The 56061-nt window shown below is 59.3% G+C and carries 56 protein-coding genes and 5 pseudogenes (1 of these 61 only partly in view); 31 read left to right on the top strand and 30 right to left on the bottom strand.

Going from position 1 to position 56061, the window contains the following annotated elements; translation table 11 throughout:
- Window positions 1–360: 360 nt before the first annotated feature.
- The 7 genes and pseudogenes from BSG20_RS24690 to BSG20_RS24720 all read left to right on the top strand — a co-directional run bounded on the left by BSG20_RS24690 (window position 361) and on the right by BSG20_RS24720 (window position 7755).
- The gene (locus tag BSG20_RS24690) at window positions 361–816 is read left to right on the top strand and encodes a MarR family winged helix-turn-helix transcriptional regulator (protein ID WP_177309887.1); all 456 of its coding nucleotides are present in this window, start codon (window positions 361–363) and stop codon (window positions 814–816) included.
- Window positions 806–2898, top strand: a pseudogene (locus BSG20_RS24695) (FUSC family protein). The gene BSG20_RS24690 and the pseudogene BSG20_RS24695 overlap by 11 nt, the downstream one beginning before the upstream one ends.
- The gene (locus BSG20_RS24700) at window positions 2895–3104 is read left to right on the top strand and encodes a DUF1656 domain-containing protein (protein ID WP_024318041.1); all 210 of its coding nucleotides are present in this window, start codon (window positions 2895–2897) and stop codon (window positions 3102–3104) included. The pseudogene BSG20_RS24695 and the gene BSG20_RS24700 overlap by 4 nt, the downstream one beginning before the upstream one ends.
- Window positions 3101–3967 (top strand): efflux RND transporter periplasmic adaptor subunit, encoded by an 867-nt coding sequence (locus tag BSG20_RS24705; protein WP_072379652.1) that lies wholly within the window; start codon window positions 3101–3103, stop codon window positions 3965–3967. The genes BSG20_RS24700 and BSG20_RS24705 overlap by 4 nt, the downstream gene beginning before the upstream one ends.
- Window positions 3968–4108: 141 nt before the next feature.
- Window positions 4109–5317, top strand: coding sequence for an adenylate/guanylate cyclase domain-containing protein (locus BSG20_RS24710; protein ID WP_072379672.1), 1209 nt, complete (start codon window positions 4109–4111; stop codon window positions 5315–5317).
- Between the two features lie 267 nt (window positions 5318–5584).
- On the top strand, window positions 5585–5884 hold the full coding sequence (locus BSG20_RS24715; RefSeq protein ID WP_244541414.1) for a hypothetical protein: 300 nt from the start codon (window positions 5585–5587) through the stop codon (window positions 5882–5884).
- 131 nt (window positions 5885–6015) lie between these two features.
- Window positions 6016–7755 carry a tetratricopeptide repeat protein gene (locus BSG20_RS24720; RefSeq protein WP_072379650.1) on the top strand — a complete coding sequence of 580 codons (1740 nt, stop codon included), beginning with the start codon at window positions 6016–6018 and terminating at the stop codon, window positions 7753–7755.
- 128 nt (window positions 7756–7883) lie between these two features.
- Here BSG20_RS24720 and BSG20_RS24725 read toward each other — a convergent pair whose 3' ends face one another.
- The 7 genes from BSG20_RS24725 to BSG20_RS24755 all read right to left on the bottom strand — a co-directional run bounded on the left by BSG20_RS24725 (window position 7884) and on the right by BSG20_RS24755 (window position 15706).
- Window positions 7884–8369, bottom strand: coding sequence for a hypothetical protein (locus BSG20_RS24725; RefSeq protein ID WP_093041426.1), 486 nt, complete (start codon window positions 8367–8369; stop codon window positions 7884–7886).
- 56 nt (window positions 8370–8425) lie between these two features.
- Window positions 8426–9448: an Lnb N-terminal periplasmic domain-containing protein gene (locus BSG20_RS24730; protein WP_072379648.1), complete on the bottom strand. Its 1023-nt coding sequence runs from the start codon at window positions 9446–9448 to the stop codon at window positions 8426–8428.
- 151 nt (window positions 9449–9599) lie between these two features.
- Window positions 9600–10130: a DUF1269 domain-containing protein gene (locus BSG20_RS24735; protein ID WP_072379646.1), complete on the bottom strand. Its 531-nt coding sequence runs from the start codon at window positions 10128–10130 to the stop codon at window positions 9600–9602.
- Between the two features lie 66 nt (window positions 10131–10196).
- Window positions 10197–11171, bottom strand: a complete 975-nt coding sequence (locus tag BSG20_RS24740; RefSeq protein ID WP_072379644.1) for an HAD family hydrolase — start codon at window positions 11169–11171, stop codon at window positions 10197–10199.
- Between the two features lie 14 nt (window positions 11172–11185).
- Window positions 11186–12160, bottom strand: coding sequence for a formylglycine-generating enzyme family protein (locus BSG20_RS24745; RefSeq protein ID WP_072379642.1), 975 nt, complete (start codon window positions 12158–12160; stop codon window positions 11186–11188).
- A gap of 605 nt (window positions 12161–12765) precedes the next feature.
- Window positions 12766–14412: an arylsulfatase gene (locus tag BSG20_RS24750; protein WP_420884127.1), complete on the bottom strand. Its 1647-nt coding sequence runs from the start codon at window positions 14410–14412 to the stop codon at window positions 12766–12768.
- 154 nt (window positions 14413–14566) lie between these two features.
- On the bottom strand, window positions 14567–15706 hold the full coding sequence (locus BSG20_RS24755) for an alpha/beta hydrolase (protein ID WP_072379664.1): 1140 nt from the start codon (window positions 15704–15706) through the stop codon (window positions 14567–14569).
- A gap of 438 nt (window positions 15707–16144) precedes the next feature.
- On the opposite strand from BSG20_RS24755, the gene BSG20_RS24760 reads away from it, so the two are divergent.
- From BSG20_RS24760 to BSG20_RS24780, 6 genes are all read left to right on the top strand, one after another.
- Window positions 16145–17338, top strand: a complete 1194-nt coding sequence (locus tag BSG20_RS24760) for an MFS transporter (protein ID WP_072379640.1) — start codon at window positions 16145–16147, stop codon at window positions 17336–17338.
- Between the two features lie 258 nt (window positions 17339–17596).
- The gene (locus BSG20_RS24765; protein ID WP_177309884.1) at window positions 17597–17947 is read left to right on the top strand and encodes a hypothetical protein; all 351 of its coding nucleotides are present in this window, start codon (window positions 17597–17599) and stop codon (window positions 17945–17947) included.
- Between the two features lie 339 nt (window positions 17948–18286).
- A complete protein-coding gene (locus tag BSG20_RS37715) occupies window positions 18287–18502 on the top strand; it encodes a hypothetical protein (protein WP_244541415.1) in 216 nt (71 codons plus the stop codon).
- Complete coding sequence (locus BSG20_RS37720) at window positions 18423–18791, top strand: hypothetical protein (RefSeq protein ID WP_072379636.1); 369 nt, start codon at window positions 18423–18425, stop codon at window positions 18789–18791. Before BSG20_RS37715 ends, BSG20_RS37720 begins: the two co-directional genes overlap by 80 nt.
- A gap of 414 nt (window positions 18792–19205) precedes the next feature.
- On the top strand, window positions 19206–21653 hold the full coding sequence (locus BSG20_RS24775) for a phosphoketolase family protein (protein WP_072379634.1): 2448 nt from the start codon (window positions 19206–19208) through the stop codon (window positions 21651–21653).
- A gap of 160 nt (window positions 21654–21813) precedes the next feature.
- A complete protein-coding gene (locus tag BSG20_RS24780; protein ID WP_072379632.1) occupies window positions 21814–23130 on the top strand; it encodes a glucoamylase family protein in 1317 nt (438 codons plus the stop codon).
- Window positions 23131–23219: 89 nt separating this feature from the next.
- On the opposite strand, the gene BSG20_RS24785 is transcribed toward BSG20_RS24780, so the two are convergent.
- Complete coding sequence (locus BSG20_RS24785) at window positions 23220–23513, bottom strand: hypothetical protein (RefSeq protein ID WP_072379662.1); 294 nt, start codon at window positions 23511–23513, stop codon at window positions 23220–23222.
- 284 nt (window positions 23514–23797) lie between these two features.
- Complete coding sequence (locus BSG20_RS24790; protein ID WP_072379630.1) at window positions 23798–24337, bottom strand: YybH family protein; 540 nt, start codon at window positions 24335–24337, stop codon at window positions 23798–23800.
- A gap of 115 nt (window positions 24338–24452) precedes the next feature.
- Here BSG20_RS24790 and BSG20_RS24795 point away from each other — a divergent pair, with 115 nt between their 5' ends.
- Window positions 24453–25415 (top strand): LysR family transcriptional regulator, encoded by a 963-nt coding sequence (locus tag BSG20_RS24795; protein WP_072379628.1) that lies wholly within the window; start codon window positions 24453–24455, stop codon window positions 25413–25415.
- A 241-nt stretch (window positions 25416–25656) separates the two neighbouring features.
- On the opposite strand, the gene BSG20_RS24800 is transcribed toward BSG20_RS24795, so the two are convergent.
- From BSG20_RS24800 to BSG20_RS24810, 3 genes and pseudogenes are all read right to left on the bottom strand, one after another.
- Window positions 25657–25944: a hypothetical protein gene (locus tag BSG20_RS24800; RefSeq protein WP_072379627.1), complete on the bottom strand. Its 288-nt coding sequence runs from the start codon at window positions 25942–25944 to the stop codon at window positions 25657–25659.
- Between the two features lie 293 nt (window positions 25945–26237).
- A pseudogene (locus BSG20_RS24805) lies at window positions 26238–27162 on the bottom strand (nucleotidyl transferase AbiEii/AbiGii toxin family protein).
- Window positions 27149–28003 carry a type IV toxin-antitoxin system AbiEi family antitoxin gene (locus BSG20_RS24810; protein WP_072379625.1) on the bottom strand — a complete coding sequence of 285 codons (855 nt, stop codon included), beginning with the start codon at window positions 28001–28003 and terminating at the stop codon, window positions 27149–27151. The pseudogene BSG20_RS24805 and the gene BSG20_RS24810 overlap by 14 nt, the downstream one beginning before the upstream one ends.
- 327 nt (window positions 28004–28330) lie before the next feature.
- Between BSG20_RS24810 and BSG20_RS24820 the strand changes: the two are divergent.
- A pseudogene (locus BSG20_RS24820) lies at window positions 28331–28794 on the top strand (OB-fold nucleic acid binding domain-containing protein); the annotation flags it as partial.
- 73 nt (window positions 28795–28867) lie between these two features.
- On the top strand, window positions 28868–29311 hold the full coding sequence (locus tag BSG20_RS24825) for a YybH family protein (RefSeq protein ID WP_072379622.1): 444 nt from the start codon (window positions 28868–28870) through the stop codon (window positions 29309–29311).
- 422 nt (window positions 29312–29733) lie between these two features.
- On the opposite strand, the gene BSG20_RS24830 is transcribed toward BSG20_RS24825, so the two are convergent.
- Entirely contained in the window at window positions 29734–30093 is a 360-nt protein-coding gene (locus BSG20_RS24830; protein WP_072379620.1) for a hypothetical protein, read from the bottom strand.
- A gap of 289 nt (window positions 30094–30382) precedes the next feature.
- Here BSG20_RS24830 and BSG20_RS24835 point away from each other — a divergent pair, with 289 nt between their 5' ends.
- The gene (locus BSG20_RS24835) at window positions 30383–31879 is read left to right on the top strand and encodes a mechanosensitive ion channel family protein (protein ID WP_143147524.1); all 1497 of its coding nucleotides are present in this window, start codon (window positions 30383–30385) and stop codon (window positions 31877–31879) included.
- 289 nt (window positions 31880–32168) lie between these two features.
- A complete protein-coding gene (locus tag BSG20_RS38460; protein ID WP_280142209.1) occupies window positions 32169–32297 on the top strand; it encodes a hypothetical protein in 129 nt (42 codons plus the stop codon).
- 134 nt (window positions 32298–32431) lie between these two features.
- Here BSG20_RS38460 and BSG20_RS37725 read toward each other — a convergent pair.
- The 3 genes and pseudogenes from BSG20_RS37725 to BSG20_RS37040 all read right to left on the bottom strand — a co-directional run.
- Window positions 32432–32571 (bottom strand): annotated as a pseudogene (locus BSG20_RS37725) (cold-shock protein); the annotation flags it as partial.
- Window positions 32572–32942: 371 nt separating this feature from the next.
- Window positions 32943–33371 carry a VOC family protein gene (locus BSG20_RS24845; protein WP_072379616.1) on the bottom strand — a complete coding sequence of 143 codons (429 nt, stop codon included), beginning with the start codon at window positions 33369–33371 and terminating at the stop codon, window positions 32943–32945.
- Window positions 33338–33496, bottom strand: coding sequence for a hypothetical protein (locus BSG20_RS37040; protein ID WP_210216957.1), 159 nt, complete (start codon window positions 33494–33496; stop codon window positions 33338–33340). The genes BSG20_RS24845 and BSG20_RS37040 overlap by 34 nt, the downstream gene beginning before the upstream one ends.
- Before the next feature lie 130 nt (window positions 33497–33626).
- Between BSG20_RS37040 and BSG20_RS24850 the strand changes: the two are divergent.
- Window positions 33627–34189: pseudogene (locus tag BSG20_RS24850) on the top strand (POTRA domain-containing protein); the annotation flags it as partial.
- 949 nt (window positions 34190–35138) lie between these two features.
- On the opposite strand, the gene BSG20_RS24855 reads toward BSG20_RS24850, so the two are convergent.
- Window positions 35139–35423, bottom strand: a complete 285-nt coding sequence (locus tag BSG20_RS24855) for a hypothetical protein (RefSeq protein ID WP_072379614.1) — start codon at window positions 35421–35423, stop codon at window positions 35139–35141.
- A 327-nt stretch (window positions 35424–35750) separates the two neighbouring features.
- On the opposite strand from BSG20_RS24855, the gene BSG20_RS24860 reads away from it, so the two are divergent.
- Complete coding sequence (locus BSG20_RS24860; RefSeq protein ID WP_083539987.1) at window positions 35751–37073, top strand: TadE/TadG family type IV pilus assembly protein; 1323 nt, start codon at window positions 35751–35753, stop codon at window positions 37071–37073.
- A 170-nt stretch (window positions 37074–37243) separates the two neighbouring features.
- On the opposite strand, the gene BSG20_RS24865 is transcribed toward BSG20_RS24860, so the two are convergent.
- Entirely contained in the window at window positions 37244–38689 is a 1446-nt protein-coding gene (locus tag BSG20_RS24865) for a CYTH and CHAD domain-containing protein (RefSeq protein ID WP_072379610.1), read from the bottom strand.
- A 251-nt stretch (window positions 38690–38940) separates the two neighbouring features.
- On the opposite strand from BSG20_RS24865, the gene BSG20_RS24870 reads away from it, so the two are divergent.
- Window positions 38941–39243, top strand: a complete 303-nt coding sequence (locus BSG20_RS24870; RefSeq protein ID WP_244541413.1) for an NUDIX hydrolase — start codon at window positions 38941–38943, stop codon at window positions 39241–39243.
- Window positions 39244–39390: 147 nt separating this feature from the next.
- Complete coding sequence (locus BSG20_RS24875; protein ID WP_072379608.1) at window positions 39391–39729, top strand: gamma-glutamylcyclotransferase family protein; 339 nt, start codon at window positions 39391–39393, stop codon at window positions 39727–39729.
- Between the two features lie 130 nt (window positions 39730–39859).
- Here BSG20_RS24875 and BSG20_RS24880 read toward each other — a convergent pair whose 3' ends face one another.
- Together BSG20_RS24880 and BSG20_RS37730 are read right to left on the bottom strand one after the other, a co-directional pair.
- Window positions 39860–41050: an aminotransferase class I/II-fold pyridoxal phosphate-dependent enzyme gene (locus BSG20_RS24880; protein WP_072379607.1), complete on the bottom strand. Its 1191-nt coding sequence runs from the start codon at window positions 41048–41050 to the stop codon at window positions 39860–39862.
- A gap of 221 nt (window positions 41051–41271) precedes the next feature.
- Window positions 41272–41616: a hypothetical protein gene (locus BSG20_RS37730; RefSeq protein WP_244541412.1), complete on the bottom strand. Its 345-nt coding sequence runs from the start codon at window positions 41614–41616 to the stop codon at window positions 41272–41274.
- A 220-nt stretch (window positions 41617–41836) separates the two neighbouring features.
- On the opposite strand from BSG20_RS37730, the gene BSG20_RS24890 reads away from it, so the two are divergent.
- Window positions 41837–42064: a hypothetical protein gene (locus BSG20_RS24890; protein WP_072379599.1), complete on the top strand. Its 228-nt coding sequence runs from the start codon at window positions 41837–41839 to the stop codon at window positions 42062–42064.
- Between the two features lie 813 nt (window positions 42065–42877).
- On the opposite strand, the gene BSG20_RS24900 is transcribed toward BSG20_RS24890, so the two are convergent.
- Window positions 42878–43159 carry a hypothetical protein gene (locus tag BSG20_RS24900; protein ID WP_072379595.1) on the bottom strand — a complete coding sequence of 94 codons (282 nt, stop codon included), beginning with the start codon at window positions 43157–43159 and terminating at the stop codon, window positions 42878–42880.
- A 56-nt stretch (window positions 43160–43215) separates the two neighbouring features.
- On the opposite strand from BSG20_RS24900, the gene BSG20_RS24905 reads away from it, so the two are divergent.
- Window positions 43216–43500, top strand: a complete 285-nt coding sequence (locus BSG20_RS24905) for a GbsR/MarR family transcriptional regulator (RefSeq protein WP_177309885.1) — start codon at window positions 43216–43218, stop codon at window positions 43498–43500.
- Between the two features lies 1 nt (window position 43501).
- Window positions 43502–44185 (top strand): methyltransferase family protein, encoded by a 684-nt coding sequence (locus BSG20_RS24910; protein WP_072379593.1) that lies wholly within the window; start codon window positions 43502–43504, stop codon window positions 44183–44185.
- 212 nt (window positions 44186–44397) lie between these two features.
- On the opposite strand, the gene BSG20_RS24915 is transcribed toward BSG20_RS24910, so the two are convergent.
- A complete protein-coding gene (locus tag BSG20_RS24915; RefSeq protein WP_072379591.1) occupies window positions 44398–46005 on the bottom strand; it encodes a winged helix-turn-helix domain-containing tetratricopeptide repeat protein in 1608 nt (535 codons plus the stop codon).
- 121 nt (window positions 46006–46126) lie between these two features.
- Here BSG20_RS24915 and BSG20_RS24920 point away from each other — a divergent pair, with 121 nt between their 5' ends.
- Genes BSG20_RS24920 through BSG20_RS36625 form a run of 3 tightly spaced genes read left to right on the top strand, consistent with a single transcriptional unit; the run spans window position 46127 to window position 47202 of the window.
- Window positions 46127–46561 (top strand): cupin domain-containing protein, encoded by a 435-nt coding sequence (locus BSG20_RS24920; protein WP_072379590.1) that lies wholly within the window; start codon window positions 46127–46129, stop codon window positions 46559–46561.
- An 18-nt stretch (window positions 46562–46579) separates the two neighbouring features.
- A complete protein-coding gene (locus BSG20_RS24925; RefSeq protein ID WP_072379588.1) occupies window positions 46580–47062 on the top strand; it encodes a RidA family protein in 483 nt (160 codons plus the stop codon).
- Window positions 47059–47202 carry a hypothetical protein gene (locus BSG20_RS36625; protein WP_167371599.1) on the top strand — a complete coding sequence of 48 codons (144 nt, stop codon included), beginning with the start codon at window positions 47059–47061 and terminating at the stop codon, window positions 47200–47202. Before BSG20_RS24925 ends, BSG20_RS36625 begins: the two co-directional genes overlap by 4 nt.
- Window positions 47203–47368: 166 nt before the next feature.
- On the opposite strand, the gene BSG20_RS24930 is transcribed toward BSG20_RS36625, so the two are convergent.
- The 3 genes from BSG20_RS24930 to BSG20_RS24940 all read right to left on the bottom strand — a co-directional run bounded on the left by BSG20_RS24930 (window position 47369) and on the right by BSG20_RS24940 (window position 49569).
- Entirely contained in the window at window positions 47369–48334 is a 966-nt protein-coding gene (locus BSG20_RS24930) for a phytanoyl-CoA dioxygenase family protein (RefSeq protein ID WP_072379586.1), read from the bottom strand.
- Window positions 48335–48935: 601 nt separating this feature from the next.
- Entirely contained in the window at window positions 48936–49139 is a 204-nt protein-coding gene (locus tag BSG20_RS24935) for a hypothetical protein (RefSeq protein ID WP_244541411.1), read from the bottom strand.
- Window positions 49140–49170: 31 nt separating this feature from the next.
- The gene (locus BSG20_RS24940; protein ID WP_072379582.1) at window positions 49171–49569 is read right to left on the bottom strand and encodes a VOC family protein; all 399 of its coding nucleotides are present in this window, start codon (window positions 49567–49569) and stop codon (window positions 49171–49173) included.
- 89 nt (window positions 49570–49658) lie between these two features.
- Here BSG20_RS24940 and BSG20_RS24945 point away from each other — a divergent pair, with 89 nt between their 5' ends.
- The gene (locus BSG20_RS24945; protein ID WP_072379580.1) at window positions 49659–50387 is read left to right on the top strand and encodes a helix-turn-helix transcriptional regulator; all 729 of its coding nucleotides are present in this window, start codon (window positions 49659–49661) and stop codon (window positions 50385–50387) included.
- Between the two features lie 200 nt (window positions 50388–50587).
- On the opposite strand, the gene BSG20_RS24950 is transcribed toward BSG20_RS24945, so the two are convergent.
- Window positions 50588–50866: an MFS transporter gene (locus BSG20_RS24950; protein ID WP_177309886.1), complete on the bottom strand. Its 279-nt coding sequence runs from the start codon at window positions 50864–50866 to the stop codon at window positions 50588–50590.
- 171 nt (window positions 50867–51037) lie between these two features.
- Window positions 51038–51787: a DUF4336 domain-containing protein gene (locus tag BSG20_RS24955; RefSeq protein WP_072379660.1), complete on the bottom strand. Its 750-nt coding sequence runs from the start codon at window positions 51785–51787 to the stop codon at window positions 51038–51040.
- Window positions 51788–52054: 267 nt separating this feature from the next.
- On the opposite strand from BSG20_RS24955, the gene BSG20_RS24960 reads away from it, so the two are divergent.
- The gene (locus BSG20_RS24960; RefSeq protein WP_093041429.1) at window positions 52055–52300 is read left to right on the top strand and encodes a hypothetical protein; all 246 of its coding nucleotides are present in this window, start codon (window positions 52055–52057) and stop codon (window positions 52298–52300) included.
- A gap of 207 nt (window positions 52301–52507) precedes the next feature.
- On the opposite strand, the gene BSG20_RS24965 is transcribed toward BSG20_RS24960, so the two are convergent.
- On the bottom strand, window positions 52508–53662 hold the full coding sequence (locus BSG20_RS24965) for an MFS transporter (protein WP_093041431.1): 1155 nt from the start codon (window positions 53660–53662) through the stop codon (window positions 52508–52510).
- Between the two features lie 226 nt (window positions 53663–53888).
- Here BSG20_RS24965 and BSG20_RS24970 point away from each other — a divergent pair, with 226 nt between their 5' ends.
- Window positions 53889–54257 (top strand): NUDIX hydrolase, encoded by a 369-nt coding sequence (locus BSG20_RS24970; protein WP_083539985.1) that lies wholly within the window; start codon window positions 53889–53891, stop codon window positions 54255–54257.
- 265 nt (window positions 54258–54522) lie between these two features.
- Here the strand turns inward: BSG20_RS24970 and BSG20_RS24975 are convergent, their stop codons facing one another.
- A complete protein-coding gene (locus BSG20_RS24975) occupies window positions 54523–55488 on the bottom strand; it encodes a magnesium and cobalt transport protein CorA (protein ID WP_072379658.1) in 966 nt (321 codons plus the stop codon).
- 129 nt (window positions 55489–55617) lie between these two features.
- Window positions 55618–56061: the 3' portion of a PTS sugar transporter subunit IIA gene (locus BSG20_RS24980; RefSeq protein ID WP_072379577.1), read on the bottom strand. 33 nt of this gene lie beyond the right edge of the window; the window shows 444 of its 477 coding nt (coding positions 34–477); its start codon lies beyond the right edge, outside the window; the stop codon is at window positions 55618–55620.

Below are 56061 nucleotides of genomic sequence, written 5' to 3' on the forward strand. Positions count from 1 at the left end.
CGACACGTCGCCGATGTTCTTGGCGCCGCCCTCGCTGAACTTCGCCGGAAGCGGCATCTCCGGGGGAACATGGTCCGGGCCACTCACACAGCCCGACAGAACAGACAGTGCGGCAAGGATTGCATATCGGCGCATAGGGTCTCCAACGGGATGCTCGGCGAGTCTCTAAGAAACTATTACCGCCTATGGTTAATTTTTAACTTCCTCAAGACCCTTTAACCACAGTCCTGAAGGAAAGCACCCATGATGTCGAACCGGCAGGCGACGGGCGACGAGAACGGTCCGTACTCTCATCGCTACGTCGAATAATATCATTGTATTCTAATCGATAGGATGTTATCTAATTTCATGACAACGAATCTGAAACAGACGTGGGCCGAGTTCGCACCCTTGCTTATGATCTGCGGGCGCGGGTGGCGTCGGGCTTTGAACGCCGTCCTGACCGAGCACAGCCTGTCTGACGCGAGCGCTGCACCCTTGATAGCGCTGCTTCGACATGGCGACCGGATACCGCAGGGTGTTCTGGCCGAAAGGGTCGGTGTGGAAGGGCCGACCCTCGTGCGAGTTCTCGACAGTTTGGAAAATGACGGCTTGATCTGCCGGGTTCCGGATGAGGCGGACCGGCGCATCAAGCTGGTGCAACTCACCGGAGGAGGCACAGCGGTCGCCGAGCGCGCCGAGAGCTGTGCGGCGGAGCTGCGAGCACAGATCCTTGGCGAGCTTGATCCTGAACAGGTCGAGGCCGCCCTCAAGGTCCTGCGCGCCATCGCGGCGAAGACCGCGGCGTTATCCGGAATACAGGAAAATGACGAGTAGCAAGAACACGATCGATCCCAGCCTCGGAGACGTCGTTTTTTCCATCAAGACCTTCGCGGCGGCGATGCTCGCACTTGGCATTGCGCTTTGCTTCGACCTGACGAATCCCTATTGGGCGGTGGGCACGGTTTATATCGTTGCCCATCCCCTGTCGGGTGCCAGCACGTCGAAGGCGCTCTATCGCCTGATCGGTACCGCGCTCGGCGGAACCGTTACAGTGATCCTGATCCCGAACCTCGTCAATTCGCCGGAACTGCTGACGCTCGCGATCGCGCTGTGGATGGCCTTTTGGCTTGGCGTCAGTCTGCTCGACCGGACACCGCGCAGCTACAGTTTCATGCTCGCCGGATATACGACCGCTCTCACCGGCTTCCCGATTGTCGCAAATCCGGATACCGCCTTTACCTATGCAACTGCCCGCGTCGAGGAAATCGCGCTCGGCATCATCTGTGCGGCGCTCGTCAATCGCATTTTCTTTCCCAGGCACGCCGGGCCGGTTCTGGCTACTCGCATCAATGCGTGGCTACGCGATGGCGCCGAACTCGCGATCGGCACGCTGAACGGCAGGGGACGGGATCCCTCGCTTCTGGCCGCTGCCCGCCGGCTCGCTGCCGATGCGGTCGATCTCCACAGCTTTACCACCCACGTCGCTTATGACACTTCGGCGCTGCGCGATATCGTCGGTCGCACCAGAATATTGCAGCAGCGCATGGTCGCGATGCTGCCGATTGTTTCGGGTTTGGCCGACGTGCTGCACGCGCTCGAGAAGGCAACGGCGGGCAAGTTCACGCCTGCCATGACTGCACTGATAAGCGAAGCCACGGTACTGCTTGAAAGCGGTGCGCCTCTTGCCGAGGACAAGCGCCAGCAGTTCCTTGCGCTGATGGCGAAGGCCGAGGAGGAGGGGCGCGAACAACAGGAGTGGAACGGGCTGCTTGCTCATAACTTCACCGCCCGCATCCGCGATCTCGTGCAGATATGGGGAGACTGTCTCAGCCTCCGCCAGGATATCGGTTCGGGGTCCCATCACGATCTTCGTGGCGCCGGTTCGGCACGTCCTTCGATCGGGCACCAATCCACAAGGACTACGGCATGGCCATTCACTCGGGCCTTTCCGTGATGTTGGCGACGTTCATTGCGACGGCGCTCTGGATCTATACCGGTTGGCCTCAGGGCAGCGCGGCTGCGATGATGGCCGGTGTGCTCTGCTGCATCTTTTCGTCGATGGATGATCCTGCCCCGATGATGATCAAATTCGTCAACGTCGCGATCGTGACGGTGATTGCCGCTTTCGTCTTCGAGTACGGCCTGATGCCGCTGATCCACAGCTATGTCGAACTCGCGGCCGCACTCGGGTTGATGCTCGTGCCGGCGGGGCTCCTGATGACCAGGCCGTCCCTCGCTCTCTACGGCATGGGCTTCTGCGTCAATCTGCCGAACATGCTGACGCTGCAGGACCGCCTGAATCTGGACCTTGCCTCTTTCCTCAATTCGAATGCGGCAATGATCATCGGAATGGTGATTGCCTGCGGAACGACAGTTCTCGTTCGATCGGTAGGCGCTGAATGGACGGCCTACCGCCTGCTGCGGTCCGGCTGGATCGATATCGTTGCCGCCGCACGTCGTCCCGAGGAGGTCGATTTCACGAAGTTGCTTTACCGGATGGTCGATCGCCTCGGCCTCGTCGCGCCGCGTCTCGCGATGATCCCGGCCGAGTCCGCGATCGCACAGACCGATATCCTGCGGGATCTGCGCAACGGCCTCAACACGCTGGATCTGCAACGCCACAAGCAGTTGGTATCGCGCGACAAACGTGAGCCGATCGAGACCGTGTTGTCGGGCATCGCAGCGCACTATCAGCGCAAGCAGAAGAGCCGCGACGCCCAACCCGACGAAAAGCTGCTTAAAACCTTGGACCAGTCGCTCGCCGCATTGGTCGGGACCGGCAGCTCTTCGGCGATCGAAGGCGCACGCCGCTCCATGACCGCGCTCAGATACACCCTCTACCCTGATGCAGCCTGCCTCCCTCAGATCGCTGCCGATGGCGGGGGAGGAAGAACTGCAAAGGAACATGCCGCATGAGGCCTGATATCGATATTTACGGGGTCTTCATCCCGACGCTCGCTGCGATTGCATTCGCAGCCTACCTTCTCAATGCCATCCTGCGACGGTTGCTGGCTTCCGTCGGTTTCTATCGACTGGTCTGGCATCGGCCGCTCTTCGATACGGCCATGTATTTCTGCCTGCTTGGCGCCATCGCGCTGTCTTTGAACAAGGTGTCACTATGAAATCGCTTCTCGCTCATTCCGGTCGTTTCCTGCTCACCGGCGCCTTCGTTGCCCTGGCCGGAGTGCTCGGCTGGCATTTGTGGGATTACTACATGGACGACCCCTGGACGCGGGACGGCAAGGTCCGCGCCGACGTCGTACGGCTCGCTGCCGATGTCTCCGGGATCGTCAGTGAAGTGGACACAAGGGACAATCAGCCCGTCCGCAAGGGTGATGTGATCTTCCGCATCGACCAGGCGCGCTTTATCCTCGCCCTGCGTCAGGCCGAAACGCAGATGGAGAGCAGCAAGGCGGCGCTCGATATGGCAAGAAGCGATCTCGAGCTTTATCGCAAACTCGGCGAGAGCTCCGTGACGCGGCAGAAGATTCAGCAGGCCGAAACAACCGTCCAACAAGACGAAGCCGCCTATAACCAAGCCGTCATCAGCCGCGACACCGCACAGCTCAATCTGGACCGCTCAGTGGTGCGTGCGCCGGTCAATGGTGTGCTGACCAACTTCTCCATGAAGCCCGGCAATTACGTAACGGCTGGCACTGCTGTGACCGCGTTGATCGACAGCGATTCCTATTACGTGGCGGGCTATTTCGAAGAAAATAAGCTGGACCGCATCAAGATCGGTGATCCCGCGCTCGTCTATCTGATGGGCAGCAAGACGCCTCTCAAGGGGCATGTCGACGGCATCGCCGGCGGCATCGAGGACCGGGAGCGAAGCGATACCGGCGCCCAGCTCGCCAACGTTACCCCGACTTTCACCTGGGTTCGGCTGGCTCAGCGCGTGCCGGTACGTGTGGCGCTTGATGCGCTGCCCGACGACACGGCCCTCGTTGCCGGTCTCACGGCAAGCGTCACCATCGTCAATTGATCAAGGCGCCAAGAGCAGCCTTCGCAACCTGTAAGTTCACCGGTCTGGGCGTCCCACCGATGACCGGCAACAAGGATCCGATCCGGCAAAGCCGCTCGGCCCCAGAAAAAGAAAATGGACGCCCGGTTCCAGGAGACAGCCGTGGACGATCGCCACGTCATAGAAATCACCGCCTGGCAAATGCAGAGCGGGCTCAAGGGCGTGGCGGAAGCAGACCTGCTCGCCGGCTTTTGCGAACAGTGCCGCATCAATGGACTTCCGATCGAGCGTTCCGTGGCCGTCATCGACACGCTGCACCCGATCTATGAACGGCGCGCGTTCCGCTGGGACAGCAGGGAGGCGATTGAGCGCGTGTCGGAATACGGCTTCTCCGGCCCCGGCGAGATTGCCGACAATTGGCTTCGTTCCGCATTTCACCATCTGGAAGCGACAGGATTTGGAGAGCTCCGCAGAAACCTGACCAATAGTGATCCGGCCGATTTTTATCTGCTTGACGATTTGAAGGCCGCGGGCTTCACGGACTTCATCGCCATGGCGCATCGGTTCGGAGACGGTGGGACGATCGGCGAAATCGACTGCTTTTTCTCGCACTTCGCCACACGATCCAACGAGGGTTTTACTGACAGCGATATCGCCGTGTTGCGCGATCTGCTGCCCTGTCTGGCGTTGGCGGTCAAATGCGTGACGATCAGCGGTGTGGCGGGCACGATTGCCAAGGTCTATCTCGGGCAGGATGCGGCCAACCAGGTACTTCACGGTAAGATCACCCGCGGCCAAAGCGACCGCATCTCGGCGGCGCTGTGGTTTTCCGATCTCGCCAATTTCACGCATATCTCCGACACCGTCGACCCGAAAGAGATCATTCCGATGCTCAATGATTACGCCGACGCAGTGATCTCGTCGGTCCAGGAGGCCGGCGGCGAAGTGCTCAAGCTGATGGGGGACGGGACACTGGCTATTTTCAAGGGCCGGCGTTCGAGCGAGGCTTGTTGTGCGGCGCTCAACGCCCGCGCGCTGCTCGACAAGCGCCTGCTCGATCTGAACGCGCAGCGCCGCATCGAGGGCCGGCCTGTGACCGACGTCTATCTCGGCCTTCACGTCGGCGAGGTCTTCTACGGCAATATCGGCAGCGAGGATCGGCTTGATTTTACGGTCATCGGGCCAGCCGTGAACGAAGTCAGCCGCATCGTCTCTCTCTGTCGGTCGCTACAGCGCCGGCTGCTGATGTCGGCCAGTTTTGCGGCGATCATTCCACCGCCGCAGATGGACAGCCTGCATTCGACAGGGCTGCATGCACTACGAGGCGTCAATCGCGCGCAGGAGCTCTTCACGCTGATGCCAGTGATTTGAGTGCAATGCGCAGGCGCCAATTGCAACGAATATGAGGATGCGCCGATCCGCGGGTGACTGCTTACGGTGGCCGATCAATACTCGGCCGAGTTCAGCAAGTTTTGCTGCAGGCGCGTTGGCTCCATGCGAGTGCACAACTGTAAATGCCGACGTAACAGGGGCCGGCGTCAGCTGTTAAAGCGGTCTGTTACCGTTGCGTACTTCCACCGTATCGCCAGGTCGATAAAGTGGCCTGAAACGAAGCCGACCGAAGCCGGGGTGGTCTTCATGGGCAAGGAATACGACAAGGCAAGAACGCCTACTGGCGCTGAGCGGCGAGGGCTGCGCCGTCTGATGCTGAAGCTACCCGCGGTCCGCGGGCAACTTCAACGGATCGGAGAGAAGTCGGAATCTCTTGGCAGCCTTTGCGAAGCCTATGAAGATGCGAGTTCCATGCTCGATCGGTTGAGAAGTGTTGTCGCTGATAGGAACCAGGCGATGGTCCATGAGTATGAAATCGTCTGTGCAGAGATAGAGGCAGATGTTGTCAAGTACTGTCTTGAGCGCGGAGGCGGCCTCCTGGATTAGGCCCAGTGGCAGCGCCGGCCTCGATCACGTTTCGGTTTTGTTAGCATTTCGTGTTTCAACCTCTTGTTTTCTGCGCGATAACCCCATCTGTTCTACTTGGCATTGAGCATTGCGCAGCAGGGGCGGCAGTGATGAAGGCTGAAGAACAGCATGGCGGGGATCACGAAGTCGCATGCCCGCAAGCCCGCGCAGAGCTGGACCGTCTGCTCGCCGACGAGCGGTTTAGGGCCACCGAAAGAAGTCGGAGCATCCTCAGATATATCGTGGAACAGCAATTCGCCGGTTGTGCGGAGGGTGTGAAAGCCTATTCTATCGCCGTCGATGTGCTTGGCCGACAAAGCAATTTCGATCCGTCGCTCGATCCCATCGTCCGCATTGAGCTCAGCCGGTTGCGATCCTCTCTCAGCCAGTATTACGAGGCTTTCGGGGAGGAGGGTGGTGTCACAGTTCAGTTGCCGAGGGGGCGCTACGTTGCCGTTTTCACGCGGTCTACGGGGCGCTTCCCACACATCGATGATCGAGAGCATCGCGCAACCGGCTGCGCAAAACCCGCAGATCTCGTTCTCGATCAAGCTCCCTCAGCGGTTGTACCGGCTGTCCCGGCCCGACCTTGGCTGACGGCGTCAGCTCTGGGACTGCTGATGATTGCCGTCGTGGCCGGCGGTGTCGCCGTTTATGTGTCGCGCCCCATCACGACGGTAAAGCCTACCGTCGCAGTCACCCTGACTGCGGTCGATGAGGGGTTGCGCGGCGAGGCCTCTGTCACTCGCGACATGCTGCTGACCGCCCTTACGCAATTTCAGACATTGACCGTTTCGCAAGCCCAACGACGTGAACGGCCGCTTGCCTCCGTGTTGCGCCCGGCCAAGTCGAACGCCTATGCAATCGACATGAAGTATTATGGTGATGGCGACGACCGCAGCATCTGGTGGCAGATCGTGGACACTGCGACGGGCGACCTTCTCAAATCAGGCCTTGAAAGCGTCGACACCAGTGGCAGGACGGTTGCGGCGGTCCGAGCTGAACTCGTTGCCCAACTCGCACGCCGCTTCGCTGCGACAGGCGGCGTCATCAACACTATCGAAACGCACACCGCCTCTGAGGGATCGCTTGGCAATGCATGCGTGCTTCGGGCCGAATACCAGTTGGACGATGGCAAGGCATCGAGCTTCGCACGCACGATCGATTGTTTGGAGCGAACAGTCGCAACAAACAGTTTTGATGCCGACGCAACGGCAGCGCTCTCAGCGATGCTGGCGGCGGCGCAGGCGGAGGCTGCCGACGACGGCAAGATCGCACGTGCGCTCGAGCTTGCCAGTCGGGCAGTCTCCTTGGCACCGCTCTCCGATCGGGCTCACGTCGCTCTGATGTTGTCACAATTCTATAGTGGACGGGTCGACGCGGCGATCGCTGCGGGCAACCGCGCGCTCGCACTCAACCCCAACAACCCCGATGCAGCGGCAAAACTTGGTCTCGTGCTGTTCCAGTCAGGCTATTTCGATGCGGGTGTTTCTCTTGCGCGGGATGCCGGCCGATCGGTTGATGTCGTTCCGCGCGACGCGGTTCTCGTGCTTGCATTGGACGCTTACCGAAGAAAGGATTGGTCGCAGGCCTCGCTGCTGTCCGAGCAGGTCAGTGACAGCACTTTCCTGATCAGCATCCTCCGGGTTGCTGCACTCGGGCAGCTCGGGTCGGATGAAGCGGTGCAGCGACTTGCCGAGCTGCGCCAGCTTGCACCGGACTTCGAGACGACCTTCCGGGAGAGAATGGCGCCCAGACGCTATCAGCCGGGTCTTTCCGCGGCCATCGAAGAAGGGCTGACGAAAGCGGGTGCCCGCTTCAAGACCGAGGGTTTGGCGACCGCCTTTTAGCGACGCGGGATCGTCCATGGCGGTCGAGGTTCCCCAGACGGTAGCCCACACGAAGATCATGGCGTACGACAACACAGGGGCCTAGCCTCTTGCATTTGCCCACTGGCCCCTAGATCGATGTTGCAGCTTCAGTCGATCTCACCAAGCACAACATAGGTGCGATCGCCAAGCTCGATCTTGGTCATGGCGGCATTTGCGCCGTCGGCACAGCCCCTTGGGGTGAAATGTTCCGGGAGCATCGCCGCGGCGAGCGTCGAGATCTCGTGCTTTGCTAGAATGTCGAGCTGGCTTGATCGCCAGAACGTGACAAGCTCAATGGTCTCACTGCCTGCCAAAACGATCGACCAGTAACTTTCACCTGCCGCATACTCGGTCGTGTCGAGGTGCGCCTTGACCTTGTGCGCCATTGCAACGTCGTCTCCCAAGTGGTCCTGGTATGGATAAAGGACACAAACCAAAGCGGCCTCGAAACGCGACAAGTGCGAAACCGGAACGGCTTTGCCGACGGGGATGGAACGAAGGCCGGCTTCGTCCATAACCTCCGGTGCCTGGCTCACATCGGCCATGCCGAACAACAGCGGCAATGAGAGTGCCAAAACAGTCGCAACACGCAATGGATGAAGATCTCCGTGCTAAACTCAACTCATGAAACTGGGTCTCGTCTACGCTGTCAACCGCCGTAGAATGTTGGCCGGATGACTCTCGAGTAGGCGCTCGACGCAGGGGCAGCTTGCGCCCGGCCGCTGATCTCGGCTTGTTTCTTTACCTGCGAGAGGGGGACGTCGGTGCGGATCAGGCCGCGGTCGTAGAGATAGTCCGGCAGGTAGCCGGATACGATAATGCGCCAGTCGAGCGGGATGCCAGGATCGATCAGCCGGGCGAGCTTGAAGACGATGGTCGTGCAGTTTGCCGTGATCGTCTGATAGAATTCGGGCTGCACCGAAAGCGCGTTGGCCTTCTCGAGATAGGACAGGAAGAGCGCGCGTGCGACCTGCGCGGAGACTTGAAGAGGATAGAGTGACACGGTTTCCCGGCGGATGTTGCTGCGTAGCCGGACGATGTCGCTTTCTTCGGCCGCAATCAGGACCAGTTCGAACTCCTTGAAGAAGCCGCCGATCTCCGAAAACGCTTCGCCTCGTTCTTTTCGGATCTCTGCCGAGAATACGACGTAGCGACCGTCCGCAAAACCAAAGCTGACAAGGGTATGAGCAATTGCCGGGTTGCTCCAGACCGAGTTAAGCAGGTCCACTGACCGTAGCGAAGCGAGATCATATGTCCCGGTTTGCCAAATCGGATCGAAGTCTTCGGTCGTCCGCCATCGAAAACTCCGGATATTGTGCAGGGTGATCTCATCGCCTGCTATCGTTGCGGTGACGCCGTGGGCAACGTCGGCCGCCCAGTCCCGATCATTGCTTGGCTTGATGCTGCTCCACCAGTAGGAAACCGCAAGCATTGCTGCGACCACAAGCACAGCGACGAGCAGCGGCCGCCGCCTGACGGTCAGAACGGTGATCAGTCCGGCGAGCAAGCCGGCAGTGATGATCGGCCATTTCCATGGAGAAGGGACCTGGTAGAAAGCGGCGAGGGCAAACCATCCCGTGAAGAAGGTGACTGCCAGCCGGAAGGCGAACCGAGCGATGAGGGCCAGAACTCGCCATTTCCGAGGCAGTGGCGCAGTTGAGATGATTGCCATTGTTTCGCCCCTCGCGAATGCGCCAGCCTGCCAATCAGGAGGAGTAATATCGCGCGCCCTTGCAGCAACCGCAAACCATCGCAAGAACCGACCTCAGCTTCGCAAGCGGCCCCGATCCCACCCTTGGTGCGAGCAGGGCCGCCGCATTGGATCATGTGGATGCGGCTTCGCTCGTGCTGCCGGAGAGCGCCTTGCGCAGCCGCTCCTCCTGATCCGGCGCCAGCGAGGTTTTCAGGACGCGGCCACGCAGCCCCTGGAGCTCGGCGAGAACCTTCTCCGGCTGCGCTTTGCGCACGAGGACGAAGAGAGCGGAGGAGGAATTCGGTATCGTTCCGCCAAGAGACTTGATGAACTCGTCGTCGATGCCATAGTCGGCGAGCGAGCCGGAGATCGCGCCGGTGCCTGCGCCGACGAGGCCGCCGATCGCAAAGCCCGCGAGCGGATTGAGGAATAGCAAGCCGACGAGGCCGCCCCAGAGAGAGCCGGACAACAGGCCCGACGTGGCGCCGATTGCTGTCAGGTTGAGGCTCTGCTTGAGATGGACCTTGCCGGCTTCGTCGCGGACCACAACGACTGCATCTTCGAGATCGACGAGGTATTCCTTCTTCAGGTTGTGCAATTTCAGCAGCACCTTGTCTGCTTCATCCATGGCATCAAAGCCGACCACGACGAGTTCCGACATTGTCCGTTCCTTTCGTTTGATAGCGAGCATATGGAGCGCCCGGCTGGCAGAAGCGCCAGCTGGGACCTATTGATCGAACGCGTAAATCTTCTTCCAGTCGGCCTTCATGTCGACGAGCAGCCAGTTGCGTGCAGCAGCCTCGTCAAGCGCGTTGTCGAGCCTTCCGAAGTCAGATTTGCGATCATATGCGTATTCCCGATCTGCATCGGTATGATGAATGATCATTGCGAAGTGAGGCCCTTGGCCAGCCATCACCCAGCGCAGCATTTCATAGTCTCCGTCCGAATTGCCGGCGGCAAAGACCGGGCGCCTGCCGATGAACTTGTTGATGCCCACGGGCTTGCCGGGGCCATCATCGACGAAATCGATCTTCGGGAGCCGGTTCAGGACCGGTGTTTCGTCGACCAGCGCATATTGCGTCGTAATCGTGCTGCCGACGACCTGTTCAGGCGGGATGCCGTATGCCTTGTCGGTGATCTCTCGCATGAACTCGCCGCCGCCCGAGACGATGAACGTCTTGAACCCATTTGCGCGCAGGTAGTCCAGCAGGTCGTGCATGGGCAGGAATGTCATCTCGTTGTATGGCTTGCCGGTCTTCGGGTGTCTTGCTGTGGAAAACCAGTTGATGACGATCTTGCGGAAATCCTCGGTCGTCATGCCGGAATGGGTCTCCATCGCAAGCTCGACGATGCCCCGTTCGCCGCTCTTGGCGATGCCCTTGAGATCGCCGGCGAGGATCGACTTGAAGGGCTCCTTCTCCTTCCACTCGGGATGCTCCGGGGCGAGCGCCTTGACCCGATCCAGTATGAAGCCAAGCTGAAAATAGAATGGCTGCTCGGTCCAGAGCGTACCATCGTTGTCGAAGACGGCGATACGGTCCTCGGGCGCCACGTAGTCGGCGCCGCGCTCCGTGGTGACCTTCTTGACGAAGTCCAGGATTGCCTGCTTCGACTTGCCGTCATTCCAGGCAGGAAGCTCCTGCGCGAATGCGCTCACCGGGAGCAGCAGGAAAAGCAGCAAGACGCGCACAGATCGAGACATCGAGATGCTCCTGGTCAGGTTGCAACGCGCTTGATGCAGCGAAAGCCGACATGGCTGGTCGACGTGTCTTCCGGCTCGGCGTGACGAGCGGCCGGGCGATAGCGGCGGCAATAGTTCGGGGCGCAGAGATGCGAGCCACCCTTTAATACGCGCCTCGGGATGAGAATGTTCGGTTGGTTGGGATCGTAGCTCGCCTCTTTCGCGCCGCCGCGGGGGTTCTCTGGGATGCAACAGGCTTTCGCCGCCGGTTCCGGATGGCGCGTGGACCAGTAGTCTGACGTCCACTCCCAGACGTTGCCGATCAGGTCATAGGCGCCGTAGCCGTTGGGCGGAAAGGAACGCACCGGCGTTGTTCGGTCCTTACCCGCAAGCTTGGTGCTGTGCGTCGGAAACGTGCCTTGCCACGTGTTGGCCATCGCAACACCGTTGGGCATGAGTTCGTCGCCCCAGGCAAACTCAGTGTCGTCAAGCCCACCACGGGCAGCGAGTTCCCACTCGGCTTCCGTCGGCAGGTCCATTCCCGCCCATTCGGCATAGGCCTTCGCATCGGAATATGCGACGTGAACGACTGGATGGTCCAGCTTGCCGCGGAGATCGCTCAGGCCGCCATAAGGCCGCCGCCAGTTGACGCCGAACTTGAATTTCCACCACTGCCCGATGTCCGTGCCGGTCACCGATTTCGGCGGTGTGAAGACGAGAGATCCGGCCCGCAGCATGTTCGGCAGGGCACCGGGATAATCTTTCGGGTCTGGCGTCTTCTCGGCCAGGGTGACATGGCCGGTCGCCTTGACGAATTCCTGGAATTTGCGGTTCGTGACAGGCGTCGCCTCGATCCAGAAGCCGTCGACGGTAACAGGATGAGCCGGGGCCTCTTCCGGGTAGTGCTCGTTGGAACCCATCACGAAGGTTCGGCCAGGTATCCAGACGAGGTCGCCATTGTCGTCGCCCTGACGTTGCGGCCGGTGTGCTGTGTCATATGCCAGTGCCATCGTCGCCTCCGAAAGCCTGCCTGAGTATCGCCACATGTTGCGTCACCCGTAAGTACGTTACGGTAACACGCCTTCCGCAAAACGTTACATCAGGCGTAAATCTGCTGCTCCAGCCCAAGGATTCAACGCGGGTCATGAATTTCCGCGCGTCGTGCGGGCGTGTCTCGCTGCGCCTGCCTGTTTGGAGTCATCGCTGTCGCCAGCGCCGCTCGATCGAGCCTAGCCGCTCTGTCGCGGCGGGATCATCATCGCCTGCGTATTCCCGGCGAAGACGGCCACGCTTCCTACCAGGGCTTCGCTTGCCTTGAGGTTGGCGGGATCGCGATCGAACAACTATGCGATGGTGACGCCGCGGACCGCGAAAGGAAGCGCGGCGCTGTCGCTGTCGCTGCCGGTTGGGCAGGCAGCTGGGAACTGCGTCGGTGGCAACCCGTGCGGTGCCTCGAACGAACTTGCCGTCATCGAAGTAGCAAAATTTAATCGTTGCGGGAGGCGGCGTGAAGGTGCCTGCCGTCTGTCGAGGCTATCGGCGCGTGCTGTCATGGCTCCGCCGTGATCACGATCGAGCGGGTCGCTCAAAAAGCCAACCCGCTCATGGCGCTTTGCTATTTCCCGACGGCTGGGCCTTGATCCACACTCCGCATCAGAGCGTCGACCATCTGGTCGATACTGAAGCTCGCAGAGCGCTGGCTCGGAGGATAATCCTTGAATGTCTGCAGGAAAGGAGCGACCCGGTAGACGCCGTATTGGATGAGATAGGCGTTTTGCGCCAGCCAGTCGTAATACTGGTCGGAGACGGTATCGGCTCGCTCGTAGGGGTCCATGCGCAGGTTGAAGACCTTCGGCGCGCGCAGGCAGGTGAACGGGTTTGCCCAGACCTGGAAGCCTCCGGGCTCTCGCTGTTCGCAAAAGACGATCTTCCAGTTGCCATAGCGATAGGCAACCAATTCCCCGTCATCGTTGAAATAGTAGAAGTCCTCTCGTCCCGACTTCGGCTGCTGTCCCGTCAGGTAGGGAAGCTGGTTGTAGCCGTCGAGATGGACCTTGAACTGGTTGCCGTTGATGCTCGCACCATTGACAAGCCGTTCCTTGATGTCGGTATCGCCAGCCGCTGCAAGCAGGGTCGGGAACCAGTCAAGTCCGGACATCATCTCATTCGACACTTCGCCCGCCTTGATGTGACCGGGCCAACGAACCATCGCGGGAACGCGGAACGCGCCTTCCCAGTTGGTGTCTTTTTCGCTTCGGAACGACGTCGTCGCCGCATCCGGCCATGACCATTGGTTAGGACCATTGTCCGTCGTATAGACGACGATCGTGTTGTCAGCGATTTTGAGATCGTCCAGCGTCTTCAGCAGTTTGCCGACATCGCCGTCGTGCTCGATCATACCGTCGGCGTATTCGTTGCCCGGCATGCCACTTTGGCCCCGCATCGGTTCTCGAACATGCGTGAACGCGTGCATGCGGGTGGTGTTCATCCAGGTAAAGAAGGGCTTTCCTTCCTTGGCCTGCCGCTGAATGAAATCGATTGCCGCAGCAGTCGTCTCATCGTCGATCGTTTCCATCCGCTTGCGGTTCAGCGCACCGGTATCCTCGACCCTGCCATCCGCGAAGGAATGCAGCACGCCGCGCGGCGAATTGGCCTTCACGAATTCCTGGTCGTTCTTCGGATAGTAGGGACGCTCCGGCTCTTCCTCGGCATTCAGATGATAGAGGTTGCCGAAAAACTCGTCGAAACCGTGCTTCGTGGGCAGGAATTCGTCGCGGTCGCCAAGATGGTTCTTGCCAAACTGGCCCGTTGCATAGCCAAGCGGCTTTAGCGCCTGTGCGATGGTAATGTCACGCGCCTGCAGACCGACCGTCGCTCCGGGGATGCCTACCTTGCAAAGACCCGTTCGAAGGCAGACCTGCCCGGTGATGAATGTCGAGCGACCGGCCGTGCAGCTGTTTTCGGCATAGTAGTCCGTAAACAGCGTGCCTTCCTTGGCAATGCGGTCGATATTGGGCGTCTTGTAGCCCACGACCCCCATCGAATAGGCGCTGATGTTGGTCTGGCCGATGTCGTCGCCGAAGATGACCAGGATGTTCGGTTTGGCCGTATTCTGGGCAGGTGCCGCCTGCTGCGCTTGAGCAGCCCCATAGCTGAGCGAGGTGGAGGCCAGCGCTATGGCAAGCCCTGCGCCGGCACGCCGCAGCCGCTTTGAGAGAGATGCACGCAGCGATCTCGCTTTACCATGCATGTCATTCAACATTTACGCTCTCCTTGTGGAGCAGGCCAAGTCGGCACTGCTGAACGGTCGTCGCGTTTTCGACGACCGCACGGTCCCACTGAAAGCGTCACCCGGTAAGTACGTTACGGTAACAAGCGATGGCCAAATCGTAACAACGAGCAGAAATGCTTCTTGTCTACTGGGTGAGGGGTTGCGGCTTGAGGTCTCCCTGCAGCGTTTCCTCGGCAGGACGCTTCTTGCCCTGGATTGGCTGTTCAAGCACGGTGACGGGCGCGGCGACGGCCGTTGCAGCCACGTTGCCGATGGTTGTCACCGTTCCGCCGACCACAGCGGTCAGACCCTGACCGAGCGAGACGTTCGAATCCGTCAGCGTCTGTCCGGTGATGATGCGTTGGCCAATCAGCTGAACGATTTCAGGACTTTCGGCGAACTTGCCATGGTTCAGGCCTTCGCCCTTGACCTTGGTAAGATCGATCGCCGTAATGCCGGCGGCTTCGAGTTTCGAGCGATAGGGTTCCACGGTCGGGTCAATCGCGCCGAGACGCGAGACACGGCCGGTGATGAAGCTCGACACGGCAAGCGCCTTGTCATCCTGGGATACGAAGATCGTGAATTTCGGCGTTGGCGTTCCCATCTCGGCGAACTGCTTGGCAAAGACCTGGATATCGATATCCGGGGATGCGAGGATGACGTTGTGAATCTTGCTGTTCACATGGCCGTCGCGAATACCCATCTGCCGCAGCGCCTCCATGGTGAGCCAGGTGCCCATGGAGTGGGCGAGGATGGTGATGTCCTTGACATCCGGGTCGGCTGCGAGCGTTCGCAACGCCTGCTCGAGCGCCGTGCGCGAATAGTTGGTGCTTTCCTTGTCGTATTCGTAGGCCGTGAGTTGCGCGCGTGATGGCCACGTGAAGAGGAGCGGGGTCGCCTGCATGCCGGAATCGTGGACGATCTGGGCCAGGCGGAAGACCGAGTCCTCGTATTTGTTGTTGAAGCCATGGACGAAGACCAGCGCGTGCCCGCCCTGGATGTTCTGGCGGAACCAGGCGCGCCCTTGCGGAACTGTGTCGATCTCCTTGACACTGGTCACCGCAAAGTCGGTCGCTGGATTGGGCGGCAGGCGTTTCGGCCATTGCACAGTGCCGGGCGCCCGTTTTGGCGGTATCGAGACGTCGACCGCCGTCAAGTAAGGTTTCGGGCTGCGTTCGCCGGTAAACAGCGTTGCTGGGTCGCCAGACGGTTCGCGGGTTGTCGCGACCAGCATGCTGACCTGCGAGGTCTTCGGCGTTGCCGCCGTCAGTACAATGGGCGTCATGACGCCGCTTGGATGACCACAACCGGCAAGAAGTGCGGCGACGAGCAACGGTACAAGTGTCCGAACAGTGCGGGCAGCGATCACGTTGCCGGTTCCCTCATTGAAAACGCAAGCACCTTACGGTGGCCGGGCTAAAGTGAAAGTACTTTACAGCAACGACGCAAATGTTAGGCGCAATTCGCGCCAGATGCCCACGCGCCGCAAAGAGTTTTGGGCGAGTGTTACCGAACCGCAACGAGCCGGAGACGCCGGGCCGCGCTGCCTGTGCGCTACTCATCGGGTCTCAGCCTCCAAACGCCACAGCGGGAAATCTCTACTTTCTGTGAATTCGTTTCACAGATCTTTGGATTAAGTGACCGCTTATCACCGAAATCCAGGGCCGCCATATGTTCGCCATTCAACCACGCCGGCAGACCGGCAGACCATTCGAGGCCCACTATGCCAATTGCTCTCTTCGCTTTGACGATCGCGGCCTATGCGATCGGAACCACAGAATTCGTCATCGTCGGCCTGTTGCCGACCGTCGCTACAGATCTCCAGATCAGCCTGCCGCTGGCTGGGTTGATCGTCAGCGTCTATGCGCTGGGCGTCACCTTCGGCGCACCGGTGCTGACGGCGCTGACGGGACGCATCGAAAGGAAACCACTGCTTCTCGGCCTAATGGCGCTCTTCATCATCGGTAACGGGATGGCGGCAATCAGCCCAAGCTACGCGCCGTTGCTGGTTGCGCGTGTGCTTTCGGCTTTTGCGCATGGCGTCTTCTTCTCGGTCGGCTCGACGATTGCAGCCGATCTCGTCCCCGAAAACCGCCGCGCCTCGGCAATCGCCATGATGTTCATGGGCCTAACCGTTGCCATCGTCACCGGCGTTCCTCTCGGCACGCTGATCGGTCAGATCTTCGGCTGGCGTGCGACCTTTGCCGCCGTTGCCGGCCTCGGCGCGATCGCCTTCCTTGCAATTGCCATGCTTCTGCCGTCAAACCTGAAGAAGGCGCCGGCCGCCAGCATTGGCGATCAGATCCGCGTGCTCGGCAGCGGACGCCTGCTCATCGTCTTCGCGATGACCGCGCTCGGATACGGCGGCACATTCGTCGCCTTTACATTCCTTGCTTCGATCCTGCAGGAGATCACCGGGTTTGCGGCGGGCACCGTCAGTCTCATCCTCGTGGTCTACGGCATCGCCATCGCCATCGGCAATGTCGCCGGCGGCAGGCTCGCCAACCGCAGCCCCGTACGCGCCTTGACCGGATTATTCATTGCCCAGGCGATCGTGCTGGTCCTCTTCAGCTTCACAGCGCCGTCGCCCTGGCTGGCTGTTCCGACGCTGGCTGCACTCGGATTCCTCTCCTTTGCCAACGTGCCTGGCCTGCAGATCTATGTTGTGCAGCTGGCAAAGCAGGTTCGCCCCGCCGCCGTTGACGTCGCATCGGCCCTGAATATCGCGGCCTTCAACCTTGGTATTGCCGCGGGCGCATGGATCGGCGGCCTCGTGGTCGAATCCTCCCTGGGGCTTGGGGCCACACCATGGGTTGGCGCAATCCTTGTCGTGGGAGCCTTGGTTCTGACGCTCTGGAGTGGCGCTCTGGACGGCCGCCCGGCATCGGATGACGACACGGCGACCCAGCCTGCCTAACGACGGCGACGGGAATCCCCAACGTCCTGAGAACGGTGGTCGACGCGAGCCCAATCGCGTTGGCCATCGAAGGCCGGACTTGGGGTCTTCGCCAGGCGCCCCCAAATGTTCTTTTTCCCGGCAAAATTGTGTCGTCGTCGACCACAATTTTCTTGCCTCATGACGGCATGCTGCGACATAGTCACCAGAGCCGATTAGACTCGAATGCATGACTAGGACACCTTGCGATTTCGCGTTCTTCACAGTTGGGATCGATCAATGGTCTATCTGTCGCCTCGCACGATCACTGCATTTCTGAAAATACCGGTTGCGATGCTTGCCACTTGTGGGGCGTCGCTTCTATCGAGCCCGCCCGCATATGCACAAGATCCCTTTGACGATTTTCCGCTGGTTATCAGCTGTGAAAACAAGGGTACCTACCACGCGTTCTATTTGTCGAGAGTGACGAAGGACGGCACCGCGACTTACTCGGCTTCAGACCGGATAGCGGGTACTATTACGCTCGACGGCAAAGCAAAGGCCGTAGGCGGATCTGACGGGGGAAGTTGCGTGGGCAAAACCCTCAAGGAACTGCGAGCGTCAGGGCAGGCACACGACCTCAAATCTTAGCCCCTCAACATCGAGATTTCTGGGCCATCGTTGTTCAGCGGACGGGTAAATCGGCTGGAGGCAGACGGTTCCCGCCAAGTCAGCGGGGAATGTCATGGGCGACCTATGTTCTAGGCCCTTCGAACGTTTGTGCGCTCGCGCGCACGGGCAAAGACGTTGTCAGGATGTCGTTCGACGTTGGGCTCCAACCTACGTCGCGTGAATAGCCTTCGAAGAGGCCGTCAGGGAGGCGGGCTTCCTCTTTAGGGTGAAGCTTGGGCGATGACGCGACGCAAAGGGGAGAGGCATGGAAGAACTGCAAACTCCTTTTAAGGTACAGCTGGTCGCTTTCTGCGCTCGGTGCGAACCTGCATCTCTTCGGAGGTCGGTGGCGCAGCCAAGCTTCTGACAGCAAGCCTTGTCATCCTGTTCTTGGCGATCAACGTGCTCAACAGCTTCGTCGGTCGAAATTTCATGACGGCAATCGCCGACAGGCATGTCAGCGAGTTCGCCCGCCAGACGGTATTCTATCTTGTCGTGTGGCTCCACGATCGTATCGGTGTATGCGCGGTTTAGCGAGGAACGGCTCGCACTGCTCCGGAGAAATTTCCTGACGCGCCGCCCCGGCAAGCTTTATCTGACGGATGGAGCATACGATCGCCTCGATGTGACGGGCGAGCTCTCGCATCCCGATCAGCGCATCTCGGAAGATATCCGCGCGGGTTCCTGCTTGATTCAGAGGCGCCGCGGGCGTTGCTTATCCAGGTTCTGGCCGAATTCTTCGCCCAGGGATACGCTTCCTCCGCAGCAACCCTATTTTCCGCCGAAGTACGCTTCGACCAGCCGATCGTCGCACTGTCTGTGAACGCAGAAATCCCGGACGAGCGGATTTCGATGCTACTTGCCGAATTGAGACTCGAGCGCATTTCTACCAGAGGGATTTCGACAAGAAGTGGAATGGCATATGTTTCTGACGCCAACAGGGCAGCGCCTGTTGATGTTGGCGGCCTCATCCATCGCGAAGCCGCGTGTCATTTCCCTGAGGGACCGAGGTTATGGTGGGTTGGGATGTGGTGTTCCGGATTATGACTAGCCTTACAGAAGGTGTCGGCATCGCCTGCGTCCATATTGGGAGCGCCGCCAAAATATCGTCCTATGGCGCCATCCTGGACCTTGACGATAATGGCGCATGGCAGTGGAAGACGTCGTAAGCCGCGCAAACGGTGGCGACGCGCAGCACGGAGACTGAGACGACAGGAAAGTCGATAGGAGGCTGACGATGACCAATGCAGCTCTTTCAACTGACAGCTATCAGACAAAGACCGCTCCGCTTGGGGCAGACGAACTCCGCTTGATGGACGCCTACTGGCGCGCGTCGAACTATCTTTCGGTCGGACAGATTTATCTGCTTGACAATCCGCTCCTGAAGGAACCTCTCAAGCGGGAGCACATCAAGCCAAGGCTGCTTGGCCACTGGGGAACATCGCCCGGCTTGAACATGCTTTATGTGCATTTGAACCGCGTGATCAAGCGCGACGACCTCAACATGATCTACGTGATCGGGCCTGGCCATGGCGGGCCGTCGCTGGTCGCACACGCCTATCTGGAAGGGACCTACAGCGAAGTCTACCCGAATATCGGCCAAGACGCCGAGGGGATGAAGGGTCTGTTCAAGCAGTTCAGCTTCCCCGGCGGCATTCCGAGCCACGTCGCTCCCGAAACGCCGGGAAGCATCCACGAAGGCGGCGAACTGGGCTATGCCTTGAGCCATGCCTATGGCGCGGCCTTTGACAATCCCGATCTGATCGTTGCCTGTGTGGTCGGCGACGGGGAGGCGGAAACCGGTCCGCTTGCGACCGGATGGCATGGCAATAAGTTTCTCAATCCCGCCCGTGACGGATGCGTGCTGCCGATCCTCCATCTCAACGGCTACAAGATCGCCAATCCGTGCTTCCTCGCCCGCATCCCAGAGCACGAATTGCGGAAATTCTTCGAGGGGATGGGTTATGCGCCGCTTTTCGTGGAGGGGCACGATCCCGACAAGGTGCAGCAGCAACTGGCGGCAGCGATGGATACAGCCGTTGCAGAGATCAAGCGGATCTGGACGGAGGCTCGCGAGAAGGGCAATCTGAAACGCCCAGCGTGGCCGATGATCGTTTTCCGCACGCCAAAGGGCTGGACCTGCCCGAGCGAAATAGAGGGCAAGAAATGCGAGGATTACTGGCGGTCGCACCAGGTCCCGATGGGCGACATGGACAAGCCGAAGCATATCGAAATCCTTCAGCATTGGATGCAGACCTATAAGCCTGCAGAGCTCTTCGATGACGACGGCAAGCTGCGCGCCGAATTCGCCTCGCTGGCCCCGGCTGGGAATCGCCGGATGAGTGACAATCCGCACGCAAATGGTGGCTTGCTGCTCCGTGACCTGAAGATGCCGGATTTCCGCGACTACGCCGTTTCGGTGCCGAGCCCGGGAGCGACGACGACCGAATCTGCGCGGGTCATGGGCAAATTTCTGCGCGACGTCATGAAGCTGAACCTGAACAGCAAGAACTTCCGGCTGTTCAGTCCCGACGAGAACAACTCGAACCGCTGGCAGGATGTGCTCGAGGTCACCAATCGCTGTTACATGGCGGAAATCTATCCCGAGGATGATCACCTGTCGCCCGACGGGCGCATCATGGAGGTTCTGAGCGAGCATCAATGCCAGGGCTGGCTGGAGGGCTACCTGCTGACGGGACGGCACGGTTTCTTCTCCTGCTACGAAGCCTTCATCCATATCATCGATTCGATGTTCAACCAGCACGCCAAATGGCTGAAGGTCTGCAACCACATCCCGTGGAGGCGGCCGGTCGCGTCGCTCAACTACTTCCTGAGCTCGCACGTCTGGCGACAGGATCACAACGGCTTCAGCCATCAGGATCCGGGTTTCATCGACCATGTCGTCAACAAGAAGGCAGAGGTGATCCGCGTCTATCTGCCGGCGGACGCGAATACGCTGCTTTCGGTCACCGATCATTGCTTGCGCAGCCGCAATTATGTGAACGTCGTCGTGGCTGGCAAGCAACCGGCGCCGCAGTGGCTGACCATGGATCAGGCGGTCAAGCATTGCGCTGAGGGCCTCGGTATTTGGGAATGGGCTAGCAACGACAAGGGTAGTGAGCCCGACGTCGTGATGGCATGCTGCGGCGACGTTCCGACGCTGGAGACGCTGGCGGCGGTGCAAATGCTGCGCGACCACCTGCCCGAATTGAAGGTGCGCGTCATCAACGTCGTCAATCTCATGAAGCTGCAGCCGTCAAGCGAGCACCCACACGGGCTTTCCGACCGTGATTTCGATGTGCTCTTCACCAAGGACAAGCCGATCATCTTTGCGTTCCATGGATATCCCTGGCTGATCCACCGACTGACCTACCGGCGCACCAACCACGGCAATCTACACGTGCGCGGATACAAGGAGGAGGGGACGACCACGACGCCCTTCGACATGGTCGTTCTGAACCAGCTCGATCGCTTCCACCTTGTCGAAGACGTCATCGATCGGTTGCCGCAACTCGGATCCCGCGCCGCCTATTTCAAGCAAGCGATCCGCGAGAAGCTGATCGAGCACCGGCAATACATTGAAAAACACGGCGATGACATGCCTGAAATCACCGGTTGGAAGTGGGGCGTCCAGGGGCAGCCAGCAAGCACGCACAGGACGTCGACGGAAGGCGACAACACATAAGGCGAAGACCGCAAAATGTGCAGCGTGGCGGCGACCCTACGGCGATGACGCCGACGCGATACGCAAATCGCTCCTGCCGTGGTCAGGCCGGCGATCTGTGTATCGGCTGCGACGGCCTATGCCAAGAATGCGAATTTCGAGGCTATGCGGATGGTGAAACATGATTGAGGTGTTGACTGCGCCAAACATGGAGGCCGCGCCGAGCGACCAGGACTTTGCGCGATTGCAGTTCTCGTCGGTGCTCTACTACCTGCATTGTACGAACCCCGATAACGGGTTGGTTCGCGACAAGACGCAAAATGGCGCACCGGCAAGCATCGCGGCCATCGGCATGGCACTCGCCACCATTCCAATCGTCGTCGAGCGCGGCGTCATCATTCGCGAGTTTGCGGCCAAGATTGCCCGGCGGCGGCTCGAATTTCTGCTGCAATGCCACCAGGGGCCGGAGCCGGACGCCTCCGGTTACAAGGGCTTCTTCTATCATTTCCTCGACATCGAGACGGGACGCCGGGTGTGGGACTGCGAGCTGTCGACGATCGACTCGGCCTTTCTGTTTGCCGGCGCGCTGACGGTCGCCACCTATTTTGACGGGGAGACGGCTGAAGAAGCGAAGATCAGGCAACTTGCGATGTCGCTGTATCAGCGGGCAGACTGGAATTGGGCGCGTGACCAGGGCGCGACGCTGACGCACGGCTGGCGACCGGAGAGCGGCTTCATTCCTTACCGCTGGCGCGGTTATGACGAAGGCCTACTTCTCTCCATACTGGGGCTTGGATCGCCGTCGCATCCGCTGCCGCCCGAAAGCTATGCGGCTTACACTGAAAGCTACGAATGGCGGAACATCTTCGGGCGCGAATTGCTCTATTCCGGTCCGCTCTTCACGCATCAGCTGTCGCATATGTGGATCGATTTTCGCGGCATCCGCGACGAATTCATGCGCGAGCATACCAGCGACTATTTCCAGAACAGCCGGCAAGCGGCCTTCGTCCAGCAGGAATATGCGATCCGAAATCCGATGGATTTCGAGGGCTATGGCGAGCATTGCTGGGGATTTACCGCGAGCGATGGTCCCGGCTGGCAGACAGCGGAGATCGATGGGGTGCGCCGCGAGTTCTTCGACTACATCGCCCGCGGCGCTCCGTTCGGGCCGGATGACGGCACCGTATCGCCCTGGGTTGTCGTGGCATCCCTGCCTTTTGCGCCCGAGATCGTCATTCCAACCGTCCGTAATTTCGCGAGCATGAATCTGGGGATGACGCGGCTTTACGGCTTCAAGCCATCGTTCAATCAGACTTTCAAGGATGGAAACAGTCCAACTGGCTGGTGGATCAGCCCTTACCACTTCGGGATCGACCAGGGGCCGGTGGCGCTGATGATCGAGAATTATCGCACCGGCTTCCTATGGAATCTGATGCGCAATTGCGAACCTGTTGTCAGGGGGTTGCGCCGCGCTGGCTTCACCGGCGGATGGCTGTAGCGGGGGCGTACATGACCAGCCGCGCAACTTGATCTCGAGTGCGTTGGATCAATCGATCATTCGGCGTTCGATTGGGCCTGCCAAGTTGATCAATGAGAGCCGCGGAGCTGATCGTCCGCTAGCCAATTTCGCTTGAAGACGCTCTTCGTCCCATCCGTCGCCTCGGACGTATGCACGATGTCCTCCCGCAGCCACCAGTCAATTGAGGTGCCGGGCGCCGACAGCTCTCGCTGTTCGAGGTTCGCTGTGACAAGAATTGATATCGACTGGGTCCGCGCAGATTTGACCGCTGCCGTTTCGGCAGCCGACAATGCAAACAGCGGCGCGATAATACCCGTCACGACGACGGATGCGTAGACTGGGAGTGTTTGCGAGTACGACATCACATGCATCCCACTGGAACTGCAGCAATACTACAATGTCGCAAGTCAAACTTACAGTCGACTCTCTATTTCGATATTTCGCCGAATGAAACGACTGCAGCAAGCGCAGAACAGCGATAGTTGCCGAGCCTGCAGCCTGCTCAGCGTCTTTTAAAAGGAGAAGGGTAGGCAGCGGATTTGGCTAAGCTAGCTCGTGACGCAGCTGATGCCACGTATTTTCATTACCATTGCCGGGGGCACAGCCTGTGCCGGCCACGCCTCTGCGGCCGTAGTGCAAACGCCGCTCAGCGTGCAAGGTCGGCCGCCTTTTCCAGGCTCACCCCCTTGACCAGTGGGTCAGCGTGCCGATGCGCCAATCGCCATTCGGCTCCTTCGCGGCGATAAACCAAGGTAACCCGCAGCGGCCAGTCCTGGGCGGGCAGCCCGCAGACCTCGACATGCTGTCGTTCGATGATCGCGAGGACCACCATGTCGGCGGAACCGTAGGCTTGAACAAGTTCCTGCTCGAAGGTGCCGTTCTTGAAGAAACGGCCCATCGCCTCGAGTCGCTCGGTCGTGAGTTCGAAGCTCCGCGTTGGTTTTCCCCCGAACGGAGACATCAGCGTGAAATCGTCGGTATAGGTGATCCGCTCGCGGTACTTTTTTATATCTCCGCGCATGAGTGCCGCGTGCGCTTCCTTAGAACGCTGGACGAGGTCGGCAACCGTTTTGTCGACAACAGCCTCCTCGTGAGCCTGATGCGAGACCTTCGCGGATCTCGCAGTATGCGACAACGCGAGGCCGGCGCCTGCTGCGGCGAGAGTTGAACGTTGCGATACTGACATGGGGAGCGCTCCTACACTGTTTGATCGCTGCGAAGCTCGCTTGGGCTGCCCCGCTTGCTGAGGAGTGGAGATCGCACTTCAATGATGCTGAATCCGGTGATATGATTTCACTGATATGCTGAACAGAATTGACCTTTCCCGTTCAGACCTCAACCTCCTCGTTTTTTTCGAGGTGGTGCTCGACGAGCGTCATGTCGGGCGGGCGGCCGAGAGATTGGCTCTCACGCCTTCAGCAGTCAGCCATGGGCTCGGCAGGTTGCGCCGCCTTCTCAATGACCCGCTCTTCCTCAGAACGCCCAGAGGTGTTTTGCCGACGGCGCGCGCGATGGAGCTGGCCGGGCCAATCGCTGATATTTTGGCGCGGGCTAGGGATGTGATCTCGACGGCCGAGCCGTTCGATCCCAAGAACTCCACGCGCCGGTTTACGATCGGCGCTCCCGACGGAGTCACGGCGGTCTTCCTGCGGCCGCTTCTCGCCGAGTTGCATCGGGCCGCGCCCGGCATAGACATCGGCGTGCGTCAGTTGCTTCCCGTTCCGGGAGAAATGTCGCCCGAGCGCGCTTGGCGCACCGCCTTTGGCGATTTGGAGGCAGGGGCGATGGACATTGCCGTCATCCCGTCGTTCCATATTCCCACGCGCTTCCATGCCCGCAGCCTCTACGACGAGGATTTCGTCATTGCGATGCGGGTCGGGCATCCGTTCGCGGACGATCCTACGTTGGAGCGCTATTGCGAGATGCAGCATCTGGTCGTCTCGTTCACCGGCGATCCCCATGGCTTCGTGGACGAGATTCTGGCGACTCAAGGCTACTCACGGCGGATATCGCTGACCGTTCCCAACTTCATGTTCGCGCTCGCCGTCGTAGCCGACACCGACCTGATTTCGGCACTGCCGAGGAGATTTGTCGCCATGCATGCAGCGCGGTTCGGGGTGATAAGTCTGGAAAGCCCGTTCCCACCGACAACCTTCCAACTCAACGCCATCGCGCCGAGGGCGGCGATGATGGACGCGGGGCTGGCATGGATTTTCGATCTGCTTGCCCCAAAACGCGCAGGCTCACACAACCGTCTGCCATAGCTCGGAGTTGAGAAGTGTCCCGACTTTACTGCGCTCAACGCAATTGTCGCGAATTTGCGGTTGCCGACTGGATCTGGATTTGCCAGTCGCAAGTAGTGAGCGTCAGGTTCTGGATCGTGTAGACCAATCCGGACGAGATAGGCAGCCCGACATTCGCATCGCCGACCAAACAAGTTCATTGATGACCCAGATCGAGATGACCGTTCCTGGCATGGGGTTCTTAGCTCTGGGGCACCGCCCCTTAGTTTCGGCTCCAGGCCAAAAATGGCCGATAGTGTCGCTGGACGATAAGCAGAGTTCGATCCGGTTGGATGATATAGATCTCCTCGACCTCGCGCCCCGTCTGATCCGTGAACGTATGGGGGAACGAAGAGCCGACCGGCGACCTCGTGAGCTTCGTTCGGGGCTGGCCGCCGTAGGTGATGCTGCCGGGAATAGGTGCGTAACCTTCCGACGAATAGGATCCCGAAACGGCAGTGCAGCTTGCGACAAGGACTGCCGTCACGGCCGCCGCTACTATTTGGATCATCCTCTGGCCTCCCTGTTCATCGGTGAGATCTCGCCGATGTGATCGGCGACGATCACTGGTCTACTCGATTTCGTCATCAAAGTCTCTTGCGCAGCGGGCTCCTTCGATCAGACGCTGCCATCACGTTGATAGGCATGGCCGTCTCATAGCTATCGCCATGATCGTCGCCGATCCATTCCTGGTGCACCTTGGCCCGCCAGCGCGGACGCCATTGACAGTCGATCCATCCCAAACCTTACACCACGGCTAAATTCCGAACACCGAATTGTGCTGACAAAGCTCCGGCCTCAGCCTCAGCCATCTTCAATTCCAAGAACCTTCGAAAGCCTCTCGACAAACTTTGCGCGCACATCGTCCGGCAGCTTATCGAGATTGAGCTGTTTGAATTTAACCGCCGGAAGTCCTGCCGCATCAGGGAGTCCAAGCTTTTCCCAATCCGGCGTCCCCTTCTTGAATCCGACCAGAAACTTGCGATGAGGTGCCGGCATGGCGCCGGCAATGGTTTCGACAAGCTGCTCCCGCGCGCCGCCAGTAGCGTATCAAGCGCGACGTCCTCGACGGCCATGCCATCAAAGTTCTGCTCGAACTCCGCCCTAATATCTTTGCGACCCGGTGCGAGCACTTCAGCAACGGGCCTGCCGTGGCTGATCAGATAAACGATAAAGGCCTGGCGAAGGGCTTCGCTTATCCCTTCGGCCGCTAACAAATCCCGTATGTCGAACAGGTCGCGCGGATGCTGCCTATCCAGAGCCGCCATGATTTTTCCCGCGTACAAGTCGGCGAACGATACGACCTGGATTTCCGCGAAGCCGAATTGATCTTCGACCGCAGGCGATACCGATCGCATCTCCGGCGCAAAGACACATCCGCGCAGGACGGGCGTCACCTCGATCTTGGTCTGCGTACGTCCCTGCTGGACGATGAGACGCGTGAGGGTGCCGTCGGCCTGCCGGCTTTCAGCAACCCGAACAGATTTTCTAATTCCTTCAATGCGCTTCTTTATCCGCAGCAGCGCGGCTTCAACGCCGCAAGAGACTCATCGCGTGGCGCGACGGGTAGGAACGTCAGGTCTATATCGACTGACAGTCGGGGCATATCGCGGACAAACAGGTTGATCGCTGTTCCTCCCTTCAGTGCAAAGCAAGTCTCCTCGGCGACAGCTGGCATTGTCTGTACGAGTAATGTGACCTGCTGCCGGTAGCGTTCATTGATCGGCATACAAGTCCTCCGGAACGGTGATCAGATAGGTCGGGTCCAGACGCCCGCCCTGCACAAGCATGCGCTTGCCTGTCCCGAGATCGATTGCCTCTTTGTCCAGATGTTTGCGCCAGGGATGCTGGTGGCGATCGGCAAAGAAGAAGAACAGACGCTTGACCTTGATGCTTTTGCAGTCGACGAGCAGCTTTTGAAGTCGCCGCGGGCTGAGGGTCGTGAGTCCCTCGATGATTTTATCAGCCTGATCAAAACTCTCATGGTTAGGCAGCCCGTCCAGCATTTCGAGGACGGCCCGCTCGGGCGTCGACAGGGTCAGCGGCCATTCCCATTGTCCCCAGGGTATCACGTTAAAGGAGCCACCTTGGATCGGGTCCACAATGATGTGACTGTTGTCTTTAACGTTCCAGTCGAGACTAGTGGTGCCAAAGGTTATCGGCTCATTGCGAAACAGCGCGTCGCTGTTGTGATGAACGAACCGGGTTTCCAGAGGGAGCTTGTTCAGCCATGAGGGCGCCGCCTTGGGACCATACAGATGAATCTCTTTCTCTTCGCGCCTGAGATAATGCGAGAAGCCATGAAGAGACAATGCTGTGCGGCCCCCGACAAGGAAGGGTTGCCGCAGCAGCAGGGTTTGCAGCGATATGACGACGTGCTCCCAGAGGAGTTCGCCGCCCGGCTTTCGGTACACGCCGCGTGTCACGCGCACCAGCCATCCGTTCAGAACGTATTTCCGGCAAAGCTGCGGAGAGTAGCCGTGCTCGCTCAGCCAGGCGGCGTCCACGACCAGCCCTTGCGGGAGTTCACGCTGCAGGTGGTTTAGCTTTCCTTTATATTCTCCACTCATGGTTTATATTATAGGGAATATGTAAACCGAATTCAAGTTTGAAATTCCATCGATTTATGAACCAAAGGGCTACAAACTACGATACATTCAAACCTTCCTATTTTCCGCGGTATTGATGGCATTCCCTGGTACTTGCCTGCTTCGTCTGGGGCCGTCCGTCGCCTCACAAGAGGAGGGCGACGGCGCGACAGCGAACAGGCCGGCCGGCGACGGCATACTGGTTCGGTCTGACCTCGGCGTAGACTTTCCAGTGAACACGGTCGAATTTGATGCTTTGGAAGCATTCCTGATGCCACAGATTCTCATGTTACTGCAGGAGAAACAGCCGACATCGTGACATGCTCGGAGGCTGTGAACGCCGGCGACGGTCGCTGGCTGATGACCGCGGGTGTCGTTCTGGTTCGACAGAAGCCGGGCCGTGCGAAAGGTGTCATGTTCATCACCATCGAGGACGAGACGGTCCGGCCAATCTGGTCGTCTGGCGGTCGTTGTTCGAGCAGCGCCGCCGCGTGGTCCTCGGATCGTCGATGATGGCGATCAATGGGAAGATCCAGCGAGAGGGCGACGCGGTCCATCTCGTGCCACAGCCGCTCTTCGATCTGTCGGGCGACCTGTCAGGGCTTGCCGACCGCGACACGGAGTTCAACCTACCGACGGGCAGGGGAGACGAGCTTGCGCATGGCGGCGGGCCGGACCCAAGGGACAAGCCGAAGCCTGCGGTTCAGCCGCGGGACATCTTCATCCCGGATCTCCACATCGACACCTTGAAGGTGAAGGCGCGAAATTTCCACGAGCTTCGTGTGTCGGTGTCGGATTGTCCTTCCCCCGTTCGTCCTCTGCTTGACCAGCACAGGAGAACGGCCAATGAGCAACGAAACCAAAGTCCATATCGAAGAAGAGGCGATTATCGCCATGCTAACGATGCGCGCTTCCGCGCTCGGCGAAAAAGATGCCAAGGGCGCACTTTCCTACGAAACCGAGGATTCTGTCGAGTTTTCGCTAGCACCGCCGCTCGTCTATCACGGCAAGGACGAGGCAGGCCTACAGGCGTGGTTCAATACCTGGGAAGGTCCGATCGGTGGCGATGTTTGCGATGAAAAGCTAACGGTCGGTGGAGACGTTGCTTTCTGGAGTGGTCTGACGCGCATGACGGGAACTAAAACTGACGGCACCGAGGTCGATCTTTGGTTTCGTCAAACCCTTGGCCTGGTGAAGCGCGATGGCCGGTGGATGGTGTCCCACCAACATGCATCCGTGCCATTCGCCATGGATGGAAGCGGGCGCGCTCTGTTCGATCTCAAACCTTAAACGACTGGCCTCAGGGTATCGATGTCCCCAGGCCGCCGACGGTGGAGTTTTACTTTGTTCGATGAGGTCCAGGCTCGGATGCCGACCTCAGCGCCTCTTCGCGACGTCTGGTTTCGCTCTCATTGAGAGGTGCACTGATCGTCGCGATGGCTTCAAGCTCGGCATCGCAGATTTCCAGAAGTCAGGGTCGGCCGATCGCTGGTGGCGGCTGCTTTTTCGCCTTTGAATGGGAAGCGTTTCGCCTACTGCATGGGTGGAAGGACACATCGTGCCAGAATAGAGCCTGCTTCTCCCAGCTGATGTTACCATTACGCAGGCATGACCGCATTGGGCCCGAGAGCGGTCGAGTGTTCGGTCAGGAGTGGCCACCGCATCATCGACAGTCGATTCCTGCGCCGTTGCGGCCATTTGTCGAAGCGCGCTCAAGGATACTCGCGCTTGCACATTGCTATCAGCGAAGGCACCGCCTCGGGCCTTGAAATCGCCATTTCCCCTATGATGTCGACAAAGTTTTGGGTGGCTTTGCGTGCCTGCTCCCTCGTCCCCCCGACAGCGAGAACATTTGCGACGCCCTGATCATATAAAACCTTGAACTTGGCCATGTATCGATCTGAATCGGCGTCATCACCGGCGTCCTTACTTGCCCTTGCCAAGTACTGGTAAAACGCTGCGCATGCCATCGGCCTATCATCATAGGTCGTTGGCTGCTTCAACTCCGCCACGACCGGAAGCAAAATCAGGTAAATCCCCACCGTTGATGCCAAAAGTGTAATCGCCTCCAAGGCAGTCCCCTTTGCGCAAGCTCTCAATCTTGCCTATGATCGCGCTCTCTGGTTGTGACGTCTATCGCAGCGCAATTTTCAAACGGTAAGGCACATCACTACAAATTTCGATGTCCTACAGGGCTACGAAGAATCGTTTGCCTTTTGGTTGCCAGTTCGGAAGAAAGAAGAAGAACCCCGAGAATCAGGAAGCCGCCAGCACTTGTTCCTTCGGGGTTCCGAAGTCTACATTCTCCCGGCGCCTGCGACGGCGTAATTGCCCGGTTTCTTCTATCAATCGGATTTCAACATGACAAAGGAAGCCGCTCAGATCAGTGCAACTTTGCTGTTGTTTGCGGCGATGATCGTGCCGTTGATGACGCGAGGATGGCCGCTTTGGGCGAGAGCCGCGTGGCAGTTGGCGGCTTTCATCGCGCTCACATATCTCGTGCTGCGAACGGTGGGTTCACCGTTTGGTCCGGAATTTGATACCGTGCAGCCCGGCGCCCGAATATGGCAGCAACTTATCGGGGTCGGATGGTGGCTTATCGCGGCCCAGTGTGCAATCGGCATTGTCCGGCTGTTCGTGGTGTTCGAGGCCAAGCCACGAGAAACCCGTATCGTCTCCGACCTGATGGCTGGGATCATCCATCTTCTGACGCTGTTCGCCGTGATCAACTTCGTCTTCGCCGTTCCGGTCGGCGGCCTTCTTGCAACCTCCGGCGTCATTGCGATTGTGTTGGGCTTAGCGCTTCAGAGTAGCTTGTCAGACGTATTCTCGGGGATCGCCGTTGGCATAGAGCGGCCCTACAGTCCCGGCGATCTGGTTTGGGTAGAAGGCGGGATCGAAGGCCAGGTCATACAGGTAAACTGGCGCTCCACGCACATTGCGACGCCGAACGGGGACGTTGCCATCGTTCCCAACAGCGTGATGGCCAAGGCACGCCTGGTGAACCACAGTATGCCGACGAACATCCGTCGCGTCTCAATCACGGTGAAGCTCGCGGCGAACGAATTGCCGGATCGTTGCATGGCGGTTCTGAACGCGGCAGTCAAAACCTGCATGTTGCTGTCAGCGACGCCGCCGCCCAGTGTCGCCCGCACGGACCTTCAGGGCGATGGCGTGGCCTATGACATCAGCTTTTCCATTCCAAGCATCGAAGTGCTCGTCGCAGCACGTACCGAACTGCTGGGACACGTCCAATCCCATCTTCGCCACGCGGGCATTGCACTTGCCGTTCCGGGTGTCCCGATCCAAGCGCGCTTGGAAGTTCCAAGCGCAGCAACACTCCTCCAGGAGTCTGACTGGTTCGGAGTGCTCGCCGAGTCCGATCGAATTCTCTTGGCGGAGCATCTGGTCCAGGTGTGGTTTGCGGCAGGCGACAAACTCATGAAGCAGGGCGATGATCCGAAAGTGCTGTTCATTCTGGCGTCGGGCACCGTGGAGATTTCGAATGACACTCCCGAATGGCCGGAAGTGATCTTCCGATTGGGGCCGGGCAGCAGCCTCGGGGCGATCGGCATGATCACAGGGACACCCTACGCGGCAACCGCTACCGCACTGACACCCGTGACCGCTTACAGCCTTGACAAACAGGGCGTGGGTGACGCCATCGCGGTACGGCCGGATCTCGTCAAGAGCTTTGAAGTATTGGCTCGCAGGGGGCAGGAAATGAACCGCAGGGACGTGGTTGCGCGTCAGAGCGACGATGCTGAAGCGCCCGAGATGTTCCTATCGAAGCTTCGCAGCTTTCTGCGAAAGATCTCAGAGACCCCCCGCAGCGAGGGCCAAAGGCGACGCCGCTAGTCATGAAATGCCGGGGGTAAAGTCTCTTGCACGGGAAGCGGGAGCCGGAACCTCCCGCGATGAAGGGCTTGAAAGGCGAGGGTATCAGAACCGCTGTTTCCGACCGGATACGGCGTGGCGTCGCGCAACGGGCTCCTTAGATCACGACGCTGCCATCACGTTGAGAGCCGTTCGCCAGCCCAACGGGCTCTACAATCTGTCGAAGCTGTCGGTGGCTGAGGCACGAAGGCCAGGGCGTTGAAGCAGATGCCGCGCCGCTGTTGCTGGACAGATAGCTGTCGAGATCGACATGCTTGTCCTTGGTGATCTCGTAGGCCTTGTCGGGATCGCGGTTGACCTCATCGAGCGGGCGCGTGGAACTGCCGTCCTGTTCAAGAGCCGCCTGCTGTTGCTGGTCGCGAATGACGATGTCGCCTAGACCGACGCGGTGGCGCGATCCGTCTGGCGCGTGTCGTCGAGCTGATAGGAGCCCTCCAGCGTGTGGTTGGTGGTGGGGTTGCCGTTTTCGTCTTTGCCCCTGGAAAGATCGATGCCGAGATCGACGCTGAAACCTTCATAGCCCCTCCGGCCAAAGCGTCGATCCTGCGTCGGTTCGAAACTGACCTTCTGACCATCCTTGATGCCTGACAGCCTCGAACACTCTACGGCCGAAATGTGGGCGAACACATCCGGAAAACCGTTGTCGGGGCTATGGAGCCATAGCCATTCTCAGAGTTGAATTATTTCACAGTACCAGTAGCCAATGTAAATCTTCGGTTGATTTGCGGTGCGCAAAATATCCACCCAAGTCAGTTTGACAGGATACATGATGAAGTTTGGACGGCAGGCTCAATTGCAAGAGTTGAAGGTTGGGGGATCGAAACAACTCATAAAACAGTACGGGCGCTAACCTGATGGGGGAGCGCCCGTATGTTGCTGCCGCGACAAAAACCAATTGTGTGGCAGGCCGCTTGCTTGAGGCGGTCGTGTATAGACGTAACCCGAGTCGGGCAACCCCGTTTTTGCAGCGCAGCTATGCATGGCCCGGAGTTATCCATCCAAGGTCGCCAATTGACGGGGGTGCTTAGAAGTCAACTACGACTGATGGAGCGCTCCGGTTTGCCGGTCCGTGATACACTGCCTCTATGTTGTTTCCGTCCGGGTCAAGCAGGAACGCGGCGTAGTATCCAGGATGATAGGATCGCTCACCGGGTTTGCCGTTGTCGATGCCGCCGTTGGCAATGCCCGCGCTGTGGAATGCATCTACAGTGGCACGGTCCTTTGCCTGGAAGGCCAAGTGATGCCGACCTGTAAGCTTTCCAAGGGCGGCATCACTGTCTCGGGATGATATGAAGAGTTCGTCGGCCCAGAAATAATCGTCTGCCTCACCGCCAATTGGTATTTCAAGCACCTCAAACAGTGGGCGATAAAAGGCGCGGCTCGCGGAGAGGTCAGCGACAACTAGTTGGATGTGATCGATTAGTCGACCACGATGAAGTTGCGCAGTTTCCATTTCGATGCCTCCAATTCGATAGGTTGAAGAAACGGCATGAGGAAGGTGTCGGTTCCACGCGGGGACCACAACAGGAATATTTCTGCTGCAGTAATTTCTCGCCCGAAAAGGCGGCGTTTATCCATCCTGGACATCCGTCCAACGTTTCACATCTACCGGCTTTGACCTAGCGGGTGCTGCCTGATGGGACCGATGGGCGTCCCGGCAGTAGGGACGCATTGCTAGAATGGATTGTATCAAAATGAACAATTATTCTCACGCGTCCCGGTTGAAGGGGCAATGAAGGTTTCTCCTAGGACATCGATCATCTCACAGCGCCATATCAGGACCGCTGCATCGGCGTTGCCGATATCAGCGGATTGCTGAAGGCGTTGACCAACCTCTATCTCGACAAGGGGTTCGTCACCTCGCGCGCCTATGTGCCGCCGCAGGACATCGCGGGCACCCGCCTCTTGAAACTGACGGTCGTCGAAGGGACGATTTCCGACATCTACCTGAACGGCAAGGCGAGCGAGCGAAACGGTGCTCTTGCCACGGCCTACCCCGGCATGAAGGGAAAGATCGCCAACATCCGCGATGTCGAGCAGGGCTCGACCAGACCAACCGTCTGTCGTCAAACGACGCAAAGACCTCGATGCTTCCGGGCTCCAAGCAGGGCACCTCCATCCTCAATGTCGAGAACAAGCCAAGCAAGCGCTGGCATTTGACCCTTGCCAACAACAATCTCGGTCAGGAAAGCACCGGCTACTCAGCAGAGCAAGGTCTCGCTCGGCTTCGATGACCTCCTCGGCCTCAACGACCAGCTCGGATTATCCTACGGCACTCCCACATGGCGACCGTGGTCACCTCGAATTCTCGTGAAGACCAAGCTTCTCATCATCGCTAAAATCCTACGCCTATGTTGACGCGGACTTCGTTGAGCCGACGTCAGTCACCATCGTGACGGTGGGACTCGGCAATGCGGTCCGGGGTTCGTACGACCGCCAAGGCGGTGATCTTCCGGCCGTTCGAATCTTGCAGCGTGAACGCGGGCGCCGGGCTGTCGGCCGGCTCGCTTCATGGTCCACTCGAATGCATGTTAGAAGGCAGCACGTTTACGCCTCACCAGTCGTGCTGTTGCCCATACTGGCAACGCAAGAACAGCACCCCAAAGAATGCTGTTTCCAAAAACGACCGCCCACTGCAGTGGGGACGATAACCCCTTGGTTTGCACATGTGAGATAGGCGAAAGGAGCGTGTCTGAAAGTGCCGTGACCAAACTTTCGAGTTGACTCATATCGCCACCCGAGTCGAAGCGCCCCATTCCCAACGAAAAACTGGCGAGAAGAGAGCTCAACGCCAGCAACAGATGAACCACTGCCAAAACTGCGGCAATCGTGAGGTATCTCGGGCGACTCATGCTGCGTTCCAACCGACGGCGGAGCGTTCACTGTCGAACTGCAAGTTAAGGCTCACGAACATTCGTACCTTTCGTTGATTGCGGCAGTCAATAGTGCCCCATCTCCGCCCATCACACCCTTCAAACCCTCGACGATCGTCGGAGCCTGGAACCTTATGGCATCTACATCAAAATGGATTCTGCGACAGTTGAGTGTGCAGAATTCTTCACGAACATATTTTCGGCAAGTAAACCGCCCATACCGCCGGAGAATTGGTCCACGTCAACTGACGGGTGTGATCGAAAGGGAAGGCCCCGCGGGCGATGGCTTCCCTTCTTGTCCTGCATGTCCTGTCAGAACAGTTAAAGACTACGCCGGTCTGGCGGGATCACCAGTCGGACCAAAGTCCGAAGAGGCAGTTACGACCGATTGTGGCCGGCAAAAAATGGGACTGTACCTCGATCTCAAGCTCGAGGCAGCGTCGCTCGTATTCTTCTAGGAGCATCTTGTTTCCACCCTCTGCACGCAACTTGTCGCGGAACCTGACGGCGTCACCGTAGTTCTCGATGTCTTCCATCCACCAATGGGCTGCGGGCATAGGGTCGGAGATGTGGATGGCGCATGAGAAGCTCGCCAATCCATAGCGAAAGCTGTTGAAGCGTGGGTCTTCCATCTTTCAAAGATGAGGCTCTGCTTTCAAAGATGAGGCTCTGCGAACGGATGACAAATACACAGAGCCTCGTGCAGTTGAGGCTGATGTCGACATCATAGATAAAACGAGGCGATTCAGGATTAGTTCCAGACCGCAGCGTCGGCCCGCGAGTTGAGCACCTTGCCCGCTCTGCGAGCGCAAGCAAGCGGGACTTCTAAGAGCTCTCATGCCGCATGAGGGGTGGAATATATCTCCAGGATAGGTAGAATTCGAATAGTTGAAGCAATCAGTCTTTATATCGATACATACTAATGTACCTCGTGGCTGTATTGGATCCGGGGCGCAACGATGCTTGAATTTTTCAGTCGGCATGCTCATCGATTTGTTCGCGACAATGACGGCAACTTCGCAGTTCTGACTGCGCTGGCAATAGTGCCGCTACTCGCGGCGGCTTCCGTTGCAGTTGACTACGCCAATGCCGGTTTCGAGGCTGACAAGCTGCAGGAGGCATTGGATAGCGCCGCGCTCAGGGCGGTCCGGCTTTACGGCGAGGGCCAAACCGAGGCGGAAGCCACTCAGATGGCGAACGAGACGTTCTTCGGCAATTGGGACCCCTCTCAACGCAACGGGGAAACCCCCGCGGTGGTGTTTCCCGCGTCTCTGAATATCCTCTATTCGGAGGTGGGACAGCAGATAACGGCGGCGGCCGACTATTCTTTTGCCTACCAGCCGGTGTTTCTCACTCGCTTATCGTTCCCTATCTCGCGCCACAGCAGCGCTTCTTACCAGACGGGCGGCGAAGCCTGCATCTTGGCGCTCAATCGGACAGCCGACCGCGCGTTCGAGGTGAGCGGTAGTTCCAGGGTCGATACGTCTGGCTGCACGATCACCGCAAACTCAAGCAGCGACGAAGCCATTTATGTCGGCGGGTCGGGAACCCTGAAGACGGAATGTCTTTATACGCCGGGCAAGGTCTCGGCGTCGCCAAGCAGCACTACTCTTGCGTGCGGCCAACCGCGCGAAGGAAGCGCTGTGGCCATCGACCCGTTCAAGCGCAAAACAATGCCGACTGCCGGACAAGCGGTGGATCTGTCCGGATGCGGACAGAACTTTGTCGGGGGCGGCGGCGGTGGCGGCACGTGCAATGGTACGGGCAAGACACCAAACAAACCTCCCGAAGGATATGCCGTGACGCCGAAGCCGGGGACGTACGACGGTCTGGAAATCAAGGGCAATGTGAAGCTGCAGCCCGGCAATTACATTATCGATGGCGGCACTTTGAAGTTCGCCAGCCAGTCGGTCCTCACCGGCGATCAGGTCACCTTCTTCCTGCTGAACGGTGCCGCAATCGACATCCATGGCGGCTCGACCTTCAACGTCACCGCCCCGACATCGGGCGCCTGGGCCGGGTTCTCGATCGTCGCCGACCGAAGCAACACAGCTCCTGCGGTCATCAACGGGAACAGCAACTCGCACCTCAACGGCATCATCTACACGCCGGCGGCCCAGGAATTCCAGTACGCCGGCAATGGCGGGACGGGTGGCGAATGCGTCCGCATCATCGCCCAAGAGATCACAATGATCGGCAACAGCACGTTCAAGCTGGATTGCAAGTCGGAACTGGCGAACAACGAGATCAACAATCCCGGTGCGATCCGACTTGTTGAATGAGGGCAGACAATCGGCGACTGGCGGGTAACCGTGTACGTTTCTTGTCCGCTTTCGAAGTCGGCACAGTGAATGTGGTGCGGGGCAGCACCTCGGCGGGAATCCTTGCCACCCTATGGCGACGAACGCGACGTCTGAGCAGCAGGATGGGACGCCCGGCCAAATGAATGCGTCTACCCCCAGAACCGCTTCGCATCGAGGATGTCGTCCACCGAGTCCTGCGCCTTACCAATGAGGACGTCTTTGTCGGCATGGGACAGCACACTGTCGCGAGCCGGGTGGTCGGCCAGACCGTACTTCTCGAGGACATCGGGTCCGGTGGCGAGATCATTGAGCGCGCCCAGATGATCTTGAAGATCCGCCATGGCGGCGATGAACTTCTTGTACCGCCGCGCCCCACGCTTGCTGTCAAACAGAGAACCGAAGAATTCCGCCGCGTAGCGAAGCTTCTTCGCGTCCTTTCGAACCTGATGACGATGCTCATCGCCGACGGAGGCCAGCGCTCTGCCGTGCTTCTTCAGTTTCTTTCTCATCTTGTCGAGTGCCTCGGCGGTGAACTCCGCCGAGGGGCTCTGATCGGCTGCGTCCTTCCTCTCGAGATATTCGCCGCACTGAAGCCAGTCGTTAAAATCAAGCGCGAGCGCCCGAGCGCGCGACGAGTTCAGCGCCCCGATCGCATCGTCGTACGCGTCTCTGCGAGCGTCTGTCAGCTTACTCACCAGATCGGCGTCCTTAGCCTTCGCGAGCAGGACGTCGACGTTGCGGGCTTCGCCTAGTACGCTGGCCAGCCATCGCACCTCGGCGTTCAGTCGCCCTGGCTCCTCGCCCGACAGGATTGGCTTGAACAGGGAAAACGCCGAACGCAAACGCCGGAGCGCCACGCGAGCTTGGTGCAGGGCTTCCGGGTTGCGTCGATGCAAGAGGACGTCCTCATTGAGGCGGAACTGCCGGAAGCAGGACGAGGCGATCGCCTGGAAGGCTGCCACGGACGGCATATTGCGCTCGAGATCGAGACCCTCCGCCTTGAAGACGGACCTCTGCTGATCAACGAGCGCGAATCCTTTTTCCGACTTGGAGCGGACGCCGAACCGGGACAGGACGACCCCGTCGACCTTACGCGCGAGGATGAACAGGTCTTTTCGGTCGCCATCTTTCAGTTCGAGTTCGACTTCACGGATGGCCGATTGTCTGTCGCCGGACACGGCCTCGCCCTGATCGACCACGACCTCGATGAGCGACCCGTTCTCCTTCACGTTCCAGACGCGTCTTTCCACATCGACGTCGAATACCGGCTCTACGGCGAGGTCGCTCCCGAACTCGCTCAACAGCGGGCTCGAATGGTCGAGAACGGGTTCCTCCCCGTCGATGGGAGTTTCCCATTCAGACCGTGCGAAGAGGGACTTGCTGGGTCCGGTGGCCTTCACCGTCTGCATGCGGGCGGCGCCGCTTCGCCGGATGCGGAGTGAGAAGCCTTCCTGGAAGAGCCTACGCTCGACGGTGTCGAAGTAGGTCGACGACTGCTCCAGAACCTTCTCGGGTTCGCCGAGAAGGTCGGAACCAAGAAGAGCCTCCAGGGCTTCGGTTGACAGTTCAAGCTTGATTTCGATTTCGGACGACAAGGTGGACTCCGACTGTTAAGGGACGGTCGTCAACGGTGAGGCTGCTGTCACAGACTGATGTTACACCGATTTATCAAGGCGTCCTATGTTTCGAGCAGCATGATGAAGGCGATGCTTGAGGAAGAACACCGAACTGGTGCAGGTGCCAGTCCCTTCGCGCGCGACGTCCGACAGGCAGGTGCGATCTGTTATCGTCGAAACAAGAACGGCGACCTCAGAATCCTGCTGGTCGGAAGCCGCCGAAACGGACGATGGGGCGTTCCCAGGGACACCTCGATCCTGGCGAAACAACCGTGGCAGCAGCGCTTCGCGAAGCCTTCGAGGAAGCCGGCGTCGAAGGCTCGGTCGATCCGGATGTCTTCGGTTCGTTCTCGTATCGGAAGGAAAGTGCACCCCATCGGTATCAGGTCTCGGTTCATCTGCTCGAGGTCTCCCGCATGGCGACGGAGTTCCCTGAAAAGGCAATGCGGAAGCAGAAGTGGTTCCCGCTCAAGATTGCCATTCGAGACGTCGCCCAGCCGGGGCTGCGGACGCTCCTTCAACGCCTGCGATAGACACCAAGCCAGTCAGGGCGAGGCGAGGGAGGCTGAGACGCACTCTCGCTCTGTGACCACACGTCATCTTGCTACGAACGTACCAAACTTGTAGCAACGCCCGGCCGGGTTGCCGGCACTGGATCTTTAGGAGCGCACCAAAGCATCATGGACGCCGAACATCGTCTCGCGACGTATGGAAGCCTCGCGCCGGGCGAGATCAATCACGGACAGCTCGACGGCCTTCGCGGCACCTGGCGAAAGGGCACCGTCCGTGGCCGACTTCTCGAGGCCGGATGGGGAGCGCGGTTTGGCTTTCCCGGTCTCGTGCTCGATGACGAAGCCTTCGAAGTCCCTGTTTCAGTATTCGAATCCCCGGACCTTCCAGAACACTGGAAGCGTCTCGACGAGTTCGAGGGCGACAGCTATCAGCGTGTCGTCGCGAAGGTCACGGTTGGAGGCCAGCAGGTTGAAGCATTCGTCTACGCATTGGCGAAGATGACCTAACTGAGCGGTTCATTCGGTCGAACTGAGATCGTCCTCTCCGGCATTCAGCATCGCGGCCAATATCCGCAGCCCGATCTCGAGTTGACCTAACAAGCGGCTGGGCCGGTGTTGAGCCTCGTTGTCCACTTCGCTACGCTGCGACTTGCCTAATCGCATGCGCAAAGACGGGCAAAGAGCGCTCGACCATCACATCGTTCGCGGTGAGGCTGATCCGCAGGCGGCCGGGCAACTGCGCGACGCTCCCCGGCAGAACCCAGACGCCGTCGGCCGCAAGGCGCGCCGCGAATGCCATGTCGTCCGGGATCGGAGATCGCGGAATCAGATAGAAGGTGCCTTCGGGCACCGGTAGATCGTAGCCTGCTGCCCTAAGGCCTTCGACCATACGATCGCGGCGCCGTTCGAGGGCGGTAACATCGATGCAGAGCTTCTCAAGATCGGGCAGGGCTCGCTGCAGGGTTCGACCGGCGAAGGCCCAGCCATGCGATACCTGAGCTATGTCGACCGCCTCGCGCAGCCTCATGCGATCAGCCTCTGGCATGTCCGCCCCGAGCGCGAGCCAGCCGAGGCGCTCGCCGGGTGCAAGCAGAGTCTTGCCGTAGGAGTAGGCGATCAGCGTGTGCGGATAGCTTTCGGCCGGGCTGATATGGGCGTTAGCGCCAAACACTAGCCGCGCATAGGGCTCGTCGGCAAGCAAGTAGATCACCTTGCCGTGTCGCTCGGATGCCGCGGCAAGCATATCGGCGAGCGCATCGAGTTGAGCGCGCGGGAATATTCGACCGGTTGTGTTGTGTGGGGTATTCACCACGACGACGCGCGTGCGCGGCGTGATCGAGGCCGCGATCTTCTCAATATCGAGATCGAAATTGACGGGCGACAAGTCCACGGCAACGGGCGTGCCGGCGGCTCCGCGAATCTGAGCGCCATAGGCGAACCAGCCCGGGCGCGGATAGATGACCTCGTCGCCCACCTCGAGCACGGCGAGCAGCGCCGCCGCTATCGCGCCGAACCCTCCGGCGGTGATGGCGATGTCGGCCGGTTCGTAGGAGCGGCCGCGCGTTTCGCTCAGCTTGCGAGCGACCGTCTCGCGCGCCAAGGCATCGTATTTCTGGTAGCCGAACCAGTGAACGTCCTGCGGTTCAGCGTGGCGGACCAGCGCATCGACGAGGCCGCGCAACGGTGGCTCCTGCGGATTGCCGAACATGAAATCGCAAGCATCTGGACCGAGGCCATCTCCTTCGAGCACCCGTTGCGCGAAGTCCATGACCGCGCGCATTTCCTCTGTTACGGCGAGCATCCGGCTGGACACGGCGGCGATCGGCATGGCGCACCCCCCCTGCGGGCGGCGCCTGTCCCCTCGGTCAAATACGCCGCCGACCCCGACATTATCATCTGTCGGCCTCCCAGTCGCAGGAAAGTTCTCGTCGGTTTCCCGACGCCAGGGCGCGGATCCTGAAGATGGCCTTGATGGCTGGTCGGGTTAACCCCGGCCTTTTTGCATCTTCGGCCTTTTCCGGCCGCAGCCTCGGTATAACCGCTTCCCAATCACGTCGGATGTGCCTGAAGGGCCGCATAAGCGGACGATTCTGCCTTCTTCTTCAGCTTGCGGAGAACTGGGGTTTTCTCGGCAGGGTTCTCCCCATCGTCGGGATCGATCCCCGAGCCGACCTCGTCCATTCGGTGTTTTATCGCGAGCGCGTAGATGGTGTTCAGGATATTCGGATCTTTTACATGAGGATCTGTAAGCGCCAGAAGCGAGGCACGCACAATCTTCTTGCTGGTCGCCTTGGGACAACGTTTCAACACGAAATCGTAAAGCCCCTTGCCGGCAAGACCTTCTGTGGCGCCATCCAAAAGCGCCACATAGACTCGTTTCCGCTTCTCACTCACGTCTCGCCTCCCTCTTGAACTTGTGGTGATAATTTCTGTCATAAAAACGTCATACGCAACAGACTGCAGCGCGCAATAAGAGCGAGCTCTCCAAAACCTCGGCCTCCGAGACAAACGATGGCCGCTCTCTAGCCTACTCCCTTCGAACAGATTTGATTTCCGCGTGTGCTCTGACACCATGCTCTCACCGAGGGTGGGGGCGCCGTGAGGGGGAACGCAAATGGACGACGACGAACTAGCCATGATCGAGGCCGAATACCAGGGCAACGATATCTTCGTGGTGTCGAACGACCCGCTGATAGGGCGGCTTGAGCTCGTGGCAGACGAAGGCGGAGTAGTCGAAGTAAGGCTCGACCGCGCCACCGCAGAAGATTTGCTATCGGCGCTGGTGCAGTTCCTTGATCAAGGTGAAGGCGAGGACGCTCCGAAGTTCTCGACGCTGCAATGAGCGGGTTTACAGAGGAAGAGATCGCCGCCGAGCTGAAGCGGCGCAACGATGCGATTAGATTGGAAGAGGAAGGCAGGAAAGCAGCGTGGCGTCGTGCCGAACTCGTCGAACTGGAGCCGGCAGACACCAGGTGCCTCCGTTGTGGCAGGCCGATCCGATGGTGGGAGGCCACGAGCCCCGAAACTCCTTTGTGCGACATCTGCCTCTGAACGCCGCCACGGCGCCAATCGTCCGTCGCTCCGGCGAGGCGCACATATTGCCACACAGAAGCCCGCAGACGCGCATCCGGTATTTGCTAGACTCTGGTCTCTGACGCGGTTAAGTCGCCAATCGCGCTCCTGGGTCTCCCTCGTCCGGCTCGCTGACCTCACCAAGTGCGGTGACGATATCATCCGGCGATGTAACACCCGAGCTGACCAGCAGTATGGCCTTATTAAGAGCAACATCGGCCGCGTTCGCAGTTGGGATCGAGATGATTTGCCTGCAGCCAGCGATTAAGCGCGGATGTTACAAGCTCTATTTCTTCGTCGGTGTAGGAAAGTAGATCGAAAAGAGACATAGCGGCGCCTCCAATCAAACTGTCTCTCAAGCGGCCGGCACCCGATGGCAGACGACGGCCGACACAATACTACGCCTTACTGGCGTCACCTGCAAAGGGGCGTCCTCAAGGCTGCAGAGGAACGTTGCAGGGCAATTCCCGCGCTCGGGCGGCGGCTAAGTGCTGGTGATAATTCGGCTGGATCGCTCACCAGGTCTTGGTAGTATCAGAGCCATCCTACGTCAAAATTTCGCAGCAGAGTATCCAGAGCCCTCCTAATCCGCGCGGCGCCCGCCGCGGAAGAACCACCCGAAATACAGACAGATAAGAAAGAGCACAAAGTGGACCGTGCCGCGCACGGCACTGAGCTCAGGCGACTGCACAGCGCTGGTCCACATCAGCGGGATCGGGATCTTCGCCAAGTAGAAGTAGAATTGCATCCCGCTGCTGACGAAGAACGCGCCGGCAAGGAGTTTGCGGTACTCGCGGTATCGCATCGCGACGTAGAGTGTCGGCAGCCCAATGACGATGATCGCGGCAACAAGATATGGCAGCATGGGCCTCATCCTGGGCTCGCGCTTGCCGCCGGTCCGTTCTTCTACATATTCGGCATATGCCGAATATATCAAACAAGGTGGGCGAGGACGAGCGGCGCTTCATGGAGGACGTGGGTCGGCTGCTCGCGCCATGGGGCGTACCACCCGTCGCCGCCCGGCTCTATGGGCGTCTACTTCTCTGTCCTAACTCCGTCGGCCTCGACCAGATCACCGCGGATCTTGGGATCGGCAAGAGCAGCGCACGCATGGCCGCTCGGTTGCTGGAGAGCTCCACGCTGTCGCGCCGCCATCATGCCCCAGGTACGAAGGGCGCGCTTTTGCTTCAATCGGGAGAAGCATGAAATGGGCCTCGTTCTAAATCTTCTTGCCCAGACAATCGTCTGGTTCGGGCTCATGGGCGCGATCATCTTCGGTGCTGCAGGAACGATAGACTACACCGGCGGGTGGCTCTATCTGGGCGTGATGATCGCCATCTCTGTTGTATTTGGGTTGCACATGGCGCGCGTCGATCCCGGTCTCCTTCGAGAGCGCCTAAAGCCGCCGGTGCAGAAGGACCAGCCGCTCGCGGACAAGCTGGTCCTCATCCCAATCCTGCTTCTCATGTTTGGAGGGCTGGGACTCATGGCAGCGGATGCTGCGCGCTGGCACTGGTCGATAATGCCACCTTCCGTGCAGTGGGCAGGATGCGGCTTACTCCTGGCGGCGATTTTGTTCATATACTGGACCATGCGCACGAACAGCTTCGCGGCGCCGGTCGTGAAAATACAAAGGGACCGCGGCCAGGCGGTCATCACGACAGGCCCTTATGCCATCGTCCGCCATCCGCTCTATTTCGGCGCACTCTTCTATATCGCCGGTACCTCGCTCGTGCTCGGCTCGTGGTGGGGCCTCGTGGCGGTTCCCAGCCTCGCCCTCTTGCTCGGCATCCGGATCGGCATTGAAGAAAAGACGCTGCGCACGGGTCTCGATGGCTATGACGATTATGCGCGCCGCGTGCGCTGGCGCCTGATTCCGCTCGTCTGGTGAGACTGCCCACCGCCCACATTCCGGCAAGAGCTTCCCCCAGCCTATGGCATCAGATGATACGGCGAGGAGCCGTGAACATCCGTCCGATGACGTGGACGGCGAAGCAGCAACAGAGGAAAGGGGCTGCGTTGGTGAGAAAACGGACCAATGATTTTTGGTCGTTCATGCCGATCAGGGCCGGCCGTCTGAAAATGGATCGATCCTTCAAGTTCCTACCCGTGGAAGGGTGGAGAGCGGTCCTTCGCCTCGCTCTCCGGAAAGATGACGTTATGCTCGGAACCTGTCGATTGATGTTCCGCCTCTCGTAGCAGGCGGTCGAGACAGGTCGCCCAATCCTTGTTGCGAGCTCTGAACGGCCCGAGCGCGTCGCCTGCAGTCTCCAGAGGATCGCTTGCAGCGGCGGCAAGGCGGCGAGCGTCCTGTGTATGTCCCAAGGCCATTTGGCAGCACGCTTGAATGCGCAGCAGCGCCGGCCAGTCCGGCCGCGCCTTGAGCGCCACGCGCCCCGTGTCGAGCGCGCCTTCGACGTCGCCCGAAAAAAATAACGCAAGCATCAGGAGACTGAACCAGACCGCATTTTGCGGGTCGTGCGGGTTGAGTTCGAGGCCGCGCGCCAGCGGCTTGCACGCGCCGACCGCATCGCCCGCGAACAGACGGGCCATGCCAAGGACAAGATATCCCAAAGCGAAGCTCGGACCGAGCTCGATCGACCGCTCCGCTGCGAGCATTGCTTGATCCACCCTGCCTGTGTAGTTCGACACGATCGCCAGCGCGTAGTGCGCATATGGATTGCGGGCGTCGAGATATATGGCCCGCAGGGCCGCATCGAGTCCTTCCCTTTCATCCGCGTCGGGATTTTCCGACCAGCCATAGGCGATGAGGCCAGCATTGACCCGCGCTCGCCAGATCTGCGCTTCGGGAAGCAAGGGATCAAGTTCTGCAGCCTCACGGAAGAACCGCCGCGCGAGAAGATGGGTTGGCTGGGTCACCTTGTGAAAATTGAATGTGCCTTGCCGCACGAGGTCCCAGGCGGTCACGTTGCCGGTGTGCGGCGCGACTTGAAGTCCATGGCGCAACAGCAGCTCGGGCTCGATCGCTGCGGCGATCCGCTCGGCGATGGCGTCCTGCACCGCAAATACTTCCGCCACTTGAAGATCGTAGTGTTCGGACCAGACGGTGGCCTCCTTAATGGCATCGGCAAGATGCACGGATATCCGCATCCGATCCCCGGTGCGCCGAATGGTTCCATCCGCGACAAAATCGACACCAAGTTGCTGTGCAATTGACTTCGGATCCCTCGGGCCATTCCTTAGTGCGAAGCTCGCCCCGCGCGCCGCGACACGGAACCATCGGAACCGCGCGAGCGCCATGATCAGATCGTCAGCGATTCCGTCAGCCAAATACTGTTTCTCCGCGTCCCCGCCGAGATTCTCAAAAGGCAATACTGCAATCGCGGGGCTGGATCTCGCCTCCGCATGCCCTCCGCCATCGGGGCCGTCGCTACGCCGCTCGGTCGACACGCCAAATCTGTATCCCACCCGTGAGACCGTGACGATCCAATCGCCGCCGTCTGATGCTGGGCCGAGCAGCTTGCGAAGGGCAGCAATCTGGACGGAAAGATTACTCTCCTCGACTGCAAGGCCCGGCCATGCGGCGTCCATCAGCGCCGACTTGGCAACAACCCGCCCATCCGCCGCGAGCAGAACGGCAAGCAGCGACGCGCCGCGGGCGCCGATGGCGACAGGCCGGTTGTCACGGAGAAGGCATCCATTCTCCGTGATGAACTCGAACGGGCCGAATGCAAGGCGCTGCGTGTTCATGATTGGAAATGATACGCCGATTTCGCAGCATTTCGGGATTTTTCGGGCACGGTTTTAGGACTTATGCCGACCCCGCGAGCAGAGTCAGGTCGATTTTGCAGCCGCATGGAAGGGGAAAGCAATGACGAATGAAGCAATGCAACCGAGAACCGGCCATTCCTCAACCGCCCAAGTCGTGCGCGGCAGTGGCAGCTACGTTGCCGAGCAGGGATCCGTTTATCGCTCAGGTGTCGCGGCGGAAAGTGTTGGATCCACCATACTGTGGCTCGGGATGATTTCGCTATCCGCAGGCAAGCGGACCAGCGCCCATCGCCACGAGGGGCACGAGACGGCGCTCCTTATGACCGCAGGCAAAGAGATCGAGATCTGGTCGGGGGCCAAGCTTGAACGGTGCGATCAGGTCCGCCCCGGCGATTACTTGTTTGTTCCGGCCGGCGTTCCGCATGTGGCCGTGAATCGCAGCACCGAAAATGCCGAGTTCCTTGGTGCGCGCAACGACCCCGCAGCGAACGAGAGCGTGGTGCTGATGCCGGAACTCGACGACATCGTGCCTTGATGAGCGAGGAGATCTATTATGGCTATCATCGAACAACGCCTCACCGCCATGGGTCTGGAATTGCCCGCGCCTTTGAGAGTTCGTGAGGGGCTGCAAATGCCGTTCGCCTGGGTCCGAGTGCGCGGCAACCGTGCCTACATCTCGGGTCACGTCGCATGCAATCGGGATGGAACATTGGCAAAACCCCTCGGCAAGGTCGGGGCCGACGTTTCGCCGGAGCAGGGTTACGCCTCGGCGCGGCTCGTTGCACTGGCTCATCTCGCGAGTCTCAAGCGGGCTGTCGGCGACCTCGATCGGGTTACGGCTTGGCTGCGCGTCTTCGCTATGGTGAATGTTGCTCCAGGTTTTAACGAGACGCCGCTGGTCACAAATGGCTATTCCGATCTGATACTGGAACTCTACGGGCTCGACGCCGGTGCTCACGCCCGCTCGTCGATCGGCATGGCCATACCCTTGAATGCGCCCGTAAACTGCGAAGCGGAAGTGGAAATCGACGGATGACCGCTTGGGTCGAGAGCGGAACGCCGACGGAGCCGGGGCAGGATCCACGACATGTCGGGACGGTCGAGCCGATGTGGACGCTCTTGGATCTCACCCCCGGAGGCCGGCCGGATGCCAGCGAGCAGACCGAATACGAATGAGGAAACGGAGAGGAACTTCGGCCTCGGAAACGTGATGTGTGAAAACGCGCAACGACTGCACATCAACTCCCCTAGGCCGCGCTGAACTGTCGTCCCGCTTCCATCTGCCAGAAGCAGCCCTTACCGATGCCGGCCCAATCGGGCCGGCTGGAGACAGCTTGATCGATTATCGGATCACTGGTTCACCGTGATAACGTCGCTTTGACGGCTTGGATACGCCAAATCCGACTTCCATCATGAGACGCGGAGTGTTCTTCGCCAAGGTTCCCATATGGAAACCAAAGGGGTCCTCGACAAAACCGGCCCCGGCCTTTCCCGTCAACGTGACGGCATTGCTGTCACCATAAAAGCCCAGCACTTCCTCGGCTGGGTGGCCCACGAGCAGCGTCAATTGGTGCTTTACTCGCCGACGATTGTGGCTGCCTTGGACGTAGACGTGCGGGCCTGCATCGGCATCGACATCAGACAGATAGAAGAAGAATTTCAGCATCCGCCAGTCATCGAGATCGAAATGGAACTTGAACGAGGCCCGACTTAGATCGGCTTCAGAAGCAGTTTTCGTCGGAAAGCTCCACCATGTGCGAGTGGTAATCAATTTCGCCTCGCCGCCAAGATAATGCCTTGCAACATCAAGAAGTAGCGGGTCCTTCTGAACGGCAACTGCTGCCTCGCATTGTAGGACCCGTTCGAAATGATGACCGCTTAAGATGGTGCGCCCGAAGCGACGTTCGGCTTCAGCATGCTCTCCGGCGACAAACTCCAGTTTGCGGTCAAAATTACCAAAGCACGGCGTCTCATGCGCGAAGCGGGCGATTTCCTCATGGATCGATGCAGGTAGTGTCAGGCCGGTGAAGATCCCCATTCTTTTCAGTTCTGACGCGACTTCCCCCGCCTTGATCTCCCCAAACATCGATGATGCTTTTGTTGTTGAGGAAGGAACGGGTTTGGCGGTGAGCCAATGTGCCCGACGGAAAGGTATCGTGCGGGCCAGCAGGAACATCGGCAGCCAGGCGGGATTTTCCCGCAGGTCCGTTAAGTAGGTGGGTACGCGCGCTGCCATACGACGAAGAGGCCCACCAGTGCGGGCAATTGCTTCGAGGTCTTTCGGCTTGGATTTAGGCGTATCAAGCATCTGATCTCCTTATGCGAATAGCGTGTCCCACGGCGCCTTTCATTCCGCAGCCCGCCCAGAAGCTACGCGGTTTTGGCCCATGATGCAACGCAGCACAGGAGTTGCATTGTCCTTTCTGCAATGCCAACTGATTGAACTGATTGATGAATTTCACTTGCTGATCCCAAGCAGTAGTTACCGGTGTTGGGCGTAGATAAACGAAGCATTTCTTCACAAGGCGGTCGTTTTCGAATGGTGAAATAAGTTCAACCCTGGGGACGGTTTAAATCAAAAGTGAGGCTCTGAAAGGGAAGCCCTCGGCGAGGTCTGCTGCAACATGCTCTAAGCTTCCCTTCTTGTCCTGGCTCCCCAGCGGGTCAGAACAAACATAGATTACGCCGATCTGCCGGGATCGGTAGTTGGACCAAAGCCCCAGGAGCAAGAAATCGAGGGGGAGGTTCAACAGCTAGGCGTACGCGCAGGGGATCGCTGTCGAGAACCTGGCCCCTCAACCCGTCCTGCCCTGAACGACAGGACGCCAGGGAGACCTCAGGCGGGTTAAGGAGGGTAACCTGAAGTCGTCCGAAGAGTGCCAAGACGGGGATCATTGGCACCCCCGTCATCATACGCTCATGGCAGCGGGCTGGGGAGAGAGTTCGTCGAGGCCGGAAGCGCCAAAACAGGACTGCACCTCCTCCTCAAGCTCAATGCAGAGTCGCTCGTATTCCTCCAGGAGCATCTCCTCGCCGCCCTCAGCACGCAAGTTGTCGCGGAACCTGACGGCGTCGCCATAATTCTCGATATCTTCGATCCACCAATGGGCCATATGGGCATGGGGACGGAGATGCGTCGGCCAATCAACGGCCAGAGAAACGCCGCCTCGCGGCGTCGGTTACGGGTGTATAGAGGGCGACGCGTGTCCCCTCGGGGTCGGAAAATTGCACTGTGCGATTGCCCCATGGCAAATCCTTGGGTGCGTGCACGACCGTGACCTGGTCCTTGAGCCGTGCGAATTCCGCATCGACGTCCGACACCATGAACTCGAGAATGGCCGTCCTGTTGGCCAATGGCTCCGAACTACCCTCGCTGAACAAGGCCACGGTTTCCGCGCTGCCTATTGCGAGGCTCGCGGCGGGGGTGACGATCTCGGCGAAGACGGGCGCAAGCCAGTCGGCGCGGCAGCCCGTCACAAGCTCATAAAAGGCCACCATGCGGTTGATATCCGAGGCGATGAGGCGGGTGGATGTGAACTTCATCATCTTCTCCTTGGATACGCGACCATCTCTTTCCTTGCTTTTGTTACACAGCCGTGCTGACAGCGTTGTGGCAGCAGGAGTCATCAGGCATGCGAAAAGCAGATCGACTTTTTCAGATCATCCAGATTCTTCGACGATCGAGCCGCCCGGTGACCTCGTCTGAGCTCGCGGATGAACTTGAGGTCGCGCGGCGAACCATCTACCGCGACATCGCACACCTGATTGCCCAGCGTGTTCCAATCGAAGGCGAAGCGGGGATTGGCTACGTCCTCGATCCGCGATACGACATGCCGCCGCTCATGCTGACGCCTGACGAGATCGAGGCCGTCGTGCTCGGCGTTCAATTGGTGGCAAAGTTGAATGACGCGGCCATCCGGAATGCCGCCAGCGATGTGATGGCCAAGATCACATCGGTCATGCCGCAGGACCTTCTTCCCTACATTGCCCAACCCGCCGTCAGCATCAAACCGGATGATGTCAGCGGCGATGTGACACGCGACACGCGTCCGCTCAGGTTGGCGATCAGGGAAGGCCGCAAGCTTGAGCTCGACTATCGCGCGGCGGATGGGGCGGTCACCAGCCGCATCGTGTGGCCCGTGCTTCTCGGCTATGCCGACATGCGCAGCCTCTTGATCGCGTGGTGCCAATCGAAACAAGCCTTCCGGCATTTCCGCACCGAACGTATCCTCAAAGTCGAGATTCTTGATGAATCCATAGGCATGTCCAAGAGCAAGCTGAGGCAGCAATGGCAGCAGTGGCGCGATGCCGAAATGCGGAAATCCGTGGGGCGCAGTGACCGCTTTGGGTCACCGGCGTGAGTTCGGCTGAGCGGAAGCGAACTTCCGCAAAGGGTCGATCTTTCGTATTGCTCAGGGGCCGCAAAGGGGTGGGCAGCCGCTCGGCTTAGGTCTGGTTAGCGCCATAGCAGACGAAGATGCGAATGAGGTCACCATTTTGACGTGAGTTTGGAGGCGACCGAACAAGAGCGGTGGACACGGTCATTGCTGCTTTCCCCCAGCTAGATGCGGCCGGGGTGAAGCAGCGGGGCTAGTGACAGCTTGAGAAACGCGGCGATAACCAGCATCCAGACTGGAACAGTGAACCCCCCGGTGCTGTCGCGCGCCACGCCAAGCAAGAATGGACCCAAGGCGCCTGCGAAGTAACCAATGCCAAGAACAAATGCTGTCAAGGAGTTCGCTTCGTTCGCATCCCGTGCGTGGTCGAGCGGCAGCACCATGCCCAGGGTAAAGGAACCTCCGACGCCAAGGGCGATCAGGGGAATGGAAAGATATGGCATCGTCGGCGGCGAATGTCGTCTCGCAACGTGCCTTTCCGATACCTTGCCCTCTGGCTGAAGCGTCTACGAATGTGGCAATGTCGGTCCAACCCTCGGGCAAGTCATGGTACCGCTCCAGCGCCTGGAAGCCGCAACCCCAAGGAGAGATGGGCCTTGCGCGGCGCGGTACCCTCAAGGGGTCGACTTGCCAAATATTCTTCCGATGATCTCGTCAGCATCTGCATCAAAGCAACGACCATGGCTGAGAATGACCCGCCGTGGTTCCCATGACCGCAATCTGTTTATCACCGCCTGCGCCTTTTGCCGCTGGAGGAGAACAGGCAGTCGCATGCCAAAAAAGGCTTGCCCGTGCGGGTAATCCATCCGGCTGAATCTCGTCGCCGTGCGCCAAGGCTCATCGATCTTGTCCAGTTCGAGGTTGATGATGGTGTCCGTGAGGATCAGGGTCCTTGATGAACGGTGGAAGAAAATAAACTCCTTGAAGTAGCCGCCCGGAAAGAGCGCCTGGTCCAGGTCGCGCTGCCAATCTTGAGGCGGCATTTCCTGCAAGTCGTGGTCAAAGCGCACATCGATGCGTCGCGCACGGGCTCTCTGCCGCACTCGCGGTGACGCCCAAGTGACCGCGTCCGGATAAGCCTTAGCCCACTCGCCAATGTGCGCGTAGTGAAACTGATTGGGTGAGACGAGGTGGCGAACTTGGCCGAGTTCCTGCAACTGTTCCGCTAACGCGGCGTCGAACTTGATGGGGGAGTGAAGGAACAGGTCGCCGTTCAATAGGCGCACTACCGTCATCCGCGTTGTGAACGGCAACGGAAGTCTTATCCTTGCTACCGTCAGATACTCAAACGGACCGTCAACCACACCGATGTCGGGCCCTTCAGGTTTGTAGACGTTGATCGGCTCATAAAGGGAGGCGCTCACAGTCCACTCCACATCACCAATGTTGCCGCGAGCTAAGTCACTGGCATGTTGTCGGGGAATGCAAGTCCGCTTTTTCAGGTGGAGTATTTCCTGGTCGATGCAGACGAGCCTGCGGAGGTTTATGTCGCGGAAGATGAAAGGGATGCCAACGAAAGCGCTGAGCGGTACAGCTCAGGCTTCGGGGTGGGAAAGTGATCGCTGCCGTCTCGCCGTCTCTAGGATCGCCTGAGGAAAACCTCCGCGGCGGATCTCCATTTTGACCATGGGATGATCAAGGTTGAGCAAAGCGCCTTCCCCCATGAGCATTTCCTTTTCAAAGTCAGCGTGCATCGGGAGACCATCGGAAACATCTGGCAGAACATCGGCCTGGCTCTCGGCCTCAAGGCCATCTTTCTCGTCACCACGCTTACCGGGGTTACCACGCTGTGGATGGCGATCCTCGCCGACACGGGCGCGACCGTTCTCGTCACGGCGAACGCGCTGCGCCTTCTCACCTACCGTTCCAAGAAATAGGAAGACTTCATTTGCCCACGTTCACGTCACTCCGAGTCCTTGCCCATGTCGGCATCCTTCTGGCATCGCCGTCTGGTCGCCAATCCTCCTGCCGCTCGCCGCTCGCGGGAACAGCATGTAGTCGCTCATCGAAACCCCGGTGCGGACGGGTGTCCGGCCGACGGCGCGTCCCTGGGAAGCTAATGGATCCGTAGGCGGTCGATGTAGTTAGCGCTCCTCGGGCGGACGATGCTTCCGGAATATGAAGAGCAGCAGGAGGTCATAGACGATCTTCAGGGCCGCTGCGGTGACGAGGGGCCAGCCGAAACTGGAAACGGACATCAGCCAACCTGCAAGAAGGGGACTCGACGCCGCAGCCAAGCTCCGTGGAACAGCGGTGACGCTCGCCGCGGCCGCCCGTTCGCCGGGGGTGACGATCGCCATGACGTAGGAGGTGCGGGTAGGTACGTCCATCTGCGAGAGGGCGCTTCGTATCAGAAGCAGGACGATCGTCGTCGCAAGGTCCGGAACGAAGGGGATCAGCAGAAGACAAACGCTTGAAGGCAGGTGCGTGAAGACCATCGTGTTCACAAGCCCGATCCGGTCGGAGATGCGGACCGCGACCAGATAGGAGGCGGCCGAAAGAACTCCGGACCAGAAGAAGATCGCTCCTGTCGCCGCAAGAGATAACCCGAAGCGATGATAAAGCCATAGGGCCAGAAGCGACTGTACGATCAGGCCGCCGGCAAAGGCGTCAATGCTGAAGAGGGCGGCGAGCGTCAGGACGAGCGTCCTCGACTTGAAAAGCGGCTGAGCCGGGGATGTGTTGACGTCGGCCTGATCATTCGGCACGCGCCGATATACCAGAAACGACGCAAGTCCCACGGCGGCGTAGAGCAGGAAAACCGGCTGCAAGGCTTGCCCGACGCTGAGTCCCAGCATTGCCTGGAGAAGCTCCGGAACTCCCGCAGCGAGTGCACCGAGAGCGCCAAACAGCGAGCCGATCAGGCTGTAGCGCGCAAACATTGCGGTGCGGTCCCTGTCGGAAACACTATGAGCCAGCTTGGCATGCTCCAGAGGCAGGAAGACGCTCACGTCGCCGGAAGACGGATTCAGGGTTCCGACGAAGGCCACGATCACCAGTGGCCAGAAGTCCTTCACCAGGAAAAATGCGAGACCGGTCAGCATCATCAGAATCGCGGCTGCCAGTAGCATCCGGCGCTGGGAGAAGCGATGCGAGAGCATACCGACGGACAGGGTGAGGATGGCTGAGCCGGCGAGCGTTGCCGTGGTCAGCACCCCGACTTCGAACAAATCGAAGCCGACCGATGCGAGGTAGATCGGCAATGAAAGGCTGATAAGTCCGTCTGCAAACGCCCGCATTCCGCGCGATGCGAGAAGTCGACCGGCGGTCGGATCCGCACTCGCGGGTAGCGACACATAAGAGTACGCCCGTTTGTAAAGCGACGAGGACGCTGTCACGATCCGAATCCTTCCAAGTGTAAGTGCGTCGACACCCAGCTCACCTCGCCAACGTCCAGACCACGTCGGCCAGGGCGCTGGCCAGCAGCGTCGTGATCACCGAGACCTTGAACCGGAAGATCGCAACCTGGTCGGAAGCCGCCGAAACGGACGATGGGGCGTTCCCAAGGGACACCTCGATCCTGGCGAAACAACCGCGGCAGCAGCGCTGCGCGAAGCCTTCGAGGAAGCCGGCGTCGAAGGCTTGGTCACTCCGGATGTCTTCGGTTCGTTCTCGTATCGGAAGGACAGTACACCCCATCAGTATCAGGTCTCGGTTCACCTTCTCGAGGTCTCCCTTAACACGCGTGTGTTCGAGTCGACGCCAAGAATGGCGGTAATGGGATACCGTATCGCGCTTTCTCGTGATGATCGAGCCATTCGGTTCCTCGACGGAAACCAGTTGTTTAGCTTTAAGACCAGATACTTAGGTTCTGTGCTAGATATTTGGCTTTAAAACTAGATATCTGGTCCGGCGGTTCGACCATCACTGTTTGCCTGCGTCTCCAAGCCTCGAGTTTTCATTCCTCTCCCAAGTCGAATCCAAACGCGTGGCCTCGTGATCGCATTGGATTGATCAATGCCTTGCTGTTCTGGGCCAAACCAAGTCGTCTTTAGGGACGTTTCACACTATTCGCGATGGTGACAGCTGCTACCTGTTGGTGGAAATTTGCTGGCGACAAGCTCTTTCCGGAACGCCTCTACTGCGCACGCGGGTCGCCCTAAAGCCACCCGGATTTCTTGAACCGAAAGTAGAGCAAGCCGCACAGTGTAGCGATCACGGCCACCACGACATAGTAGCCGTACATCGTCTTCAGTTCCGGCATGTTCTCGAAGTTCATGCCATAGATGCCAGCGATGGCGGTCGGGACCGCCGCGATCGCCGCCCATGCCGCGAGTTGTCGGGTGATGGTGCCTTGGCGCTGCTGTTCGAGGAGATTGCTGGCCTCGAATACCGAAGTGATCACGTCCTTCAGTCCGCCAACGGTGCCTTCAACGCGACGTACGTGGTCGTGGACGTCTCTGAAATAGTTCTTCGCTTCCTGATCGACGCAGGGAAGGTCGATATGCACGAGCTTGCCGCAAACCTCCGTCATTGGCCCGAGCACGCGTTGAAAGCGGATCAATTGCCGACGAAGTTTGAAAAGCCGCTTGATCTCCCTGCGTCCAAGGAAAGCGTCGAGCATGTCATGCTCCATGGCGAGAACATTGTCTTCGATCGCCTCCACCACAGGCAGGTAGCCGTCGACAATGAAATCAAGAATGCCATGAAGGACGTAGTCGGGACCGTTCTTCAGGATCTGCGGAGATGCCTCAAGCTGTTTCCTGAGTTCGCTGTGGCCGCGATCTGATCCGTGGCGAACGGAGATGATGTGATGGCGTCCGACGAACATCGAGGTCTCGCCGTATTCGATCTCGTCGCCCTCGAGATGGGCGGTTTTCGCGACCACGAAAATCTGGTCATCATAGACGTCCACCTTCGGCACCTGCCTTGCGTTGAGGGCGTCCTCGACGGCTAGAGGGTGCAGATGAAACGCCTTCTGAAGAGAACCAAGTTCCTCGGTGGTCGGATCACGGAGGCCGATCCAGACAAACTCGTCCGTGGCGTCGGTGGCCCTTGGATCTTCAAGAGAGACGGCTTCGGCTCGGCGGCCGTTTCTGTAGAGGAATGCTGCAACGACGCTCACGAACGATCCTTTACGCACCGGGTTTTGCATCGTTGCAACGGCAAGACATCGTTGTCCAGTAATCTACGGTGCCCTGGCAGCTCGCATGGCGCAGTCCGCACTGGTCCTGCGAGGTGACGCCGAAACAGCTCATCCCGGAGGCAGCGGCTGCGGCGGCACTTCGGACGCCATGAAGGCTGCGTAGAGGTCTGCGGGGTTTTCCGCGCGTCGCATCGCCGAGAGGACCATGGTGTCGTGAGCTTTTCGGGCGATCGTCGCGAGCACTTTCAGATACTCTGAACGCCATTCCTCACCAAAGACGAGCAAGAATATCAGGTCGATTGGGGCTTCATCGATCGCGTCGAAATCAAGCGGACGAGAGAGTTGGAAAATGAAGCCGCGAGGGGGACCCAGCTCGGGCAACGCCGCGTGCGGCACGGCAATCCCTTTGCCGATACCGGTCGATCCAAGCAACTCCCGCTTTTCGAGGACGCCGAGGAGTGAAGCAGCGTCCACCGCCAGCGCCTCGGAAGCTTTCGTGGCGGCGAGGTGCAGCGTCTTGGCTTTTGTTTGCGACGGGGCGTCGACAAAAAC

This window comes from Rhizobium tibeticum, assembly GCF_900110205.1.
In the GTDB taxonomy this organism is placed as follows: domain Bacteria; phylum Pseudomonadota; class Alphaproteobacteria; order Rhizobiales; family Rhizobiaceae; genus Rhizobium; species Rhizobium tibeticum.

Bases quoted from the DNA above. Each gene is read 5' to 3' on its own strand.
- BSG20_RS24860 (WP_083539987.1), top strand. From the start codon at position 35,751: ATGCTTGAATTTTTCAGTCGGCATGCTCATCGATTTGTTCGCGACAAT.
- BSG20_RS24720 (WP_072379650.1), top strand. From the start codon at position 6,016: ATGAAGGCTGAAGAACAGCATGGCGGGGATCACGAAGTCGCATGCCCG.
- BSG20_RS24965 (WP_093041431.1), bottom strand. From the start codon at position 53,662: ATGCGGGCGTTTGCAGACGGACTTATCAGCCTTTCATTGCCGATCTAC.
- BSG20_RS24795 (WP_072379628.1), top strand. From the start codon at position 24,453: ATGCTGAACAGAATTGACCTTTCCCGTTCAGACCTCAACCTCCTCGTT.
- BSG20_RS24945 (WP_072379580.1), top strand. From the start codon at position 49,659: ATGCGAAAAGCAGATCGACTTTTTCAGATCATCCAGATTCTTCGACGA.
- BSG20_RS24745 (WP_072379642.1), bottom strand. From the start codon at position 12,160: ATGGCACTGGCATATGACACAGCACACCGGCCGCAACGTCAGGGCGAC.
- BSG20_RS24800 (WP_072379627.1), bottom strand. From the start codon at position 25,944: ATGATCCAAATAGTAGCGGCGGCCGTGACGGCAGTCCTTGTCGCAAGC.
- BSG20_RS24900 (WP_072379595.1), bottom strand. From the start codon at position 43,159: ATGCTGCCATATCTTGTTGCCGCGATCATCGTCATTGGGCTGCCGACA.
- BSG20_RS38460 (WP_280142209.1), top strand. From the start codon at position 32,169: ATGCTTGTCCTTGGTGATCTCGTAGGCCTTGTCGGGATCGCGGTTGAC.
- BSG20_RS24915 (WP_072379591.1), bottom strand. From the start codon at position 46,005: ATGAACACGCAGCGCCTTGCATTCGGCCCGTTCGAGTTCATCACGGAG.
- BSG20_RS37720 (WP_072379636.1), top strand. From the start codon at position 18,423: ATGTCAGCGAGTTCGCCCGCCAGACGGTATTCTATCTTGTCGTGTGGC.
- BSG20_RS24905 (WP_177309885.1), top strand. From the start codon at position 43,216: ATGCCGAATATATCAAACAAGGTGGGCGAGGACGAGCGGCGCTTCATG.
- BSG20_RS24785 (WP_072379662.1), bottom strand. From the start codon at position 23,513: ATGTCGTACTCGCAAACACTCCCAGTCTACGCATCCGTCGTCGTGACG.
- BSG20_RS24925 (WP_072379588.1), top strand. From the start codon at position 46,580: ATGGCTATCATCGAACAACGCCTCACCGCCATGGGTCTGGAATTGCCC.
- BSG20_RS24775 (WP_072379634.1), top strand. From the start codon at position 19,206: ATGACCAATGCAGCTCTTTCAACTGACAGCTATCAGACAAAGACCGCT.
- BSG20_RS24765 (WP_177309884.1), top strand. From the start codon at position 17,597: ATGGTCTATCTGTCGCCTCGCACGATCACTGCATTTCTGAAAATACCG.
- BSG20_RS36625 (WP_167371599.1), top strand. From the start codon at position 47,059: ATGACCGCTTGGGTCGAGAGCGGAACGCCGACGGAGCCGGGGCAGGAT.
- BSG20_RS24890 (WP_072379599.1), top strand. From the start codon at position 41,837: ATGGACGACGACGAACTAGCCATGATCGAGGCCGAATACCAGGGCAAC.
- BSG20_RS24870 (WP_244541413.1), top strand. From the start codon at position 38,941: ATGGGGCGTTCCCAGGGACACCTCGATCCTGGCGAAACAACCGTGGCA.
- BSG20_RS24755 (WP_072379664.1), bottom strand. From the start codon at position 15,706: ATGACGCCCATTGTACTGACGGCGGCAACGCCGAAGACCTCGCAGGTC.
- BSG20_RS24845 (WP_072379616.1), bottom strand. From the start codon at position 33,371: ATGGAAACTGCGCAACTTCATCGTGGTCGACTAATCGATCACATCCAA.
- BSG20_RS24780 (WP_072379632.1), top strand. From the start codon at position 21,814: ATGATTGAGGTGTTGACTGCGCCAAACATGGAGGCCGCGCCGAGCGAC.
- BSG20_RS24790 (WP_072379630.1), bottom strand. From the start codon at position 24,337: ATGTCAGTATCGCAACGTTCAACTCTCGCCGCAGCAGGCGCCGGCCTC.
- BSG20_RS24715 (WP_244541414.1), top strand. From the start codon at position 5,585: ATGGGCAAGGAATACGACAAGGCAAGAACGCCTACTGGCGCTGAGCGG.
- BSG20_RS24950 (WP_177309886.1), bottom strand. From the start codon at position 50,866: ATGCCATATCTTTCCATTCCCCTGATCGCCCTTGGCGTCGGAGGTTCC.
- BSG20_RS24960 (WP_093041429.1), top strand. From the start codon at position 52,055: ATGATCAAGGTTGAGCAAAGCGCCTTCCCCCATGAGCATTTCCTTTTC.
- BSG20_RS24835 (WP_143147524.1), top strand. From the start codon at position 30,383: ATGACAAAGGAAGCCGCTCAGATCAGTGCAACTTTGCTGTTGTTTGCG.
- BSG20_RS24735 (WP_072379646.1), bottom strand. From the start codon at position 10,130: ATGTCGGAACTCGTCGTGGTCGGCTTTGATGCCATGGATGAAGCAGAC.
- BSG20_RS24750 (WP_420884127.1), bottom strand. From the start codon at position 14,412: ATGTTGAATGACATGCATGGTAAAGCGAGATCGCTGCGTGCATCTCTC.
- BSG20_RS24700 (WP_024318041.1), top strand. From the start codon at position 2,895: ATGAGGCCTGATATCGATATTTACGGGGTCTTCATCCCGACGCTCGCT.
- BSG20_RS24930 (WP_072379586.1), bottom strand. From the start codon at position 48,334: ATGCTTGATACGCCTAAATCCAAGCCGAAAGACCTCGAAGCAATTGCC.
- BSG20_RS24880 (WP_072379607.1), bottom strand. From the start codon at position 41,050: ATGCCGATCGCCGCCGTGTCCAGCCGGATGCTCGCCGTAACAGAGGAA.
- BSG20_RS24855 (WP_072379614.1), bottom strand. From the start codon at position 35,423: ATGGAAGACCCACGCTTCAACAGCTTTCGCTATGGATTGGCGAGCTTC.
- BSG20_RS24730 (WP_072379648.1), bottom strand. From the start codon at position 9,448: ATGGCAATCATCTCAACTGCGCCACTGCCTCGGAAATGGCGAGTTCTG.
- BSG20_RS24910 (WP_072379593.1), top strand. From the start codon at position 43,502: ATGGGCCTCGTTCTAAATCTTCTTGCCCAGACAATCGTCTGGTTCGGG.
- BSG20_RS24875 (WP_072379608.1), top strand. From the start codon at position 39,391: ATGGACGCCGAACATCGTCTCGCGACGTATGGAAGCCTCGCGCCGGGC.
- BSG20_RS24740 (WP_072379644.1), bottom strand. From the start codon at position 11,171: ATGTCTCGATCTGTGCGCGTCTTGCTGCTTTTCCTGCTGCTCCCGGTG.
- BSG20_RS24940 (WP_072379582.1), bottom strand. From the start codon at position 49,569: ATGAAGTTCACATCCACCCGCCTCATCGCCTCGGATATCAACCGCATG.
- BSG20_RS24760 (WP_072379640.1), top strand. From the start codon at position 16,145: ATGCCAATTGCTCTCTTCGCTTTGACGATCGCGGCCTATGCGATCGGA.
- BSG20_RS24705 (WP_072379652.1), top strand. From the start codon at position 3,101: ATGAAATCGCTTCTCGCTCATTCCGGTCGTTTCCTGCTCACCGGCGCC.
- BSG20_RS24920 (WP_072379590.1), top strand. From the start codon at position 46,127: ATGACGAATGAAGCAATGCAACCGAGAACCGGCCATTCCTCAACCGCC.
- BSG20_RS24935 (WP_244541411.1), bottom strand. From the start codon at position 49,139: ATGGCCCATTGGTGGATCGAAGATATCGAGAATTATGGCGACGCCGTC.
- BSG20_RS37040 (WP_210216957.1), bottom strand. From the start codon at position 33,496: ATGGATAAACGCCGCCTTTTCGGGCGAGAAATTACTGCAGCAGAAATA.
- BSG20_RS24810 (WP_072379625.1), bottom strand. From the start codon at position 28,003: ATGAGTGGAGAATATAAAGGAAAGCTAAACCACCTGCAGCGTGAACTC.
- BSG20_RS24825 (WP_072379622.1), top strand. From the start codon at position 28,868: ATGAGCAACGAAACCAAAGTCCATATCGAAGAAGAGGCGATTATCGCC.